This window comes from Pelovirga terrestris, assembly GCF_014773365.1.
GTDB classification, from domain to species: Bacteria; Desulfobacterota; Desulfuromonadia; order Desulfuromonadales; family Geopsychrobacteraceae; genus Pelovirga; species Pelovirga terrestris.
On record NZ_JACWUN010000007.1, the window covers coordinates 1 to 57671 of the forward strand.

Genomic DNA, 57671 nt, shown 5'->3' on the forward strand with positions numbered 1-57671 from the left:
ATACGCTGATTGTCAAAGAACGAATCTATTGGGTTTTTACATGAAACAAGTTCTGATACAATACGGTTCAAAGCGTCATCTCCTTGAAGTAGTTTCGGTTGTTTGGCGATAACCAATTCTACCATAGCTGATGGCGCTTTTGATCAATAATTACAAGCTGTTACATCTTTTTTCTGTCTGCGAAAGTTGAGCGAATAATTAATAGAGAACACGGTGCTTACACCAACCAACACCAAAGGGGCAAATTATGGCCGATGAATCTATTTGCCGCAACAGTTCTGACAAATCATTTGAGGTTCTGATCGAGGATCTGAAAAACGCCATTAGCGCAGCAGGCTTCAGCGTCTTCCACCTCGACAAATCTGGTCTGGTGGCATTTTATCGCAATCAGGGGGTGAGCATGCCGGAAAATTACCGCCACGCCATGATTCAGATGTGCAAAACGGAAAATTCCGGCAAATCCATTCCCGCCAACCCGGAGCGCAGCGTCTTTGTGCAGAAGTTTTTTTCGGTTTACAACAAAGGGGGAAAAACCGAAATCCGCTTTCTGGTCTACTCGCCGGAACTGATTGTCAACCTGCTTGGTGACGACGAGGGGAATGCCGGGTCGTCCAACCAGGATTTTGCCCAGAATATAAGCAATGCCTTTGGTGCCATAAAAAAAATCGCTGACTCGGTGGTCTGAATGATTGTTGTGGAGGTTAATCAGCAGGGGAAGCCCTAGTCAAAACAATCACTGCGGTACATCATCGCCAGACGGCCTCGGCCGGCGAGACAGACAGGACAAACCTTGCCGGCATCACCATATTCCTGCCTGGCCAGATGCATCCCGGCGATTTCAGCCGGCTCAGTCAAGGGTTGATCGGGATCGAACAGGTGGTTGCACAGGATGCATTGCTGCTGTTTCATGCGCGGGCAGACTGAACCAATGCGGCCATGGCATCGAGGAAATCATCATTGTCATTCAGGGAAGGAGCACGGCAGAAGTTGACGACACCGGAACTGACCGCCAGTTCACGGTACTCCATGTCGATCTCTTCGAGGGTTTCGATATGGTCGGAGACAAAAGAAATGGGCACCATCAATAGCGACTGATGACCGGCGGCAGCAATGCGGGTGATTTCCTCCTCGGTGCCCGGCTCCATCCACTTGACCGGACCACTGCGGCTCTGGTAGGCGATGGACCAGGCGTAATTGCCGACCCGCTCCATCACCCCTTTTGCCGTTTCTTCCACCTGCTGCTGGTAGGGATCGCCGCGATCAATAAACTTCTGGGGCAGGGCGTGGGCGGAAAAAAGAATCTGCACATCGTCACGCATCAGCTCATGAAAGGTCTCCAGCCCCTCACGAACGCGATTGGCCAGGGAATCAAGATACAACGGCCAATCGTGCCACTGTTCAATGACCCGATATTCCAGCTCCGGATATATTTGGGCAACGGTACGCTTGAAATCATTGACGCTACTGCCGGTGGTCGCACCGGTATAGTGGGGATACATGGAAAGCACGGTGGCGCTGGTGATGCCATCTGCTTTGAGTTGCGTAAGCACCTCCGCTGCAAAGGGGTGCCAGTAGCGCATCACCACGCAAGGGACAACTTCATCCCCCAGCCTTTCGGCCACTCCTTCAGCCTGTTTCTGTGTCCACTCAAGCAGTGGTGATTTGCCGCCGATGGCACGGTAGTTTTCCACCACTTTTTTTGCCCGAAAGTAGGAAATCAGCCGAGCAAAAGGCTTCTGCAGTACAGCGCCGGCAGGCAACTGGATCAGTTCACGATCACAGAACAGATTGTAGAGAAACGGGCGCACCGCTTCGAGGGAGTCAGGACCACCCATGTTGAGCAGGATCAGGGCATGTTTCGATTCCACAGACATTCGAATCTCCAAGTAGTAATATTCTGTCGATGTAAACATGTTGGATCCTGCGACTTCGCGCAGGATGACACACACCCAACTATCAGGAACGAAATCCTTGTTGTCATTCCGCGCGGAGCGAAGCGCAGTCGCAGAATCCATTTTCTATCGCCTGATTCACTAGAATCCGGCAGATGATTTTATTTCTGACTCAACCGATGCACACACTCCACCAGATGAATCGCGTTCTCCGGTGGTACTGTCGGCAGAATGCCGTGGCCCAGGTTGAAAATAAAACCGGGGCGACCAGCATTTTCATCCAATATTCGCTGGACTTCTTTCTCAATGTAATCTTTCGGTGCATAGAGCACGGTCGGATCAAGATTGCCCTGCACCGCCACGTCGTCACCGAGGATCGCCCGAGCCTTATCAAGGTTAACATGCCAGTCAAGGCCGATGACATCACTGCCGGCAGCCTTGACCAGTTCGAGCATGGTACCGCCATTTTTGACGAAGTAGATAATCGGGATGTCCGTACGATCAAGCCCGTCGATCAGGTTTTTCACATAGGGCAGATTGTAACGCTCAAAATCGTGGGGAGCCAGCAGGCCACCCCAGGTATCAAAAATCTGTATTGCCTGGGCACCGGCGGCAATCTGCATGTTCAGATAGCGCCGATCCATCTCCGTGACCTTCTTCATCAGCTCGTCATAGAGGGGAAAGTCGCTGTACATCATCTGCTTGAGGCTGGCGAAATCTTTACTTCCCTGTCCTTCAACCATGTAGCACGCCAGGGTAAAAGGAGCACCACCAAAACCGATGAGGGGAACGCGCCCGGCAAAAGCAACACGCAAACGCTGGAGGATCTCGGGCACATAGGACACCGCCGTGGCCATATCCTCCGGCACCACCAGGGCATCGACATCTGCTTTGGTGCGTACCGGGTTGGCAAACACCGGCCCCGGCACAAAATCAAGCTCCAGCCCCATTGGCTCCAGCGGAGTCAGAATATCGGAAAAGAGAATGGCGGCATCGGCATCAAGAATATCGATCGGCTGGATCGTCACTTCCGCGGCCCGCGCCGGATCTTTGCACAGATCAAGGAAGGTGCCGCCCCCTTTAGCCCGCACTTCCTTGTACTGGGACAAATAACGCCCGGCCTGGCGCATCAACCAGACCGGGACACGGTCAACCGGCTGCCGCCAACAGGCTTTGATAAAATTGTAGTCGCTGGTCATCGGGTGTTGCCTCCTATAATGGGAAATTCAAAATCAGAAAAAAAAGAGTTACCACAGAGACACAGAGACACAGAGGGTGAATCAAAAACCCGAATTCATGGATTGAACCAAAACAAAGCCTTTGATGGTTCAACTCTGTGTCTCTGTGACTCTGTGGTAAAAAGATTTTATCTTAGTGCGTTCTCCGCTTCCTGCGCCAGCCGTTTGCGGGTTTTTGGCGGGATGTAATTGCAGAAGGGTTCTTCGGCCATATAATCACCGTGAACCGCATCGGCGCGGGCGCGGCAACCGCCGCAGACATTGACATATTCGCATTCACCACACTTGCCGGAGTATTTACTGGAATCACGCAGATCGTTAAAAACCTTGGAGTTGAACCACAGCTCCTTGAACGGAATCTGCTTGACGTTGCCGACAGACGAATGGAAGTAGGAGCAGGGCTTGAGGTTGCCGAAACAATCGATCAGGCAAATAGACTGGGCTGCGATGCACCCCTTGCCACCACCGGTTGAAAAAGTCAGACTACGGCGTTTGAAATCGATCCCTTCCTCTTTGGCCTTCTGGGGAACAATCCGATAATAATGAGGCGCACAGGTCGGCCGCATCAAAATATCTTCCTCATTCTTCTCCTGCTCATAGTGCCAGGTGAGGATTTCCTCGTAGTCCTCCGGTGAAATCAGTTCGCTCATAATCTCTTCGCCGCGCCCGGTCGGCACAATCATGAACATATACCAGGCGGTTGCTCCCAGCTCCTTGGCCACCCGGAAGGTGGCAGCGATATCATGTTGGTTGCGCTTGGTAAAGGAAGAATTGATCAGAAAAGGGATGCCGTTACGCTTTAAGGTTTCTGCTCCACGCACAACGCCTTCGAAGGCGCCGGGAGAGCTCCGGAAGTTATCGTGAATAGCCACCGTCGAACCGTCTAGCGAAAGAGAGACCATCTTGATATCGGCACTCTTCATCTCAGCACACACCGCATCGGTAATCAGGGTGCCATTGGTCGCCATGCACATGCGTAAGCCTTTGGATGTGCCGTAGCGGGCGATCTCGAAGATATCGTCGCGCATCAGCGGCTCACCACCGGACAACACCATCACCGGCGTACTTACCTCACAAATATCATCAATCAGCTTGAACGCTTCCTGGGTAGTAAAGTCACCAGCTGAGGATGTTAATTCGGAGGAACAGCGACAATGAACGCAACTTAAATTGCAGCGTTGGGTACTCTCCCAGGCAATCCATTTGGGAATATATTCTTTGTGTTTTGCCATATCGTCTCCTTGAAGTTGATTCGAACGATCGACTTTACTACGGTATGTTATACAGCTCAAGCCTTCTTATGCAAAACGAACAATCTTTACGTACCTTGAATCTCACCAACACCAATCCGCAACGTACCAAAAAACAACCAAAAAGGTCATCATGAAGAAACCAACATGGAAGATAAAGAATGAATGTAACTATTCAGCACCATCCCTGCGCTGGGTCGAGGGTCCTGTGGCAAGGGTTTTGGTCGCCATGGACGGCGACAAAAAGCGGTCATGGATGACGAACAGCGTCCCTTCACGTAGGATTCAAAAGCCCGGCGCTAAACAGATACAAATGAATTTTCTCTTACGATTTGTCTTGACCCGACCAGCTTGATGTGTAAAATCTAATTTCACTTGGTGCACCCACAGCTCCATACGGGCCAATCAACAACCCGCCGGCACAGAAGCCATACCAGGCGGCACCGAGGCACACAAGCGCTATATAAAAAGGAGTTTAACAATGGGCATTCGCATGAGATCTATTCTGGTGATGGGCATTCTCGGTTTTCTGGCGATCGGCGTTCTCGGTTTCTCCAGTTATCGCCTGAGCATGAAGAGCGCCCTTGAAGAAGCAAAAATCAAGAGTGATATTGTTATGAACTATGCTATGGCGACACGCGAATACACCCGTGTAGCTCAGTCTCCGCTGGTACGGCAACTGGTCGAACCGGATCGGTTTTACCCGGAAATCATGTCCGGCTTTGCGACCTCGCGCGGCATCTATGAAGAATTTGAAAAAACCTTCCCCGGCTACATCTTTAAAGGGGCGACTCTTGATCCCCTGCACCCCAGCAACAAGGCCGATGCCCAGGAAGTACAGATCATTCAGAAATTCATCGACAATCCCGATCTCAAGGCCGATGAAGGGCGCCTTGTCAAAAACGGTCAGGAAGTATTCTACACCGCTACCCCCTTCACTGTTATGAACAAAAACTGCCTCATCTGCCACGGTGATCCGGCCGATGCGCCCAAAGATCAGATTGAGATCTATGGTGACACCAATGGTTATTGGTGGGAAATGGATGAAGTCGTCGCCGCCTTTATTGTTTATGTTCCGGTTGCCGATGCTATTGCCTCCGCCAAGACCATGTCTCTGACCCTGGTACTTTATGGTGCCGGCGGGATTGTCGTTATGCTGGTTATCATTGGCTGGTTCCTCAATCGTGATGTTGTTACTCCCATCGTCCGGCTGGCCGAGCGGGCTGAAGATTTCAGTCTGGGCGAGAATCTGGACGACCCGATCGACAAAAATGCCACCGGCGAAGTGGGTGTACTGGCCCAATCGATTGAACGTTTACGGATCAGTCTCAATAAATTAATGCAACGTAACCGCTAGGAGATATCCATGCGTATACACTCATTATGGATAGCCGGGTTCTGGATAACAATTCTGCTGTTCCATCCAGGTCCGGCACATTCGAATGACTGCGACGCGCTACGCCAAAGCGTCCAAAAGGAGCGCAGCTTGATCAAAAAACAGCAACTTCTGGATGAGGCGATTCAGACCTGCCCGAATCATGCCCAGCTGCAATACGACAAGGCCTTTGCCCAGGAACGCTTGCGCCGCTACGACGAAGCACTGACCTATTATTTAAGGGCAACCGAACTTGATGAGAATTTTGCCAAGGCCTACTTCGGACTGGCCGACATCTTTGTCGTGCTGGGAAATCTTGAACCGGCCATCTGGGCTTATCAGTCCGGACTTGCTCTCGAACCTGACAATCAGCGTGCGGCGGCATCCCTGGAACTGGCCCGGATCAAATATCGCTCGGAGATGGGTGAGCGTATCACCTCGGAGGAATTTGTCCGGGTCATGCGGGAAAGCAGAGACCAAAGCACCACCGAAGGGGCCATGGATGGTCCCATCGTCAGGATGCAGATTTTATTCGAGATCGGTTCCGCCGGTTTGACAGCCAGTGCCATTGAGCAGCTCGAAACGGTCGGAACCGCCCTGTCACACGCATCACTGGCCGATCAGCGGTTCGAAATTGCCGGCCACACCGACAGTACCGGCTCGCCCGAAGTGAACCTGCCCCTGTCAAAACTACGGGCGGAACGGGTCAAACAGCATCTGATCGATCGTTACAGTATCGCGGCGGATCGCCTCACCGTTGCTTATTATGGGGATACACGCCCGGCGGTACCGAACGACTCCACCCGCAATCGGGCGATCAACAGACGGGTTGAGTTCAGAAAAATCAGATAAACGGCTAAGTGGTTCTTGAAAAGATTGGCAAAAACCGTATGATGGGATTGGAATCCTGATTCACTGCGCCGATTAAGTAGAAAGGCAATCAACGATGTCGGATCTGCCAGCAATAGCTCAAACGATTCTCTCCGCCCCCGGAGTCTTGAGGATTATTATGCTTGACCAACGTGGGGTTGTCCGTGCTCAGGCCGGGGAAAAAGATGAAAGAAAACTGGCTGACTACATCTCCTTCATTTCCGTTACTTCGACCCAGCTTCGCACCTATCTGAATATCAGTGCACCCCATAACGCCAGAGTCACCCTCTCCTCCGGCCAGGCGCTGCTGATCTTATTCGGGGAAGAACTCACCGCCGGAATTTTGCTCGAGCAGGACACAGACTACTTTGATATCATTGACAACTTCGCTTCAATCGTCAACGAAATGAAGCTATAGAGATGGGGCATTAATGAAAAATCTGCTTGAAGAAATCAAAACATCCCCGGGCGTGCTGGGAGCCTGCGTCTACTCCACCAAAAAAGGAATAGTCGGCTCAAATCTGCCCGCCACCTTTAATTCCGAGCAACAGCAGCGCATTACCAGCATCCTCCATCGGGTGTTTCGTTTAAATGATGCTGCCAAGCTTGATGTCAACGCTTATGAAATCCAGTACGATGAAGCCTTGCTGATGGCTCGCCGACTGGACCCTGTTGCAACACTAGTGGTTGTTTGCGCTCCGGATGTCAATGTCCCCCTGGTATCAATGGCCTGTGGCATGCAGACGGCCGAATTGCTCGAAGCGATAGCCGCGCATCAGGACGGCACGCCCCCTCCAAGCCCGGCACCAGCTTCAGTCGCGGCAGAACCAGCCCCGCCCCAGGCACCACTACCAAAACTGACACCGGCTGAGGTCCTTAACGGTCCCCTTGCCGACAAATTAACAGGGATAAAGCGAGCCCTGGCTAAATGTATTGGTCCGGTTGCCGGCATGGCTCTTGATGGCGCCTTGAAAAGCTGGCTGGAGAAGGGGGAACCAACCGCAGAACGCTTGACCGATCTTGCTGAACTGCTCTTACCTGAGATTGACGACGATAACGAAAAAGCATCCTTTGTTCATGAGGTCAAAGAGCTTCTCTAACCAGAGCCCCCCGGCTAGATACACTGACCGCTGTTCCTACCGGGAGCGGCGGTTTATTTTTCTCCAAAAAGCTCGGTAAAAACCTCTTTCACCGTTGAAATTCGATCAGCTTTCCAGGCGTTGGTACCGCAGAAGATTAACCCCGTTTCGCGATCCCCCTTTTGTGCCCGATCAAGGGCCTGGACAATACAGAAACGTTCCTGATTATCACGATAGGCACATTTTTTCAAACAACCCACCGGACAGTGAAGATCATCATCCAGATCGCGCTGACGGATTTCCGCGACATTGCCGATCAGGGCACGACCCGGCAGGCCGGCCGGGCTCATCATCAGGCCGATATCAGAAGGGGTGCAGTCGAGATAAGCCTGTTTAAAGGCATCAGCAGCATCACACTCTTGCGTGACGACAAAGCGCGAAGCCATCTGCACGGCATCCGCCCCTTCAGCAAGAGCATGCTCAAGATCTTCCCGATCCCAGACCCCCCCGGCGGCAATAATCGGGATATGCAGATTCCACTCGTTGCGGAAGTAGTCCTTGACGGCACGCACGGTGGCGTACTGATCGTACTCACCGGAACCGATCTTTTCGGGCTTTTCCCCCAGATGACCACCGGCCGTATCGGGATCTTCCACCACAATAGCATCCGGCAATCGGCCGTGACTTTTGTGCCATTTGCGGGCGATCAATTGTGCTGCTTTCAAGGAAGAGACAATAGGCACCAAGGCCACATCTGGATAATCTGCGGTCAAAGCAGGCAAACTCAAGGGCAAGCCGGCACCGCTGATGATCAATTTTGCCCCCCCTGCGCACGACGCCCTGACGACATCGTCATAGTTGCTCACCGCTACCATACAATTAACCCCGATAACGCCATCGGGGGCAATTTCGTAGGCTTTGCGCAATTCGTCAAGCAGCGCCTGACGATCGTCAGCAAAATAATCGTCACCGGTTGCCGCATCACTCCCCAAAGCCAGCCCGGGGGTGGCGATCACACCAATGCCACCATTTAACGCAACGTGTCCGGCCAAACGATAACCGGAAACCCGCACCCCCATGCCGCCCTGGATCAGAGGGTATGGTACACTATGTTTGCCGATAGTCAGTCCCTTATGCATATAATTCGTACTCCCTTTATTTAATACGGATTTTGTAACTATTCAGCTCTATCCTTGCCCAGGGCCGTTGGATCCTGTGGCAAGGGTTGTTGTCACCATGGACGGCGACAAAAAGCGATCATGGATGAGGAAAAGCGTCCCTTGACATAGGAGTCAAAGGCCCGGTGCTGAACAGATACCGGATTTTTATCTCTGACGCTCTTGGAATAATATCGTAATCATCTCGCAACAAATGTAATACTTGTGTAAAAACTGATGGATAGATCGCTGTTGTCGAGGCGGGTAAGGGGCTGGATAATACCATGAAGTTGATTCGCCGTTTGTTTCATCCACTGATCACTTTTATCAGCATTCAGATCCTCTGGATCGTGGTGCTGGTTTTCTGGATTTACTGGTTTCTCGGGCGCCATCGTCAACTGAAAGATCTGGCCATTGAATATCATGCTGAATGGTTACCGCAAAAAACCGACTGGCTGATTCTGGCCGAAGGGATTGTCCTGCTGGTTGCTATTCTGGTTGGGGTTTATGTCATCTTTATCTATTGGCGCAAGCAGACCACTCTCTACAAGGCCCAACAACGCTTTGTCAGTCAGGTCACCCACGAACTCAAATCACCCCTGGCGTCATTGCAATTGCACCTGGACACCATCCAGATGCGCCCCCCCACCCAGGAACAGCTCAATCAGTTTGTCAGCTTGATGCAAAAAGACTGCGGGCGCCTCGATGCCATGATTAATAATCTGCTCAATGCCAGCCGCCTGCAGCACAAGGATTCACTGCTGAGCATGCAACGCGGTAACCTGTCACAAATGATCGAAACCTATCTCCGCACCAAACGTTCGGCACTGACCCCCACCACAGATCTGGACTGGACGATTGAGCCGGGGCTGATGGCCAGCTTTGATCACGACGCCATGGAGACGGTATTGCGTAATCTGATTGAAAATGCCATCCTTTACAGCGAAGGTCCGGCACGCATCCGGGTTGAGATGAAACGTAACGCCGGCATGGCTCATCTCATCGTTCGGGATTCCGGCTGCGGCATTCCGCCGGCCATGCGCAAAAAGATCTTCAAAATGTTTTACCGGATCCGTCATCCCGGCAAAAGTATTCGCGGCAGCGGTTTGGGGTTGTTCATCGTGCACAACATCATCAAACTGCACAATGGTCGGATCTGGCTGGATACCGCGACATCAGACACAGGGAGCACATTTCATCTGCTTATCCCCCTCAGCAGCGCAAGGCAACCGGCATGACAGACCAGATCCCCTTGCTCCTGGTCGAGGATGAGCCCCATCTCGCCCACGGACTGACGTACAATCTCGAAGCTGAAGGATATCTGGTCACCCATGTCACCACTGGTGAAGAGGCGCTTGGGCTCCTGCAACACACGCCCTATGCCCTGGTGATTCTTGATCTTACCCTGCCGGGGATAGATGGGCTCAAGGTGTGTGATCAGCTGCGCGAAAGCGGTGACCCGGTGCCGATTTTAATGCTGACCGCCCGCAACTCGCAACAGGATCGCATTGCCGGGTTGAGCACCGGTGCCGATGATTACCTGACCAAGCCATTTCATCTGAAAGAATTCCTGTTGCGGGTGGCCAGTCTGTTACGCCGGGGAATCTGGCCACCGGCACAAAAGAAGCTGCCGACCTATCAATTTGGTCACAACGTTATCGATCTGGAGAGCCGTCAGGCCACCACAGCACAAGGCACTATCCAGCTGACCGAACTGGAACTGAAGATGCTGCTCCTGTTTATCAAGAACGAGGGGAAGATTTTAACCAGAGGAGAGCTACTCAAGCAGGTATGGGGGGTTTCACCGGCAACCGAAACCCGGACACTCGACAACTTCGTCGTACGTTTACGCAAATATTTTGAAGCGGATCCGGCCAAGCCCCGCTATGTTAAAACCGTGCGCGGGCGCGGCTATCGTTTTGTTAAAAATCCCCGCTAAAAAACACTTCAGCGCAGTACCGGGCGCGCGGCAGTACCACCGATTTGCAGGGTGTAACTGCCATCAGGGCCGGGACGCACACCGGTCAGCATCAACAGATCGCGGATATTGTCCGGTGTCTGCCGCGTTGGATGCACGCGCACATTAAGATTGAGCCGGGTCTGCTCCGGGGTTGCGCCAACCAGCAATGTGCCACCGCCACTAAGCTCGAGGACACCACCGGTCGCTACCAGTTGCTCGACGCTTACGCGCGATTCACTGAAATTCCCATTCATCTGCAGCAGTCCTAAAGAGACATCGTCGGCCAGGCCTATCCGCTCAAGACCAAGCACCAGCAGGTCACTGATATCGACCTTGAAACGACCTGCGCCCTGCCCTCCCTGCTCCAGCAGCCTTTCTCCCTCGAAATTCAGGTTGACCAACCCTGCCAGGCGATAAGCCAGACCAGGGTCCTGCAGTCCGAGCAACTCCAGATTCTGCAGAGTGACGTTGACATTGCCGTTGCGCCATATGCGGGCACTGACATCCCCTTGAGTTACGGTGCCCTTCAGGTGAATCGCCTGATTGAGTGTCAGCAGTGATGTCCACAGCGGTGTGACATGCAAATCATCAATCAGCAGGGGAGCTAACCCGGGCTGATTTGGATAAATTGTCATATCAGATTTAAGTCCCAGGGGCATCAGCATCGTCGCCTGTTCACCACGCATGCGCAGTCCGGTTTCCCGAGAGACCTCCTGCACCAGCCGTTGCAGCAACACTTCGGCCGGAAAGAAGACCCAGAACGACAAAAAACCACTGAGACAGAACAATACCAGACAGAGGGTAAACAGCTTTAGGTTCGTACCCAGGACACGGCCTGACAATATGCGAACAACGTTATTTTTCATGCCCGCTCCAACGACATCAGTACCAGATTGACATCCAGCTGCGATCGATTATCAAAGCGCGGACGCACCCGCAGTGATCGCACCTGAATCCCGCGACTGCGGTGTTCAGCCGCATGAAGAAAGCCAACCAACTGGCTTAAAGTAACCCGCTCAAGACGAATTTCTACCGTCTGTTGACGAAAACCGTCCTGCACCGAATCAGGTTGAGGACGCATGGAGAGCAGCTGATCACGGACCCCCATCTGCTTGGTCAGATTTTCGACCTGGGAAAAAAGAGGTCGGCTGGAACGCTGCTGGGACTCAATACTCGCCAGTTGTTTGCGCAACTGGTCAATCTCCTGCCCAAGGGTTGCCACCTGTTCAAGATTGCGCTGTTGCCCCTCGATCCTCCGGTCAAGGCTCTGCATCCGATTGATATAAGGATTAAGCAGCACCAGCCAGACCAGGATGCCAGCAAGAATCAGGATGCCTGCTAAAACGATGATGCGTTCGCGTTCATCAAGTCTGCTGATCATCACGACCTCCTGCCGGCAATGGCAAGACGCATTTCAAAATCGACCCGTACATTGTCCGTTGCCAGCCGGGCATTGGTAATGGTTACCTCACGGAACAGCGGGCGGGCACCTAATACTTCTGCTATCTGATTGACGGCATCAAAGGATTCGGCAGATCCGCTAATCCGCGTTTCATCAGCACTATAGTTGAATTCCTGCAACTCGACGCGCAGTTCTGTGCTGATGGCATCGGATAGTTCACGCAGCACGGCGACGGCACCACGACCGTCGAGACCGAGCATCTGCACATCGGCCTGTAACTGCTGCCGCAGACCCTCCATCTGCAGAGGAATATCAACGATAGCACCGGTGGGAAGGACCTGCCTGAAAATACGATTAAGTTGCGTCGCTAATTCTGCTTCCTCTGCTGATTTCTGGAGGTAATTCAAGTGCATGGTCAAAGCGCCTCCGAACAGCACCAGAATCAGCAGCAATGCAGCGACAATCAATTTTGGCCGCATCATTTCAAGTTGACCGCGGGCGGCAAATTCACCCTGGCGAAAGTTGAGTTGCCCGCTTTTGTTACTGCGCAGCTCGGCCAGCGCCAGAAACGCTGCCGGTGCCATTTCACGCGACAGATCGGGGCCAAAGACCTCCGGTAGCAGCGGTAGAATCGTGCGTCCGGAGTCTTCAAGATACTGACTCAGCTGATCCGTTACCCCGGCACCCATCACCCACAAGGGGAGATCATCCTGTTCCAGGGCGTACTCGAGCTGACTGACCTGCTGACTGATAAAATCATAAAGTTCATCATCACGCAGCTCGGTGGTGCCAGGCAACAAGCGATAATCTTCGATTTTGCCGGCGGCAATCAGGGCAACAACCACCTCGACCCGGCGACAGTAAATCAGCACCCCATCCTGCTCTGCCAGGGCCGGCAACAGGGCAAAGGGAAATATATCGATCCGGCCGGGATGTTGTTCGGGATCGGGGAAATGTTCGAGAAGGTCAGCAACCTCCAGCTTATTAACAACTACCGCGTCCACTTCGTAGTCATTATCACAGGGGCGCGGCGCTAGATAGGAGACCAGCTTTTCCTCCAGCGAAACCGGCAACTGGGCTGACAGGGCCAGAGGCAGAGCGGCCTCGATCTTGCGTTTTTCGCGAAAGGGAAATCGCAGGCGGCGAAACAGCCCGACGCGAGCCGGAAGGGCGGTTACTAACCGATCGGTGATAGCCGTCTTGCCGGCAAGCATCTCGGTGAGTGCAGCACGGGATTCCTCAGGTAAACTGTAGACGCGGCGTTCAAAATCCACCTTGATTTTTCCCGCGGTCTTCTGCAGCAGAGCAACCCGAACCTCTGCTCCTTCCAGATCGATACCGATAAAGCGTTTAGACATATGTTTATTCCATCTTTAAACTTAACAGGAGGTTTCCCTGTTTGGCGACAATGGCCTGTGCACGACGACTGCCCTGGTTCACCCGCCCCAGACTGTCAACCTGATAAATCTTACCCTGCACCGTTACCGAGCCTTGGGGCCAGGCCGTCGACCAGCGCGGGCCGATACCCTCTACCTGAGCCAGATCTCCCAATTGACGAAAAGGCATGGTTTCCCGGTACTGGGTTAAGACATCCATGTCCAGGCGGTCAAAAATAATTGCCACATTACCCGCTGCTGCGGAGTGTTGCCAGGCCAGCAGAACTTCCGCCGGCGCGGTATTAATGTTGATCGGTTCATCACCAACAACCCGGATAAAGGGGCGCAGAGCGGTGATTGTTTGTTCATCAAACCCGCGCACCAGATACAATTCTTCCAGGGCGGTCAGCTTCGCACCACGACGTTCATAAGGTGGCGTCTGTTGATGATAATAAGCATCATCTGCCGTCATGATCGTCTTATCCGAATGAAACCAGTTCACCAGAGCATCAGCAAGGCTCTGCGCTGCCCCCGAATCGATCGGTAGGACCTCTTCACACAGAGCAATAAAGCGATGATAACCGGGCAACGGATTGCCGCGCTCATCGCCGACAAAATTAATATTCAGCCGGCCACTTAAATCTTCAATCTTCAAACTGACATCACCTTCACCGACCGGGATACCGGCCAGAGGTTCCCCCCAGAATTCCGTCGGATGATCAAACTCGTTGCGATCTTCCTGCAGAATGATACGTGCGGCCTCTACCCCACCACGAGCGATATAATAGGCCTTTGACCGGTCACGAAAAGTTTCCACCGAACGCAAATCAACCAGCGTCGAAAAAGAAAATTCGATCAGCAGCGCACTGAGCAACGCCACAACGGCCAGGACAATCAACAGCGCCATCCCTTTTTCATTGCCTGCCTGACTCATCCACGCCCTCCGGACAGGACAAAACTGCTGCGAAAAGGGATCACCCCCCCATGGTCGGAATCTACCTCAAGTTGAAACTCGATCATCTGTGGGGGCTGATTGCGCGACCAGCTGTCGTGCCACTGACCCGCCGCATAATAGCGGATGACAAATGCCTTCAGCCCCGAGATGAAGACCAGGGGTTCCGACGCTGCCAGATTAGCCAGCAGCATTTCCTCACTGCGATAGAGGGTAAGGGCACCACCATCCTCACGCACTTCATAACGCACCCGCGACAAGCCCCCGCGTTGGCGCTGCAGAGGTGACACCAGCTCAGTATTAAACTCCAGATAAGTCGTTCCCTGAACCGTATTCCCCCCTTCCAGAACCGCCCGGTTGCCCAACACCGCCATGCGCATACTGCTGAGTTCACCACCCACCCGGTCGAAAAAAATCCGCGCCTGATGATAAAAAATTCCTTCGTCTGCCAAACGATCCCGTGCCGCACTGACGGCCCCGAAAACACCGTAGATACTGCTGAGCAACAGGCTACCGATCAGCACTGCGATAATTACTTCAATGAGGGTGAAGCCTGCTGATCGCCGCACCATCAACGTCCTCCGGCAGCGACAAAGGAAATCAGTTCCACCTGCTCATTATGTTGCTCCCGCCCCCAACGCACCTGCACATGGATCTGACGTACCTGGGGAAGCATGGTGTTTTCATAATAAATTCGCCAGCTAAAGTCAGCGAAAGGTTCCTCAAAGACCCCTTCACGTTCTTCACCCCCAGTGCCGACACCGACCACCTGAACTTCCTGCTCAGCCATTAATTGTTGCGCCAGCAGGGTCGCCCGGGTCACTTTCTGAATCCGGTCATGCACCAGCACCGTTCGATTGGAAAGACCAAGCAGGGTGACCAGGGCGATAGCAACAATAGCCAGGGCGATCATCACCTCAAGCAGGGTAAATCCGTCAGCGCACTCTGTTCTCTGCTTCTTCAATCCGTGTCGTTCCCGTTAAAGGAGAAAAGATCAACTGGATATCTGTACCATCGCCATAGCGTAGATGCAGCCGGGTCTGCTCCATCCAGCCCAAGGGAAAAATCCGCACAGTGACCTGACCGGAACGAAAACTCCCCTGCCCCTCTACCTCGATCTGCTGAATGGTTAGAGGTGCTAATTCGATCTCACGCCGGAAAGGTTCCTTTTCCACCCGGTCGACAGCAACGCTGCGTAACCGATAGGCTTTAATAGTGTTTCGATCCAGGTCAAATTCGAGCTGGTGGACATCCCTGGTCAGGGTCGCTTCGTTATACAGCTCCTTCACCGTTCCAACAATGCGGCGCAGGGTTGAACGTTCATCGCTGCCAAGACGGTTGAACAACAACGGCACACTGATCGCCCCGATCAGCCCCAGGATGACGATAACGACGACCAGTTCAACCAGAGTAAAGCCCTGACGGTTATTCGAGGTTCCAGTTGGCAATATCGGCATTGTCGCCCTCTCCGCCCGGTTGCCCGTCTGCGCCATAGGAGAGCAGGTCATAATCGCCATGAACACCGGGAGACAGGTACACATAAGGGTTACCCCAGGGATCATTGGGGATTCGGCGGATATAGCCACCCTCCTTGTAACGGGTGGGGATACGGCCAATGGTCGGCTTGCTTGTCAATGCCTCCAACCCCTGTTCGGTCGTTGGGAAATAGCCGTTATCGAGACGGAACATCCCCAATGCCTCTTCAAAGCTGCGAATCTGGGTTGCGGCTGAAGTACGCCGCGCGCGCTCCGGCTCATCCAGCAGCCGAGGGACAACAATAGCCGCCAGGATACCCAGGATCACGACCACCACCATCACTTCAATCAGGGTAAAACCCCGCTGATTGCTCTTGTAATCTTTCATTTGTCTTCTCCTTGCTAACCCATACCCTGGCTGGCCTGAAATATCGGCAACAACACCGCCAGGACGATAAAACCAACGACGCCCCCCATGAAAATAATCATCAGAGGTTCAAGTAAGGCCATCAGACCATTCAGCTTGGTCTGTACCTGGTGTTCGTAGATGTCGGCAACGCGAAACAGCAGTCCCTCCAGCTCACCACTGCGCTCACCGACCGCTGCCATCTGCGCCAGCATCGGCGGAAAGGCTCCGGTATCACGCAACGGCACGGCCAGGCCGGCGCCCTGGGTCACCTTTTCGCGGACCTCAGCCACTGCCTGTTGCAGAAAGTTGTTCCCCAGCAAACGCTCAACAATCTGCAGCGTCGTCAATAGAGGAACGCCACTATGCAACAAGGTGGCGGTCGTCCGCGCAAACCGGGCAGTAGCTTTATGCAGCGCCAGGGAACCGATCAGCGGTAAATCAAACTTTTTACGATCGAACCACAGACGACCACGGTTGGTCACAGAATAGCGATGGCCAACCCAAAAAACCAGTGCGACGGCAAGAAGCAGCACCCACCAGTAGCCGGTTAAAAATTCAGCAAACCCCATCAGTAGACGAGTCGGCAAGGGGAGGACCTGTTCCAGGTCCTCCAGCATACGGGTAATTTTCGGCACCACAAAGGTCATCAAAAACACCAGCACGCTGGTACCCACCAGAAACATCAGGATGGGATAGGTCATCGCCGCTTTGAGCTGCGAATTAAAGCGTGACTGCTCGTCCATAAAGTCCGCTAACTGCATCAACACCTTGTCGAGGGTGCCACTCGCCTCTCCAACCTGGACCATACTGATATACAACGGCTGAAAAATCTGGGGGTGAGCTCCAAGAGCGTTATGCAACGAACTGCCCTGCAGGACATCATCGCGCACCCGCGACAGAACCGAACCCAACTCTCCCCGCCCCTGCTGCTCCGCCACTGCGGCCATAGCATCGGCCAGTGGCATGCCGGCACTGAGCATAACCGACAACTGACGGGTAGCAACACCAAGTTCGAGGACCGTCACCCGCCGGAACAAACTTGTACCGGTGGTGCCGGCAGTCATCTCGCGGGCACCTTTTAGTTTGGTCGGAAACAGTCCCTGTTCACGCAGTTTACGGCTGGCAGCATTGGAACTTAAGGCCTCAACAACACCCCGCCGGGCTTTGCCATTGGCATCCAGAGCATGGTACTCAAAGAGCGCCACGGCCTAAACCTCTTCCTGGGTAACACGCAACACCTCTTCGATCGTTGTCTGCCCTGCCAGCACCTTGTCCAGGCCGATCAGACGCAACGGGCGCATCCCGTCTTTCTGGGCTTGCCGACGGATGGTCGCGGCGTCGGAGTTCGTGGTCACCAGCCCGCGAATGGCATCCGTTACTTCCAGCATCTCATAGAGCCCGGTGCGCCCCAGGTAACCAACCTGCATACAGTGACTACAACCGCGACCACGGAAAAAAACCGCATCCTTGGGAACCGGTTGCCCCTCAAAAAGTTGCGCCAGAACCTTTTCATCAGGGTGATAACTGACGCGACAGTGTGGGCAGATGGTTCTTACCAGGCGCTGAGCCAGCACCCCTAAAAGTGCTGAGGCCGCCAGAAAGGGCTCAACTCCCATCTCCACCAGGCGCGCCAGGGCGCCGGCCGAATCGTTGGTGTGTAGGGTTGAGAACACCAGGTGTCCGGTCAGTGCCGCCTGAACGGCGATCTTTGCCGTTTCACTGTCACGGATCTCGCCCACCATAATGACATCGGGATCCTGACGCAGAATTGAGCGCAATCCTTGGGCAAAAGTCAGGTTGATCTTGGGATTAACCTGAATCTGGCCGACCCCTGCCAACTGGTATTCGATCGGATCCTCCACCGTGATGATATTCTGTTCACGCGAATTAATAACCGACAGAGCCGAATAAAGGGTCGTGGTTTTACCGGCACCCGTCGGGCCGGTGACCAGAAAAATACCATGATTCTTGTGAATCATCTTCTGAATCTGCGGCAACATCCGGGCATCTATACCGATCTGCTCCAACCCAAGCACCCCGGAGCTTTTGTCGAGCAGACGCAACACCACCCGCTCGCCAAAGGCGGTCGGCAAGGTTGACACCCGGATATCCACATCTTTACCGGCTATACGTACGGACAAACGACCATCCTGAGGCAACCGTTTTTCGGCGATATCGAGATTCGCCATGATCTTGACCCGTGACACAATGTTCGCCAAAGCGCGATGGGGTGGGCGTTGCGATTCATAGAGAATACCATCGATGCGAACACGGATGACCGCCTCCGATTCAAAGGGCTCAATATGAATATCACTGGCGCGCTGGCGATAAGCCTGGGTCAGCAGCCCGTTGACAAAACGGATCACCGGAGCCTCATCGCTGGTATCAAGCAGGTCGTCGACCTGCAGCTTGTCTTCTACCGCGATATCTCCCTGACTGATATCCTCCATCATGCCGCCACCACCGGACAGGGCTTCGTACCCCTGGTTAATCGCGTGCATGATGCGCTCGGCAGAAGCGATGACCGGAATAATCCGACAGCCGGTCATCACCGACAGATCGTTAAGCACGCGGTTATTGCTCGGGTCAGCCACCGCCAGACGGATTGTTTGTCCCTGGATATCAAGGGGAATGGCCAGGTGTTCTTTGGCGTAACCAATGGGGATAGTGGTGAGAAGTTCGAGGGCGGTGGCGGTAATATTCGGCTCGGCAACAAAATCGACGCCGCTCTGGCTGGCCAGGGCCTCCGCCAGCATGGTGTCCGTCATCTCCCCTCTGGCCTTGAGAAGTTCACCAAGACGGGTGTGATTGCCCTCCTGCTCCTGCAGAGCCCCACGAACGATTTCTTCGGGAATCCCCTGATCGTTGATGAGAATTTCCCCGAGTTTTCGCCACTTCATCGGTCGCATGGGTCTAATTCTCCAGGGGTACGGCAAAATCCCCGATGGTTTTCATTCGCTGCTTGTCAAAAAATGCCTCGGTGCCTCCCTCGGAACGGAAGAGTTGTAGATCCCTGTGGGTATCGGTGGTCAGACGACTCAAATCATCGGTATCGTGTATAACACGGGGAGTGATAAAAATCAGCAGGCTGCGCTTTTCCTCGCTATCGGAAGTCGACTTGAACAACCAGCCGAGAATCGGGATATCTCCAAGCAACGGTACCTTACTGACATTTTTGGTTACCTGGTTCCTAAACAATCCACCAAGCACAACCGTCTCGCCGTCACGGGCGACAATAGAATTTCGTAGCAGGGTCTTTGTCAATGTTGGACCAACGTTATCCTCAGTGCCTACCCCTGTTCCTCTCTCTTTTACACCACTGATTTCCTGATGAATTTTCATGCGCACCAAACCACCCGCCGTAATTTGCGGGGTAAAACGTAAAATCAGCGCTGCATCCTGGCGCTCAACGGCACTGATAATATTGTCTCCACTAGAGGTGGAGGAACGCGAAGTTATGATCGGAACATTCTCACCAACAATGATTTCCGCCTCCTCATTATCAGAGGTCAACAGCCGTGGAGCGGATAACACATTAATATCATCATCTGTCTGTGACAGATTGATCAGCGCCGAAAGCGCCGGCACTGTCATGGTGATATCTCCAACCGTGTAGGTAATAGGATTGAACATCCCACCGAGCATAATTCCCTCGACCGCCTGATTAAGCACACTGGATACACCATCCGTCACAAGCCCCGCAGCCGATGCCGGGGTAGAACCGCTGGCACCAAAAAGCAAGCTGTCATTACCTACATCGATAGCACCCTGCAAGGAGGTGCCTAGCTTCAGCACAGCATTCATCGACAAATCCATGATCAGTGCTTCGACAAACACCTGCTTGCGCTTGATGTCGAGCTGGCCGATCAGGGACATGACGTTCCTGAACTCATCCTGCGAAGCGTTGATAATCAGGGAGTTGGTCGGCTTATCGGCCGTGACCTTGACATCCTTGAACAGATCAGCCGCCTGCTGTTGCCCTTCTGCCGCGCGCGGGGCTGATGGCGCTCTGGCCGCACCGGCAATAATCTGGTTGATGGTTTCAGCCAGTGGTTCGGCCTCTGCGTGCTCAAGATAATAAACATGAACGCCGGTAAAACCGGCCTCTACTTCAACATCCAGTTGGGCAATCAGCTCTTTGGCCTGATCGATAAATAACTGTTCCCCCTGCAATGCCAGGGTATTGGTACGCTCGTAAGGAATGATCTGACCGGCGATGCGCTTTTTGCCCGGCGCCGCCGCACGCGCAGCCCGGCCGGTTGTGGGCGCTACGCTACCATCCCCTTCGAGAATCTGCATAGTCATTGCTGCCACATCGGCAGCATCGGCAAAACGCAACGGCACCAGCTCAATACGATCGTTGTCCCAGGTCTTGTCCAGAATATGTAACAAGCGGTTCAAACGCTCGATGTTCTCCGCCGTATCGGTGATAACAATGGTATTGGTAGCCTGATGTGCCACCACGTGGCTGGTACGTGGCATTAAGGGGCGCATGATGGTTTCTACCGCGACGGTCGCATCAAGGTGGCGCACTGTGAGGATCCGAGTGACATGCTGATCCCCCAGCCCACGTTGATTAGTAAAGGGGAGGGTTTCTTCCTTGGCGGTTGCCAGAGCAACAATCTTGTTGACCCCCCCGGCTGGAACGACCGCAAAGCCCCGTACCCGCAGCACCGTCAAAAACAGCCGATAAGCTTCATCGAGGGATACCGGTTCCGGCGATAAAATACTGACCTTGCCGCGAACAGTTTCATCATAGAGGAAATTCTTACCGGTTAATTCACTGATGGTGCCGATCATGTCCACCAGTTCAACATTCTGAAAATCGAGAGTAATCATCATCTCGTCATCAGCCGTGGCAATAGTGCTCCCGGACAAACAAAAAAGAGCGATCACCAGCCAGAAAACCAGTATCCTTCCTGGGAAATATTGTTTTCTCTCCACTTATCAGCTCCTAATCAAGGCTGTATTCAAATGTCTGCGGCTGGCCATTACGAATCAGCCCCAGGCTGATATTGTTCGCTTCCCGTACCTGTTGGAAAATCTGCAGCGCTTTTTCCGGACTATCGAGTTTTACCTGGTTAATTTCGACCAGGACATCTCCAAGGCGCAAGCCCAGTTGTTCGAGCAGGGACCCGCGTTGCATGCCGACCAGGCGAAATCCCGTGGTTTGCCCGTTTTCCATATGCGGAATCATCCGTGCCGATTGCAGCAGGGCACCCATATTGCTGCGCGCACTATCGACCATCCCGCGATCAACGCGAAAACGCCCTTCACCCATATCGACAACACCGGTCTGAGCGGTTGTTGATGTTGTTGCCGCTGCTCCAGCACTCGCTCGCCGGGCTGCCGGTCGAGATAGCTCTGCCTGATCTTCAATCAGGACCAGCTCACGACGCGCACCACGTTCAAGCAGCACAACCCTCCGGCGTTCTATGGCATCAACTGTCAGGCCGGCAGCAATTTCACTGCCCAGACCAAAAACCTCCACCTTACTGCCCGTGTTGATCAGCGCCAGGGAGTCCACACCGGCAACAACAGTCCCCACCAAAGTGAGAGTGACGTTACGGGCAGAAACTTGTGAGCTTTCACTCTCCAAGGCGGGTTCGTCAACATCAGGTCTGACAAAAGCGGCACCAATCGAAGCCACATCAAACAGACTGCGATTGATGATAACCTGCAGATCCTCTTCCTGCAACGAAGCCACTGTTTGCGCTTGCGCTACCGCCATTGGTTGATACGTCTGTTCCCCACTGAAGGACAAATGAATCAGACGGCCCGCCAGCATCCCGGCAACCAGACCAGCGGCCAGTGCCAGAATCACCAAGACATAATTGAGGTATATCTGCAAATTAATCTGCACTGCTATAACTCACTTGAAAGCTCATGTTGTTACCCACTGCTGTTTAGCTGAATCAACTCTAAAGAGTTCATTCTACGATCATTGCACCAAATAAAAAGAGTAGCTATTCAGCTCTGTCCTTGCACCGGATCGGCAATCCTGCGCTAAACAGAGACTAAAAAGAATTATTTTAAAATGATAGCGTCACTCATCTACCCGTCTGTTTTTCTCTGCGCCGAGACCAGCATGCCACCATAATGACCGAGCAGGGTAACGCAAGCCAGCATAAAAAAATTGAGCAGCAAATAAAATGCAGACCCTGCTCCGCCATTGCTCAACAGATCAGGGGCCAGTAGGCGCCACATCATGATTGCCGACGCGATTAGCAACAGCAGCCAGGCCAGGGCTATTTTTTTTTTGAAAATCACACTACGCGATTTGTGGTAATTCTTCTGCCAGATGAAGAAACCCGTCAGCATGGTCACCGGGATACTGACGACAATCACCACCTGCAGGGCAAGTGCGGCAAACTCAAGAGAACGAGAACCGCTGACCATAGCCAGAACAAGAAACAAGACAGCGGTTGGAATCAGGGCCGCGGGGAAGTGTGCAGATACAGCATGCGGAGCAAATGTCTCACGCATCTGACCCAACGCTTCTTTGAGCCTGCCGGCAAAAGACCGACTCTGCCCAACCGATTCGATCAGTTCAAACTTATCTGCCGTGGCATGGCACAACGGGCAGAATGCCGGTGGAGAATCTCCCTCGTGCAAGTAACCACAGATAGTACAGCGCCATGTTCTCATCACAAAAATCCGCCTGAATCCCAATGGCAATTTGAATCCTGCAGACAATCCGACTATACTGCGAGGTCGATATCCCGATGAATTTATCAGCGGCGCATTATGCCTTAAACTGAGGTTAATTGCCAATCATTCTAATCAACAAAGGAGACCCGCATGAAAGCAGTTCTGTTAAAAGAGTTCGGCGCACCGGAGGTCATGTCCGTTGGCGAGGTGGAACAGCCCCAACCCAAAGAGAACGAGGTTCTCATCAAGGTAGCAGCCACCAGCATCAACCGTCCTGATCTGGTACAGCGCGTCGGCAATTATCCACCACCTCCCGGCGATTCGGAAATCCTCGGCCTTGAAGTTGCCGGCACCGTCACAGCGCTTGGCAGCCAGGTCAGCAACTGGAACGTTGGAGATCGGGTGATGAGCCTGGTCGGTGGCGGCGGGTATGCTGAGTATGCTGTGGCCTACGCCAATCACCTGATGGCAATTCCCGACACCATGAGCTTTGAAGAAGCGGCCTGCGTCAATGAAAGTTACATCACAGCCTTTCTCAATGTGTTCATGATCGGCGGCCTCGAAGATGGTCAGACCGCCATCCTGCATGGTGGCGGTGGCGGCGTCAATACCGCGGCGATCCAGCTGGCCAAAGCCCTGACCCCCAACGCCAAATTGATTGTCACCGCCCACCCCAGCAAGATGGACCGGGTAAAGGAACTGGGAGCTGACCTGGTGATCGACTATACCAGCACCCCCGATTTTACCGATATAGTGAAAGAGTTCACCGGCAAAAAAGGAGTTGACGTCATCCTCGATCACGTCGGCGCCCAATACCTCAAACCCAACATGAACTCCCTCGCCTACAAGGGCAAGCTGGTGGTCATTGGTGTGATCAGCGGCATCAAGGCCGAACTCAATCTGGCGTTGATGATGGTCAAACGTCAGCAGATTATCGGTTCGGTATTGCGCAGCCGCCCGGTCTCGGAAAAAGGGGAGATTGTTGCCGAATTCACCCGCCGCGCCCTGCCGAAATTTGCCGACCGCAGCATCGTGCCGATCATCGAAAAAGTTTTCCCCATGGATCAGGTCGTCGCTGCCCACACCATGATGGAAGAGGACAAGCATTTCGGTAAAATTGTTCTGAAAATTGCCGAATAACAATTTGGTAGGGGCGCGGCAACCGCGCCCCTACACCAACATAGAAATCAGAACCTTCATGCCATTTGAAATCAATGACTTTCATGTCACCCCGCTGGATAACGGACAATTCGTCCGTCCGGTGCGTCTGTATTATCAGCAAAACGGCGCATCACGCACCTGGGAAGCGGTGCAATGTCACGACAGTGTCGCCGTCCTACTGTATCATCGTGACCATGACGCCTTTTTACTGGTAAAACAGTTTCGTCCGGCCGTTCACATGAATCATCCAGAGCACTTATGTACCTATGAACTCTGCGCCGGACTGGTCGACAAAGAAGTGCCCCTGGGGCAGATTGCCCGCGAAGAAATCGATGAGGAATGCGGTTTTGATGTTCCCGTCGAGAGCATCAGTAAAATCTGCTCTTTTTTCACCAACGTCGGCGTCAGCGGCAACAAGCAGCATCTCTTTTACGCCGAAATCGACGACAGCATGAAACGCCACGAGGGTGGCGGGGTTCACACCGAAGAGATCCTCCTTGAATTCATTCCCTGCAAGGACGCCCGAACCTTTATCTACAACGAAAGCAAGGCCAAAACCCCGGGATTGATCTTCGCCTTTCACTGGTTCTGGGAAAACATCAGTCCAGCGCCTCGATCTGGAAACTGTCGCACGCGCTGAGGTCGCCCCCCCCGCCCTGTGATTGTTTGGAGATCTCACGCAAGGCAGTACGCAGCCCCTCCTCCAGGACCGGGTGGTAAAACGGCATAGCCAGCAGCTCGTGAGCGGTCAGGCCGCGCTGAATGGCCAGCGCAAGCAGGTGAGCCAGATGCTCGGCAGCCGGCGCGCACATCTCCGCACCAAGCAGGCGGGCGTCACCGCGGGCGGCATAGATGCGCAGCACGCCCTTATTCTTCTGTGCGGTCAGGGCGCGTCCTTGCCTGGCGAAATCGATACGGCCGATCAGACATTGCTCCAGATCAAGACTGCTGAACCGCTGACCAACTGCAGCAATAGCGGGATCGGAGAAGACGATAGCCAGTGGTGTCCGGCGCTCATAGCAGGTCAGCTCAGCACTGACCGCATTAACCCCGGCGATGAAGCCTTCATCTGCAGCTTCATGCAGCAAACCCAGATCCCCATTCACATCGCCGGCAATAAATATCGGCAGATCAGCGACTTGCATGGTTTTGGCATCAAACGGCGGCATGCCGCGCTCATCGAGATCGATATCCAGTTCCGCCAAGCCCAGCTCATCAAGGTTCGGCTTGCGCCCGATCGCCACGAGCACTTGATCCACCTCCAGGTCGACAGCCCCGGCCTGGACTCGAACACCGTCGCGCGTTGCACTGAGATCAACCTCATGGCCGATATAAAGTTTCATCTCTGACCCTAGGCTTTCCTGCAGACAGGCAGCCACTTTTGGATCAGAAATGCCGGCCAGCCGATCGCTATTGCTGAAGGCATGAACATCTACACCCAGGCGTGAAAGTGCCTGGGCCATTTCAACCCCGATAGCCCCCAGACCGATCACGGCCATCCGCGCCGGCAGGTTTTTCAATTCAAAAAATGTGTCGGTAGTCAGGAGGCGATCACCCAGCGAACGCCACGACGCAGGAACAACGGGATGGGAGCCGGTGGCGATAATGATGCGCCCGGCCTCAAATTGTTGATCACCAACCGCAACCGTATTGGGTCCGACAAACCTGGCCCGCCCGGCGATACTGCGCGCGCCGAGGGCTTCGGTGGATTTGAGCACCCCCGACACGAACCGGTCCCGCAAGCTGCGTACCCGTTGCAGCACGGCCGGCACATCAATGGACAAACCAGCGCTGCCTCGAATACCGAATGCTTCGGCTTTGTGCCGCGCATGGTAGGCGTTAGCCGCCTCAATCAGGGCCTTGGAGGGCATACAGCCAACCCGGGCACAGGTGGTACCATAGGGGCCGTCGTTCATCAGGACAAAACTGTCGGTTTTCTTTTTAACCTGACGTACCGCCGCCAGCCCGGCGGAACCGGCGCCAATAATAACAACATCAACGTGAGTTTTCATTGTATCTCCCTGGAATAAATAATCTCGGCCATTGAATTAGATCCGGCACTCGTCCGGGTTACGCCGCCTGGCGCCCAACCCGATGGACGAAGTCGAGTTTTTCGATGACGCGCGGTGAAATGACAAAGGGGTACGCATGCTCGTGTCCCATGCTGCGATTGAGGCTGTTAAGGGCAAAGGTGAGGGGCAACCAGTGCTCAATTAATATATCGATAGTTGCTGCCCGATAGGGATCGAAATCTTGACGCATCGCTTCCGTGGCGTCATCACCGGCTTTGGGACGAATACCGATACCGAACTGCCAGGCGGTTTCCAGGGTATCGACCATGTGCAGGTAGTGGGCCCAGGTTTCAGCCCAGTCTTCCCACGGGTGCATGGTGGCGTAACTGCTGATGTAATTCTCCTGCCAGCCAGACGGCGCCCCCTGCTGGTAGTGCTGCTCAAGGGCGGCACTATAGTCCATGTTATCGTCCCCAAAGAGATTGCGACATTCCCCAAGATGGGGGGTATTGCGAATCAGACGATCCCAGTAATAATGCCCCGATTCGTGACGAAAATGACCAAGCAGGGTCCGGTAGGGCTCAGCCATTTCCTCACGCATCCGCTCGCGTTCGGCGGGGTCGGCTTCTTTGATATTGATGGTGATCAGCCCGGCATCATGACCGGTAAGCACCTTTCCCCGCTCACTGAAGGCAGGGCCACGGTCAGCGAGAAAATCAAACGCCAACCCACCTGGTTCAGCTTCACCAGACATAACCGGTAGCCCCAGCCGTAGCAGCGAATAGACCAATCGGCGTTTTTCTGTCTCAAGGGTGCGCCATAAATCGATATTGCCCGCCACACTTAAATCAGGAATGGTCTTATTGAGCCGACAGGCTCCGCAAAAATCATGCTGGTCTGTTGTCGGCACCATCCAGTTACAGACCGCAAGCTGTTCATAATTAAGACACTTACGATATTCCATGTTCTCTGCTTGGGGGCGCCATCTTCCATTGTCACCGGCATCCAGAGAAACCAGACGCAGCTGGTCGGGCAGAAAACCGAGGGGTGCTTCGCAGCGTTCACATACAACATTTTCAAAATATAACCGGTGGCCACAATGACCGCAGGTGAATAACCGCATAACATGAACTCCTCAGCAAAAATTGGCGATCATTCGGAAACGAGGAACTTTTCGTTGTGACAAGGAAATCAAGGGCTCTTGCGTTCCTTAGCTTCAGGTTAACATTTTAGCGCCTCCCATGCAGAGTGAACGGGCGAAAAAATATCAACAGATATCCTACCCCCAGAAGTATATGCTCTTATTATTGCTGTTGCAGAAATTTTTACATCATGCCGAGCACAAGCTGGAGGATGAACATCTGAGCTTTTTGTTATGTGCTACCGATAATCATTATTACAACGCCCTGGCCGGTAAGACCCGGGGGCATGAATTTGGCCACCATCGCACCTTTCAACTGGCCCCTCATCATGAAGCCGTACAGGAACAAAAACGGCTGACGTTACAACAGTGTGGTTATTTCGGTCTTGAAGCAGCAACAGATTTTTACAGGTTGCAGCAGCGTCTGGTTGACGGCGGGGCCATACAGACAACCCACCTGAGCAAGGATTTTGATCTCGAGCGACTTAGAAGCCGACCGGGTGAGCTTGGCACGGATTGGATGTGAATCGGCGGCGTATCACCTCAGGGGAAACTGTTGCTTTACTCTAGAGAACAGCCGTTTAACGCCACAACAGACTGGATCTTGCTGTATTTTACCCCGGCATAAGGGCGCAGGAGCAGCAGCTGCCTTCAGGCAGGATCATTGGCCACTGAAACGGTATCCAGCACATCCGGATAATCCACCTGTTCCCCATCTGAGGTGGTAATCAGTGTTTTTCCGTCCCGATAGCTTAATCCATCGGGCAACAAGGGTGCTTTCCCCTTGCCACCGGGCAGGTCGACAACAAAATGGGGGCAGGCCAGGCCCGACACCGGGCCTCGCACACTGCGGATGAGATCAAGACCAGTCTGCAGCGGGGTTCGAAAATGGGCGGTGCCCTGGACCAGATCCATCTGATGCAGATAGTAAGGACGTACGCGGATCTTGAGCAATCCACGCAACAGCTCAGTCATGGTTGTAACATCGTCATTAACCTCGCGCAGCAATACGGTCTGATTGCCGAGAACAATACCCTGGTCAACGAGCAGGGCACAGGCGCCGGCAGACGCCGGTGTCAGTTCGCGCGGGTGATTGAAATGGGTGTTGAGATAAAGCGGGGCGTATTTTTTGAGCATGGCGCACAGCGCCGGGGTAATCCGCTCCGGCAGGGTCACCGGTACCCGGCTGCCGATGCGGATGATTTCAACATGGGGAATGGCGTGAATCCGGGCGAGCAGATCCTCAAGGACAGCATCGGGCAGAATCAGCGGATCGCCGCCGGAGAGGATGACATCGCGGATGCGTGAATCACCGGCAATATAGTTGATTCCCTCACGCTGTTCACGAAAACTGACGGCGTGCTCGCTGCTACCGACCTTGCGCTTGCGGGTACAAAAACGACAGTATCCGGCGCAATTGTTGGACGCCAGCAGAATCACCCGGTCAGGGTAACGGTGGATGATGGCCGGTACGGGAGCATAGTGCGCTTCCGCCAGCGGGTCGGCGTAACCACCGTCTTCCAGCTCCAGCACATCCGGGACACATTGGCGCCAGATGGGGTCCCCGACCTCACCAATCAGATCAACATACGCCGGGGTAATTTTCAGCGGATAGCGTGCTGTCACTTCACGCAGCGGTTCCGGATCAATGCCGAAGCGCTGCGCCAGTTCCTCCACCGTCGTGACACTTTCTTTCAGGCGTTGCTGCCACAACTCCACCGCCATCAATCCGCTCCGCCGTCATTCATCGGGCGACTCCTCCAGCGACCCGCCGAGATTTTTCACCATATCCTGCAGTTGGCGATTCTGACGGGTCAACTGATCGATGCGCAGATTGCAGTCGGTGACAACCGCATTGAGTTCTTCCAGCAGCCGATCCTGATAGCTGGCACGGATCTCCAGTTCATCCAGACGTTCATTGACATTGTGCGGCATCTTTTGCTCCTTGACTACGAAAGCTATTGTTATAGCCTTCCGAACAAAATATGCCAACAGCCTGCTTCACTTTTATCCGCATAACAAGAGCCGGTACCATTTCAATTGTTGGAAAAAATGGTACCGGCGGTGTTTACTGCTGTTTGCTGCTGGAATCTTTTTCAGCGTTTTTGCTACTTCACTTCATACTGAAATTCAAACTGTCGCGCTTTATTATCCTGCAGCTGGGTTCCCACCTGCAGGGTATAGGTGCCTTTTTCACGCAACTCAACATCACCACCAAAAGCTCCATCCATCCCTGACAGCGAGATGGCCGGCAAGGTTTGTCCACCTGGCGCAACAATGCGCACAGCGACCCGACCGGAGTCGAGCGCCTTCATCGTAGCAGCGTCTTCAAAAGCAACCATCAGGTGATGGGTCTGCTTCATTCCGGCGGCAGCCATGGCCTCACGGGTATCACTGATGTGCGCCATGGCCTTGACCCCATCCCGAGCCTGGGTGCCGAGCATGATCATGTCATCAGTCATCTCCATCCCCATATGGCCACCACTGTGTCCAGCTTCAGATGTTTTTTTCATCTGATGGGCGTCATGCCCCGATGCCGCCGGGGCGCTGCTGCCGTGGCCACTGTGGCCGCTGTGGCGCATGGCTAGAGAGATTCCAGCGGTGAGGAACAGCAGCAGCAAAGCCAGGGCAATCGTCATTTTTGTCATTTTTTTCATGTTGTTTCTCCTTGGTTGAGAGGTTCTGGTGAATTTACCTTCACAGGTGTTGTTAATTCCTCATCCGGAACCGTCGGCACCGGACTGGGGTCCAGGGAACGGGAGCGCCAGAGGTAAAAGAATACCGGGTAGAGCAATAGTTCGAGGAGCAGGGATGTCACCGTGCCACCAATCATCGGCGCGGCGATACGCTTCATCACATCGGAACCGATACCGCTACTCCACATAATCGGCATCAGGCCGGCGATAATAGTCACCACCGTCATCACCTTGGGACGGATTCGCCGCACCGCCCCGTAGTGAATCGCCTGGATCAAATCACCGCGGGTACGCATCCGCCCCTCCTCGCTCCAGCGTTTATGCGCCAGATCAAGATAGAGCAGCATCACCACGCCGGTTTCCGCATCCAGCCCCGCCAGGGCGATGAGGCCGACCCAGACGCCGATGGACAGGTTGTAATCAAGCAGGTAGAGCAGCCAGAAGGCACCGATCAGGGAAAAGGGCACGGCGGAAAAGACGATGGCGGTGCGCACCAGGGATTTGGTGCTGATATAAATCAGGACGAAAATCACCAGAATCGTCATGGGGATGATCACCAGCAGTCGCTCGCGCGTCGATTCGATATACTCATACTGACCGCTCCAGACCACGTTGTAGCCCGGCGGCAAGGAAACATGTTCGATGACGGCATTGCGGGCAGCCGCGACATAGTTGCCGATATCACTGGTAGCAAGATCAACATAAACCCAGACCGTCCGGCGGGCGTTCTCGCTCTTGATGCTGTCGGGAGCCTGACGCACTACCAGATTGGCGACCTGCGTCAGAGGGATATGGCGCCCCCCCGGAGCGGGCACCAGGACTCGCTTCAGACTATCGGCATCATCCCGGAAATCACGATCGTAACGCACATTAATGGAATAGCGCTCCAGCCCTTCCACCGTTTCGGCAATCTTCATACCGCCGATGGCGGTCTGCACCACCTCGGTAATATCGCCGATATTGATGCCGTAACGGGCAGCGGCCGCGCGGTCAATATCAACGTCGAGGAAGAACCCACCGACGGCCCGTTCAGCAATGGCTGATCTGGTTCCGGGCAGATCACGCACCACCGCTTCGATTTCTTCTGCCAGGCGGCTTAAAATATTCAGGTCATCCCCCATGACCTTGATACCAACCGGGGTCTTGATGCCGGTGGACAGCATATCGATGCGGGTTTTGATCGGCATGGTCCAGGAGTTGGTCAAGCCGGGAAAGCGCACTGCCCGATTAAGCTCGTCGGTCAGCTGCTCGATAGTCATCTGTTTCGCTTCGGGGAACACCCGGCGCAATGGTTTTTTGATGAAAGCTAAAGCATCAGGCCAGTGGCTGTAAAACCTGTCGGTCGGCAGATAGCGCCACTCATCCCGGGGTTTGAGCATGATGGTGGTTTCAACCATCATCATCGGTGCCGGATCGGTGGCAGTCTCAGCCCGGCCGATCTTGCCGAAAACCCGCTCCACCTCAGGGAAAGAGGCGATAATTTTATCCGTCTGCTGCAACAGTTCCTTGGCCTTGGTCACCGAGATGCCGGGCAGGGTGGTAGGCATGTAGAGCAGATCCCCCTCATACAACGGCGGCATGAATTCAGTACCAAGGCGGCTTAGAGGATAGGCCGTCGACAACAGCAGCAGCAACGTGACAAAGAGGACGGTCTTGCGGCGCTTAAGGACGACATCCACCAGGGGATGATAGATGCGGATCAGTCCACGATTGACGGGGTTGGCTGTCTCCCCACGAATCCGGCCACGAATGAAAAAACTCATCAGTACCGGCACCAGGGTAATCGACAGCAGGGCGGCGGCGGCCATGGCGTAGGTCTTGGTATAGGCCAGAGGCTTGAACATGCGTCCGGCCTGTTCTTGAAGAGTGAACACCGGCGCAAAAGAAACAGTAATTACCAGCAGGGCAAAAAAGATGGTCGGGCCGACCTCTTTGGCCGCTTCCACAATGATCGATTTTCGATTGGCATTGGCCGGGGCAAATTCCAGTTTTTTATGGGCATTTTCCACCATGATGATGGCCGAATCAACCATGGTTCCAAGGGCAATGGCGATACCGCCGAGACTCATGATGTTGAAACTGATCCCCTGCAGATACATGATGATGAACGACATCAGGATCGCTATCGGCAGCGCCAGGATAACGACAAAGGCGCTGGGCAGATGGAACAGGAAAAGAATAATCACCAGAGCCACAACAATGCTCTCTTCGATCAGCTTGTGCTGCAGGTTCTTGACCGCTCCGGTGATCAGTTCACTGCGATCGTAGGTCGGAACAATCTCCACCCCTTCGGGCAAGCCTTTTTTCAGTTCCTCCAGTTTCTGTTTGACCCGCTCGATGGTTTTCAGGGCATTCTCCCCCGAGCGCATGACAATAATACCGCCGGCAACCTCCCCTTCACCGTCAAGCTCAGCGATGCCGCGGCGCATCTCGGAACCGATGCGCACCTGAGCCACATCCCCCACCCTGATCGGCGCACCTCCCGGAGTCGCCATCACCACCACGTTGGCTAGATCTTCCACCGAGCGGATATAGCCACCGGTAGTGCGCACCATGAATTCCGTTTCCCCCATCTCAATGGCGCCGCCGCCGACATCCAGATTGGCGTTGCGGATGGCCATCATCAGTTCGGTCACGGGAATATTGTAGGCAAGCAGCCGGTTGGGATCGACGGCCACCTGATATTGCTTGACGAAACCACCGAGGCCGGCAACCTCTGAGACCCCTTCCACCGAAGACAGTTCATAGCGCAAAAACCAGTCCTGCAGACTGCGCAGCTCTTGGAGATCGTGACGATCGGAGGTCAGGGCATACTGATAAACCCAACCAACGCCGCTGGCATCGGGACCAAGGGTCGGATTAATCCCCTGGGGCAGGCGCCCCGAAACCGAGTTGAGATATTCCAGCACGCGCGAACGCGCCCAGTAGAGATCGGTACCGTCCTCAAAGATGACGTAGACAAAGGAATAGCCAAAGAAGGAATAACCGCGCACCGTCTTGGCTCCCGGGACCGCCAGCATCTGGGTGGTCAGGGGGTAGGTGACCTGGTCCTCCACCACCTGGGGGGCCTGCCCGGGGTACTCGGTAAAGACAATCACCTGGACATCGGACAGATCAGGGATGGCATCAATGGGGGTGTTGCGCAAGGCAAACAGCCCACCCGCCACCAGAAAAGCGGTGGTCAGGATCACCAGGAAACGATTGCGGAACGACCACTCAATGATATGGGATAACATCGTAATAACCTTTCAGTACCTTAAGGGTCAATGACCACTGTGATCGTTGAACAAATCGTCAACGGAAACATCCTGGCCGGTGACCGCGCGCATCTTGTCAATGGCCTCACGCAAACGGCTTTCCGAATCAAACATGAACTGGGCGCTGACCACCACCTGCTCTCCCTCATTGAGGCCGTGGACCTCAACCAACCCGTTACTACCGCGCAAACCCACGTGGACTGGACGGGGATCAAACTTGCCCTCGCCGAGGGCGACAAACACCCGCTGCTGCTGACCGGAATCAAGCACCGCTTCACTGGGCACCAGCAGGGCATCAGTGACGCTGCGTCCCTCAAGGCGCACCGTAACAAACATGTCGGGGCGCAGCTGGCGATCCGTGTTGGGCAGTTCAATACGTGCCTTGACCGTACGGGTCATGCCATCGGCGTAGGGATAAATCAGATCGACCTTGCCGGGGATGGTCTTGCCCAATTGGGGAATCTCCACCTCGGCCGCCATCCCTCCAGCAATCCAGGGCAATTCGTACTCGTAAATATCGGCATAGACCCAGATACGCGAGAGATCGACAAGCTGGTACAGTTCCATCCCGGCAGCGATAAACATCCCCTGATTGACCATTTTTTCCGTCACGACTCCACTAAACGGTGCATACAGAGGCAGGGTGCGCTGCACCTTTTTGGACTGGCGCAACCCCTCGATATCTTTCGCAGAGATATCCCAATAGCGCAGCCGGGTTTCTGCCGCAGCCAGTAATTTTTCAGCGCTGTCCGCGACGCCGGCAATGGAGCTCTGTTGCAGGCGCTCATAATTTCGCAGCGCCATGAGGTACTCTTCCTGGGCGCTGACCAGATCTGGACTATAGATGGTCAGCAGCAACTGCCCTTTTTTGACCTCCTGGCCGGCCTGATTGACATGCAACCCCTCGACCCAGCCGGAAATCTTGCTGTTGACGGATGTCCGAGCAGTCTCTTCATAACCGACGATACCAACGGTGCGGATGTTGCGACTCAGATTGCCGCGCGTGACTTGAGCCAGACGCACCCCCATGTTCTGCACCACCACTGGGTCGATTTCGATGGTGCTGCCGGTACCGCCGCTCTCGAACTGATCATAGGGCACCAGATCCATGCCGCAGATGGGGCACTGCCCCGGCTCATCGGAGGTGATAAAGGGGTGCATCGGGCTGATGTATTTGGGCGTTTCGGCAGCCACATAAGCAGCGCCCAGCAATAAAATCGTCAGTAGTAACAAAAGTATTTTTTTCATCGGCCAATCCATCAATGTTAAGTTTCAGGTATCTGTTCAGCACCGGATCGGGAATCCTATGCCAAGGGACGCTTTTCGTCATCCATGACCGCTTGTTGTCGCCGTCCATGGCGACAAACACCCTTGCCACAGGACACCCGACCCTGCGCAAGGATATTGCTGAATAATTACAGTTTCAGCTAGTTAAAGAACTCATTATCAGGGAGTCGGGATGCTTGAACACAGCGGGGAACTGTTTGAGGCGTCAGCCGAGTTTTGCCCGCAAGAGAAAGCATTCCGACTCCCTGATTTTCCCGAGACCACACCATCACAGCTCCCCACCAACCAGTGTCCGCAATTGCGCCAGAGACATGTGATAATCCGCCAGCATCTTGTGATAGTCGATTTGATAGCCGAACAACCCCATCTGTTGATCCAGCACCATGGAAAACTCAAGTTTTCCCACCTGATAAGCAGAGACTGAGGCTTCCAGTGACTGTTCGGCCTGAGGGATGATCGCTTCACGGTAAAGGATCACCTGCCCGGAGCGCAGCTCCAGCTCAGCCAGGCGCTGGGTAATCCCCCCCTCGATGGCATTGTGCACAGCGCGCAGTTCGTTGGTCACCATAGCGCTCTCGCTTGCGGCCTCATGAACCATGGCACGACGCTTAGCGCGCTGAACCGGCAGATTGAAGGAAAGGGTCAGGGCGTACATATCTTCCCCCTCCACATCCCCCATGCCGGACCGCAGCCGATCACGCTGCATGTACTCAAAACTGATAGTGACATCGGGGTAAAAATCGAGCTTTGCCAGTCGTTGATTAGCCAGACTCTTTTCGTGCTGGGCCGCAAGGCTGTGCAGCAGCGGCCGCTGGGAGAGGGCCTGCTGACGCAGGGCTTCCGGTTCGAGACTGGGCTCAACCAGGGTCAGCTCCGGCATGGTGCCGACGCTTGTCACCTGGGGCCTGGCCAGCAACTCGTTGAGCAGTGCCTGCTGGATCTGGCGCTGCTGCTTTTGCACCAGGAGCATTTCCTGCATTTTTGAGCGCTGCACCTGGGCCGCCAGAATCTCCTGCATCGATCCTCGCCCCACGGCATAACGGGTTTCAGCAAGAGCGATCAGATCATCCAGTAACTGCAAATTCTCTTCGGTCAGGCCGATGCTCTTATCCACGGCATAAATACGATAGCCGGTTTCCCGAACCATTTGTGCCAGTTCCAGCTTGCGCTCATCGATGAGCCAGCGTGCAGCTTGCGCCTCACTATATGCCGCAGCAGTTTTAGCCCCACGCTTACCCCGGTAAGGAATCATCTGGGAAATGCCGATGACCTTCTGGGTCATGGGATCCTCACGAAAATTGAAGGGGTCGCTTACCAGGGCATTTTGAATCCCGAGCATCAGCATCGGGTCTTCCAGGGAGCCGGCAGCTTCCGCTCGCTGCCGCAGCATCTGCCAGCGAGCATCAGAAACCGCAACTTCCGGATTCCTGGTCAACGCCTGGGCAACCAATGCTTCAAGGTTTTCCTCAGCCGCAACAGCTTGGCTTCCCAATAGCCACACCAAGGTACAAAGTCCAAATAAAGTAATTTTCACACAAACCTCCGACACCAGCAGGATGAATCAACAGCAATCCCTACCGACAAGGTATTACAACTTATGTGCCAAATCATTTTTCTATTGTTTTTCAGATGGTTGGGATTTAAGGAAAAAACCTAGAGGGACGATTTGCAGACTATCCTACAGACAGCCGTAGAATAATCTGCAGCCACATTGATACTTTCGTAAAAAGTATCAATGTGGCTGGATCAACCCAAAGGGTCAACTGTGAGGTTCGCGACTATTGAGCAGTGATGAGTACGTACGTACGTCGATGCGATGACATAAGCGCAGCAACGCCTTGCGACTGTGGCGGTTGATGATAGAATGAAGGTTGGAACATCTTTGCCAACAAGCGACGAAAGGGGATTTCTTCCATGACCTATCATTTCAGCCGAACACTGAACACAACCTTCGCTGATGCCGAAACACGGATCATTAAACACCTGGCGGAAGAAGGGTTCGGGGTGTTGTCAGAGATCGACGTGCAGGCAACGTTGAAGAAGAAGCTGGATGTTGATTTCACCCCTTACAAGATCCTCGGAGCCTGTAATCCGAATTTTGCCTACCAAGCATTACAGGTTGAGCCACACATAGGAACCATGCTCCCTTGCAATGTCATCTTAAGGGAGCTTCCAGAAGGGGGCATCGAAGTTTCAGCAGTCGATCCTCTTGCCTCGATGCAAGCCATCGACAACCCGGAACTCGATTCGATCGCCGGTCAGGTACGGGATAAACTCAAAAAGGCAATCTCCTCTCTTTGAGTGGCAAGACGGCCTGATGCCGTTGACAAATAATACATAGAGCTATATAAATATTTATATATGTGCAGATTGTTCCATTTTTTTCATCTCTTTCTTGTCGAGATATGTTCATGCCATATATGAAGGCATTACAGGTGTTTTTGGCTTTATTGCTGGTGTTGTCTCCATGGACAGCGGCTTTTGGCGCCGGGGCCGAAGTTCTTACCCTGGAACAATCCCTGAGTCTGGCGCGTTCTGCAAATCCGGTCCTGGAGCAGGCCCAAGCGCGCATCGCCCAGGCACGAGCAGCAGTAAAAGAGAGTCGGGCGGCGTTTTGGCCGCAACTGGAGATCTCGCTGGAATACCTGCGCGGCGACGCCCCTTCTGCCTATCTGTTCAAAACCATCGATGCACACCAGTTACCTTCGCAGGTGGACTTCAACAATCCCGGCCGCTTCGACAATTGGGAAACCGGGATTCAGGCACAGATGAACCTCTATGCCGGCGGGCGCGACAGACTACGTTACCAGCAGTCCCGGTTAGGACTGGAGCAGGCACACAATGAACACACCGCCCTCGTCAATCAGCTTGAAGCTGCCGTCATCGATACCTATCTCGCTCTGCAGACGGCACAGACCCTGATGGAGATCGCCCAGCAGAGTCTTGCCGTGGTCGAGCGCGAGATCGAACTGGCGCAGGTGCGCCTTGCCGGGGGCAGCCTGTTGCGAGCGGATCTGCTGTCTTTGCAGGTACGACGGGCCGAGGCGAAGTCAGAAATTATTCGTGCCGGTGCGCATCAGCAACGGCTGCAGGCAGCCCTGGCGGTGTTGCTCGACCGCGATGCCCATACCCCGTTGCACATCGCCTCTAACAGCTTTACCTACGAGCCTCCGCAAGATTATGCTCAGGCCCTTGAGCGGGCCTTAACGCACCGGGCAGAATTGACCGGGAGCCGGCTGAACCTGCAAAGCGCACGCCTGGGACACGGTGTTGCCCGCTCCGAATATCTGCCGCGCCTTGATCTGGAGGCACGCCTTTACCATGATGATTCCAACCTGGCCTATAACGCTGATCAACTTAATTGGACCCTGGGTGCTCGTCTGAGCTGGGAGCTCTTTGCCGGCTTTGCCACCTCAGCACGGACCGAAAAAGCCCGCAGCCTGGTTCAGCAAAGCCTGGCTGCTGATCGGCACCTGCGCCGAGACATTGAACTACAGGTACGTAAAGCCTGGTTGGGAGTCGAGGAAGCTGTAGCGCACCAGAGGGTAACGGTTGCGGCAGTGACGCAAGCCCAAGAGGCCTTTGCACTGGTACAAACGCGTTTTGCCGGGGGCGCAGCCGCAGTGACACGCTATCTGGAGGCTGAACTGTCTCTAAGCCGCAGTCGCATGGCCGTAGCCGCAGCCGAGCGCGACCACTTGCGTGCTCTGGTGGAGCTGGCGCGCACCCTGGGTGAGGGGCATTTTTATGCTGAATCAACGGGAGGCGCTCAATGACGCAGGATGTCACTAAGAAAAACGATGTGAAACGCTGGCTACCATCGGTCATCGGTGGCCTACTGCTGGTCGGGCTGATTCTCTATGTTGGCGGCTTTTTCAGGACCGGGCAAATCGGGCCCGAGGACGCTTTAGCACCTGATGCTGCCCGTCCTTTGGGTGAAGAACTAGTGGCCGCGCGAATTGTGGCCTTACCTCAATACTACGAGGCGGTTGGCACCTTGCAAACCCGCACTACCGGGCGCATAGAGTCTCAGGTGATGGGGCGGGTGGAACAGGTCGCAGTGCGTTCCGGTGATCTCGTAGGCAAGGGCGCCCTGCTGGTGAAAATCGATGATCGTACCTTGCGGGCACGTTATCAGCAAGCGCAGCAGGCTCTCAATACGGCTGTTGCGCAGAAGGTTCAGGCAGAGCAAGCGATTGAAGCGGCCCGTGCCGAAGAAACCCGGGTGTTGGCCGAATTCGAGCGAATCCGCAACTTTCTGGCGGCGCAGGCGGCCACGCAGCAAGAGATGGAAGCCGTCGAAGCGCAGCGAGGTCAGGCGCAGGCGCTCCTGGCGCAGGCGCTAGCCGCACTGGCCGCGACCGAGGCCGGCATTGAGGGGGCGCGCCAACAGATTGATGAAGCGGCTGTGGCCCTCGACTATACGCGGATTGTCGCGCCGATGGCGGCCCAGGTCGTTGAGCGGCTCGTGGATCCGGGCGATCTGGCCATGCCGGGGAAAGTGTTGCTGACATTGCAGGGGGAAGAGATGCTGCGCCTGGAAGCCCTGGTGCCGGAATCGCTGATTCAGCGTCTGACCCTGGGTCAGGACGTCGACCTGTTGATCGGTGAGCGCTCCGTTAAGGGGCAAGTGGAAGAGATAATGCCTAGCGCCGACCCACGCACCCGCAGTCTTGTCGTTAAAGTGACCCTGGCTGATCGTCGGGGGCTTTTCCCCGGCATGTTCGGGCGCCTCAGGGTGGGGCTGGAGGCGCGCTCGGCGGTTTTGGTCCCTGCTACCGCTGTGGTGCGCATCGGTCAGTTGGAACTGGTTCAGATTGCCGAAGAAGGAGGGATCAAAACCCTGCTCGTAACTACCGGCGCCCGCATCGCGGATGAGGTAGAAATTCTTTCCGGTCTCACCGGTAATGAGCAGCTTGTGCTGCGTGGCATCCAGCCATGAGTGAACAAACGGCGACTCCGCAAGGTTTCATTGCGCGCCTGGTCGCGCCCTTTCTGCAGCCGCAGCCCCCCATTTTAATGATCATTTTTGCCCTGGTGCTGGGGCTGGCAGCGTTGCTTCTAACTCCTCGCGAGGAAGAGCCGCAGATTGTTGTACCTCTGGCCGATGTGTTCGTGCAGGTGCCCGGGGCATCAGCCCGTGAGGTTGAACAACTGGTCTCGACCCCTTTGGAAAAGCTTCTCTGGCAGATCGATGGAGTCGAATACGTCTATTCCATGTCGCGCGATGGTCTGGCCATCGTCACTGTCCGTTTCCATGTTGGTGAGGATCGCGAGCGCTCCCTGGTCAAATTACACAACAAGATCAGTATGAACATCGAGCAGGCGCCGCCCATCGTTCAGGGATGGGTCATCCGGCCGGTGGAAATCGATGATGTTCCCATCGTCAACCTGACCCTGTATTCCGAATATTACAACGATTTCGCCCTGCGTCGCATCGGTCAGGAGGTGCTGGCACGACTGACCGAGGTCAATGATATGTCCCGCTCGGAACTGGTTGGTGGACGCAGCCGTGAAGTCCGGGTCGAACTCGATCCGTCTCGCCTGGCGTCGCGCGGAATTTCCCCGCTGCAGGTTACTGCAACACTGCGGGGAGCCGATGCGGCGGTACAGGCCGGCAGCTTTTCCGCGATTAATCGCGACATCAGTGTCGTCAGTAGCGCCTTTCTGCAATCAGCTCAGGATGTTGAACAACTGGTGGTCGGGGTGCATGACGGACGCCCTGTCTACCTGCGCGATGTCGCCAGCGTATTCGATGGCCCGCAGGAGCCCGGCAATTATTCGCGCATCGGGTTTTCCGCCCTGTTTCTCGAGCGTAATACCCAACATCCAGCCACCGGCCTTGATTCCTTCAACATCTCCCCGGCCGCCGCTGTCGGTTCCTATCCGGCAGTAACCCTCGCCCTGGCGAAAAAAAAAGGCACCAACGCCGTTGCCGTCGCTGACACGATTCTGCAGCGTCTGGACGAGCTCAAAGGGTCCGTCATCCCCGATGACGTTTTTGTTGAGGTGACGCGCAACTATGGTGAAACTGCCCGGGAAAAAGTCGGTGATCTACTTGCCTCGCTGTTTTTTGCCATTGTTACCGTGGTGGTGCTGTTGGCTTTTACCCTGGGACGCCGTGAGGCGCTCATCGTTGCCCTTGCGGTACCCATCAGTTTTTCCCTGGCGCTGTTCGTCAATTTTCTGCTGGGTTATACCATCAACCGGGTGACCCTGTTCGCTCTGATTCTGTCCTTAGGTCTGGTGGTCGATGATCCCATCACCAACGTCGACAACATTCAGCGTCACATTCTCAAACGGCAGCGCAAGCCGCGCGAAGCAACCCTGTTTGCCGTTAGCGAGGTCTTGCCGCCGGTCATTCTTTCGACCCTGGCGATCATCGTCTGCTTCACTCCGATGTTTTTCATCACCGGCATGATGGGCCCCTATATGGCGCCGATGGCGGCCAATGTTCCCCTGACGGTTATTTTTTCGACCCTGGCAGCGCTGACCGTGGTTCCCTGGCTAGCCCATGCCCTGATTCGCCGACGGGTGGAAAAAGACGGCGCTGAAGACTTAAAGGGGGAGGATGTTATTCCCTCCTGGCTCAAGCGTGGTTATCGCGCGACCGTGGAACCATTTCTCGGTGCGCGCCGTTGGCGCTGGGCCCTGCTCGGCGGCATTCTGATTCTGTTGGTCCTGTCCCTGGCGCTGCCCATGTTACGCCTGGTGCCCTTGAAGATGCTGCCGTTCGACAACAAGAACGAACTGCAACTGGTGCTGGATCTGCCGGAAGGCAGCACGCTGGAGACGACCGATCGCATGGTCCGTGCTTTCGAAGACTATCTGCGCAACATCCCCGAAGTGACCAGCTTTGTCTCCTATGTCGGTCATCCTTCACCGATGGATTTCAATGGAATGGTTCGCCATTACTATCTGCGTGAGCAACCCCATCTGGCCGATATTCGCATTAATCTGGTCGGCAAGAACGAACGGCACATGCAAAGCCATGCTCTAGGCCTGCGCCTGCGGAGCGATCTGGAAGATCTGGCCCAACGCTATGGCGCGACGTTACAGATTGTCGAGACACCGCCCGGTCCACCGGTGCTGGCGACGGTGGTTGCCGAAGTCTATGGTGCTCCAAGTCTTGATTACCAGGATATGATCAACGCAACCCACCAGGTAACCAGAGTGATGGCTGATGAACCCTTTGTCGTTGATCTGAACACCACCATTGAGTCACCACGCATGCGACTTGATTTCATCCCTGACAAAGAAAAAGCCGCCCTGCATGGCATCAGTACCGACGACATCACCCGAACCATCGCTCTGGCGGTCGCCGGCAGTCATCCTGTTACCTTGCACCCTGATGGCGAACGGCAGCCCCTCTTTGTTAAAGTCATCCTGCCCCGGGAACAGCGCACCGGAGCACAAAGTCTTGGCAACTTGCACCTGATCAGCGCCGCTGGTCAACCGGTGCCCCTGTCCGAATTGGGTCGCTTCGTTGAGCGGCCCGAAGCGCAGACCATCTACCACAAAAACCTGCGACCAGTGGTCTATGTAACGGCAGAAATGGCCGGCCAGGCTCCGGGGGAAGCAATTCTCGACATGCAAAAAAAACTGCGTCAGGAACCGCCACCTGACGGCATTGAGGTCCAGTGGGCCGGCGAAGGGGAATGGGAAATCACCATCCGCGTGTTTCGCGATCTGGGGTTGGCCTTTGGCGCCGCCATGATCGGGGTCTATATCCTGCTCGCTTTGCAGACCGGCTCTTTCTTGCTGCCACTGTTGATTCTGATGTCCATCCCCTTTACCGTGATCGGTATCATGCCCGGTTTCTGGCTGCTCAATCTGCTCATGGACCGGCCGGTTGGCGGCTTTGCCGACCCGGTGTTTTTCACCGCCACGGGGATGATCGGGATGATCGCGCTGGGTGGCATCGTCATCCGCAACGCGGTGGTGCTCATTGATTTTATCCGCAGCGCTCTGGCGCAAGGAGTGCCTCTGCACGAAGCCATCGTCGATTGTGGCGCCGTACGCCTGCGGCCCATCGTCCTGACCGCGCTGACCACCGCCCTTGGCGCCTGGCCGATCACCCTGGATCCGATTTTTTCCGGCCTGGCCTGGGCCTTGATTTTCGGCTTGTTTTCTTCGACGCTGTTTACCCTGATTGTGGTGCCCGTTGCTTTTTATGCAGTATATCAGCGGCACTATCGTGTTCAGTGAAAAGATGAGGCGCACAGGTTCCCGACCCGTCGCAAAAGCAACAACCTTCAGATGATGACGGCACGTCCGCCGGCGTAGTATGTCAGTTTCATTAAAACAGCAACAAAATTTCAGGGGGATTTCAGACCAAATTTTTCCAGTCGATACAGCAGGACATGACGTGGGATGTGCAACAACTCAGCAGCACGGGTCTGGTTGCCGCTGCTTAATTGCAAGGCCTGTCGAATTGCCGATTTTTCCAGCTCTTCAAGAGGATATCCGGTGGTGGGCAACACAAAGGGGGAAGTTGTCTTAACAGAATCGCCAGATAGGCCAGATAGGCCAGATCGATTTATCGATGCGCTATCAGCAAGCAGATTGGCAGACAAATCGATCATGTCGACAGAATCCCCATCACACAAAATCGCCAGACGCTGCATCAGGTTTTTCAGTTCTCTGACGTTACCCGGCCACGAATACTGTTGCAAGGCAATGATAACATCGTCTTTTATGCCGAGCTGGCGCTCTGCTGAATATTGCCGCAGAAAATGACGGGCCAACAAAGGGACTTCCTCGCGGCGTTGCCGTAAGGGAGGAACTTCGAGAGGGATGACCGCCAGCCGGTAGTAGAGGTCCTCACGAAAGTTACCCTGACGAATTTCATCTTCAAGATTCAGATTGGTGGCAGCTACCACCCGCACATCGACAGAACAGGTCTGGCCGCCGATCGGCTCGATTTCTCCCAACTGCAGAGTCCTCAGCAGCTTCGGCTGTTGATCAATCGGCAATTCACCGATTTCGTCGAGGAAGAGAGTACCGCCATTAGCCTGTTCAAACTTCCCCTTACGATCTTTCAGCGCTCCAGTAAACGATCCTTTCAGATGACCAAACAGTTCACTTTCGATCAACCCCTGTGGAATTGCCGCACAGTTTAGTGCAATAAAGGGCTGTCCAGCCCGTGCACTTTTTTCATGGACACGCCGCGCCAGCAGTTCTTTACCCGAGCCACTTTCTCCCGTCAGCAAGACCGGCACGTCAGACGTTGCCACCCGATCCAGGGTAGCAATCAGGTTTTGCATGACAGGTGCGGCGGTGATGAGTTCAAAACTTTCACCCTGGGCAATTTTCTTACGCAGCTCTTTGTTCTCCCGCTGCAAGCCGCCGTAGGAAAGGGCCCGTTGCACCGCCAGACACAGCGCTTCACGGGAGAAGGGCTTGACCAGGTAATCATGGGCTCCAAGCTGCATCGCCTCGACGGCACTCTCGACACTGCCGAAGGCCGTCACCATGACCACCAGAATCTCAGGATAATCCTGCCGGACATGGGTCAACAGCTCAAACCCGCCCATCCGCTCCATTTTCAGGTCAGTGACGATCAAGCGTGGTGGTTCTTTACGCACCGCCGCCAGTGCCTCGTCACCATCGCCGGCAACACGTACTTTATACCCCGCCTGTTGCAGGGTATATTCCATCATCCGCCGCAGAGAATCATCGTCATCGACGACCAGAATGTTATCAGACATATTTTGTACCCACAGAGGCAACCACCTCGTCCACGCAGAAAAAAATAGAGAAAATAGAGAAAATAGAGAATATCCTCCAGAAACTGGTAGACTATTATACAAATTCGCCGAACAAAAGAACCTTTTTCCCCGGCAACGTATCCGCTATCACTGCCTGCCATATCAACATCTATATATTGGCATCATTTGTGCTGTTACAATCGGTTCAATAAAAGTGAACCCATATGAAACAGAAAATACGTCGCGTTGGTGAAAGAAAGAATCCAGCACATTAAAAACAATAAAAGGAGAACAGATCAAATGAAACTCGTTAAAAGATGGTTAATAGTCGGTCTTTTATTGGCTACAGTTGTCTTTGTATCGGCCTGCACCAGAACCCATGATGAGGGTCATCAGACACAGGAAGCGGGGCATGGCATGGATCATGGCATGGATATGGGTCCTGCTGACGAAACCTATGATCTGCGCTTCATAGACGGCATGATCGTTCATCATCAGGGTGCCGTCGAGATGGCCGAAGAAGCACTGCTCAAATCGATACGACCTGAAATTCGGCAGTTGGCAGAAGCGATTATCGCCGCTCAGGCTGAAGAAATCGACCTGATGAATCGATGGAAAAATGATTGGTATCCTCAAGCCGGTCCGGAACCCATGGCCTATGATTCGACAAGCGGCACATCGGTGCCCATGTCGCCGGCTCAGATTGCCGCAATGAAAATGAGTGGTGATCTCGGTGCAAAAGACGCGGAGTTTGATTTACGCTTTATTCTGGCCATGATTCCTCACCATCAGGGAGCGGTTGACATGGCTGCGGATGCTCTGGACAAATCGCAACGAGATGAAATCAGGGATCTGGCACACGAAATTATCGCAACCCAACAGGCGGAAATTGATCTGATGATGTCCTGGAAGATGGATTGGTACGGCCATTCCGGTCATTAAAGAGGGAGCAACTATTCAGCACTACCCTTGCGCAGGGCCTTTGGATCCTGTGGCAAGGGTTGTTGTCGCCATGGACGGCGACAAAAAGCGGTCATGGATGACGAAAAGCATCCCTTGACAGAGGATTCAAAGGCCCGGTGCTGAACAGATATGTGTTTCCAGGCCATGACAGTAACAAAACGACCTGACGTTGAATCGTCACAAAACAACGTCAGGTCGCTTCAATGTCGCAGATCTGGCTGTTTGTTGTTTCATGGGCAGGCGAAGGTAAAAGGTTGTGCCTGCCCCCGGCTCACTATCGACCTGCAAATCACCTCCGAGGCGCTGGACCAGCCGCTGGGTTATCGCCAGGCCCAGTCCGGTACCATGCTCGCGGGTGGTATAAAACGGGGTGAACATTTTTTCCAGCACATCCCGCTGCATCCCTTCTCCGTTATCACTAACCCGCAGCACCAGCTGGTCTGCTTCCCTGTGCGCTGACAAGGCCAACGTGCCACCGCCTCTCGCCATTGATTGAATCCCATTCTGGGCCAGATTCAACAAAGCCTGGCGCAAGGGTAAGGACTCAACAAAGAGATACTCGTCGGCAACCTCAATATTGATGACAACACCGGATGTCGCTGCAAGAGGCGACAACTGCACTTTAAGTTCGGAGAAAATCTCCTGAAGCATAACCTTTTCCGCCTTGTCTGCCGGCGCGCGCGCCAGTCCCAGATAGTCTTCGAGGACATTATTCAGCCGCTGTGTCTCTTTCTGCAATATCTGCGCGAATTCGTAACGTTGATCCCCCTCGGTCAGTCCTTCTGTCACTACCTCCGCCGCCATGCGAATGGATCCCAAAGGATTGCGGATTTCATGAGCCAAACCGGCGCTCATTTCCCCCAGTATCGACAGACGATCTTTGCTGCGTAGGTCCATTTCGGCAGCAATCAATTCATCGGCTTGTCGGCGCAGCTGAGCATAACTGCGTTCAAGGCGTTCCGCTGTCTGCTGATAAAGCTTCTGCTGATGGCGCTCGCGCTGGGAGAGCAGCCCGGTCACGCCGCCGACCACGTGATAGAGCAGCATTTCAAGCATCTGCTCGAGCAGGTTGCCATGGAAGGGAACCAGCTGCAACAACACATGGGGCAGATATAATAATGACACTGACACTGCGGCCAGCAAGCCGCCACGCAACCCAAACCAAACCCCACCCAGAACAATGGGTAAATAATAGAGGCGTCGATAAATATCATGAAATGGCGTGTGCAGGTTCGAGGTAAGATAGTGAAGTACCGTGACCAGTAGCACCAAAAGGACCACCAGCAGCAAACGATAATGGCTGACCAGCAAATCACGCCAGGGCCTCTTAAACAGCGTATCCACGTCGATTCCCTTCATGGATGCAACCAGCCATCGGCCACCCACAGATGATGGAATAAAAAATCTTTTTTCCTCACGATGTTTACAATTCTTTACTGGTTGAGTAAACTTGGTCCGTTGTCAGCGACCGTTTCAACTTCAGTATCTGCCGAATTAAAACTATTGTCACCTGCAGGGAGCTGCTCTTGCGTTCTTTTCTCATTTTTCTGTTGATATGTCTATGGCTCCAGGGCACCGCACTGGCGCAGGAAAAACGCGTGGCACTGGACATGCAACTGGGGGAGAAGATTCCCTTGGGGCTGACTTTTACTGACTCAAATGGTCAACAAGTGCAACTTGCCGACCTGATTGACCGCCCGACCTTGATTGTGCCGGTTTTTTACAATTGCCGCACGGTCTGTAACGTATTGCTCGGCGGCCTGTCGTCAACCTTGCCGAAAATGCGCCTGACCCCCGGCAAGGATTACCAGGTGATCACCTTGAGCTTTGACCCGACAGAAACCGTCGCCATGGCGGCCCACAGCCAACGCACATTTCTCACCGCCACCCGTACCGACTTCCCCCCGGAAGCCTGGCATTTTTTAACCGGGGAGCAAGAAAATATTCTTAAACTGACGGACTCCGCCGGCTATTATTTTTACCAGGAGGGGAATGACTTTGTTCACCCCACCGCCGCCTTTATTGTTGCCGCTGACGGTACCATTGTTCGTTATCTGATTGGTCAGTCGATTCCGCCGATCACCCTGACCATGGCGATTCTAGAAGCTGCAGAAGGGCGCATCAGCACGCCGATCAGCAAAGCCCTTGAATTTTGTTTTACCTATGATGCCGAAAACCGCCGTTATGTCTTTAACCTGTTGCGCGTCAGTGGAACTGTCATCCTGTTAACCCTCGGCAGTTTTTTTCTGTTTCTGTTCTTCAGCGGTAGAAAGAAAAAATCATGACAAAAACCCCCTTGACCAATAGCGGATTCTACAGCGAGAGCCCCCGTTCCGGCGTGCTGGGCTGGTTGCTCTCAACCGACCACAAACGCATCGGCATGATGTACCTCGGCTGCATCACCACCATGTTTATTGTTGCTGCCGTGCTCGGCCTGGCCATGCGTCTGCAACTATTTACTCCCGGCCAACACATCATGACGGCCCAGACCTATAATGCCACCTTCACGGTTCACGGCATTATTATGATCTTTTTGTTCATTATCCCCAGTATCCCGGCAGCTTTCGGTAACCTGCTGCTGCCAATCCAGATTGGCGCGCGGGATGTTTTCTTTCCAAAGCTCAACCTGCTGTCCTGGTATTTGTATATCAGCGGCGCGATTCTGGCGATTTTGGCCATTTTTACCGGCACCGGGGCCCCTGATACCGGCTGGACATTTTACGTCCCCTTCAGCACCCAGACATCCACCAACGTCAGTCTCGCCGCCATGGCCGCTTTTATGCTCGGTTTTTCGTCGATTCTTACCGGGATCAATTTTGTCACCACCATTCACCGTTTACGTGCTGAAGGAATGGGGTGGGGACGATTGCCCCTGTTTGTCTGGACCCTCTACGCCACCGCCTGGATTCAGGTGCTGGCGACACCAATGCTCGGCATCACTCTGGTATTGGTGATGCTGGAGCGCTTCTTCGGAGCCGGACTGTTTGACGTCGCCAGCGGTGGTGACCCGATTCTCTTTCAGCATCTGTTCTGGATCTACTCTCACCCTGCGGTGTACATCATGATCCTGCCGGCCATGGGCGTGATATCCGAAATCATCCCGACTTTTTCACGCAAGCCGTTGTTCGGTTATTGGGCCATGGCAATTTCAAGCCTGGCGATTGCCTTTGCCGGTTCACTGGTTTGGGCCCACCACATGTATGCCAGTGGCATGAGTGATTTTGCCATCCTGGTGTTTTCACTATTGACCTTCATCGTTGCCATCCCCAGTGCGATCAAAATATTCAACTGGATTTCAACCCTGTATAAGGGGTCCATCCAGCTCGGACCACCGATGCTCTATGCCCTGGCCTTTATCCTTCAATTCGCCATTGGGGGTCTCGGCGGGTTGGCCTTAGGCGCGGCAGCGGCCGATATTCATCTGCACGACACGACCTTTGTCGTCGGTCACTTTCACTACACCATGTTCGGTGGTACCGGCTTTGCTTTCTTTGCCGCCCTGCACTACTGGCTGCCGAAATTCACCGGGCGCATGTACAATCATAAGATCGCATTTATTGCCTGGGGGCTGTTGTTCGTCGGTTTCAATGTCACCTACATGGCGATGCAGGCCGTGGGTATTCAGGGGATGCCGCGTCGCTACTACGATTATCTCCCCGAATTTCAAACTCTCAACATGGTTGCCACCTTGGGCTCCTGGGTACTGGCTGCCGGCTTGATCATGATGTTCGCCAATCTGCTCAAGGGCATGCTTAACGGCAAGCTGATCGGTATGAACCCCTGGGGCGGAGCGACCCTCGAATGGCAGGTGCCGTCACCACCGCCGATGCTCAACTTCGGCAAGGAGGATCCGGTCGTTACCCGCGGCCCCTACGACTACAAAGGAGTCAAAGCCGATGAGTTTTGAACATCGTGATGACACCGGCGATCGTTTCGGTATGTGGCTGTTCCTTTATACCGAGGTGATCCTGTTCAGTGGCTTGTTCATTCTCTATGCCATAGCCCTGATCACCTATCCGCAAGAGTATATAACCGCCAGTAACAAGCTGAACATCTGGTTCGGTGGCGCAAATACCGTCGTGCTGCTAACCAGCAGTCTGACCATCGCCCTAGCCATTACTGCCATTCAGCGCAACCAGATCCGCCTTTGCATCAACCTGTGCGTGGCGACCATCGGCCTGGCTATTGTGTTTTTGATCAATAAATATTTTGAATGGTCCCACGAGATTTCCCTGGGCATCTACCCCGCGTCGGAAACCTTGCGTGACATGGGGCCGGGGGTCACCTCGTTTTTCAACCTGTATTACTTTACCGCCGGTCTGCATGGCCTGCATGTGCTGATCGGCGCCACCCTGATTACCGTTGTAGCAGTGATGGTAGCCAAGGGCAAGGTGACCAGCGATCGCTATGTGCTCTTGGAAAACTCGGCCCTCTACTGGCACCTGGTTGACCTGGTGTGGATTTTTCTGTTTCCCCTGTACTACCTGATTATCTGAAACATCGGGAGGTTTGCATGTCGGAAGAAAAGCACGAACCTGTTCCCTACCAGACATTTATCCTTATCTGGGTTGCCCTGATCATCTTAACCGGCATAACCGTCGGGGTTGCCCAATTTGATTTTGGCGCGGTGAATATCTGGGTTGCCTTGTCTGTGGCCTCGTTGAAATCGGCCCTGGTGCTGTTTGTTTTTATGCATCTGCGTCAGGAATCGCTATTGTTTAAAATCGGCCTGCTCGCCATGCTGATCATTCTGGTTATCTTCATTGGTCTAACCTTTACCGATGTTCTCTACCGCGAGGTGCTGCCGTGACCCTGCTTCCCACTGACAACCCGACAGCTCAACTTGTTGACGGTGTCATGATCTACATCTTCGGCCTGTCTCTGCTACTGCTGCTCGGGATCACCATTGTTACTATTTATTTTGTCGTCAAGTACCGCCGTTCGAGGTGTCCGGAGCCAACATCCGATGTTGATCACAGCATTGTCCTGGAAGCTATATGGACGGTCCTGCCGACCCTGATCGTCCTGACCATGTTCTGGTATGGCTGGGTCAATTACGTCGGTCTGACCGAAGTTCCTGAGGGCGCGATGGAGGTCAGTGCTACCGCGCGCATGTGGTCGTGGCAATTCGAATACGCGGATGGCCGCCGTGAAAACCGGTTGTTTGTACCGGCCAACACCCCGGTGAAGGTGCGCCTGCAGTCAACTGATGTGATTCACAGTTTTTTCGTGCCGGCCTTCCGCATCAAAAAAGATATGGTGCCGGGTCTGGAAACCTACGTCTGGTTTGAGGCCCCCAAACCTGGCAGCTATGATATTTTCTGTACCGAGTACTGTGGTGTCGGACACGCCGACATGATTACCACGATCGAAGCTTTGAGCGCAGAGGATTACGCCGCCTGGCTGGTCGCCGATGCGCCGCCGGAGCATCGCGGGCTGGTGGTGCTGCGCGAGCAGGGATGTATCGGCTGTCACAGCATTGACGGCACTCCCGGTATCGGTCCATCCCTGTTTGAACTGGCAGGCTCACCCCGACAGGTAGAGATTGATGGGCAGACGACAGAGATTACTATCGACGATGACTACCTGATTCGCGCTATTCGTGAGGCCAATTACGAGGTTGTTCAGGGCTATCCGGCCATGATGCCGTCGTACGATGAGGCCAGCCTGAACAATGACGATCTGCAGTCATTGGTCGACTACATGATGGGGCGACCGGATACAACATCAGCCCCTCTTGACGGCGCGCGCCTGATCGAAATCAACGGCTGTACCGGCTGCCATTCGACGGACGGCAGCCCCAGCATTGGACCCACTTTTCAGGGAATCAGCAGTCGCGACATCACCATTATCCGCGATGGCAAAGAGGTTACCCAACAGGCCGATGCTGATTATCTGCTGCGCGCTCTGGTCGATCCGAGCGTCGAAACAGTCAAGGGCTACCCGGATATCATGCCGCCTAGCGATTATCTGAGCCCGGAAGAACTGGATGCCATTGTTGAGCATCTGCTCCAGCAATAAGGATAACAGACCTTGTCGTTATCTCTTCCCCATGACAGCCGGACAACATCGACCCGGCGCCTGCTGACCAACCTCCAAGCTCTGCGCCGAATGGTGCGGCTGGAGCTGTCAGCCATGGTCGCGCTGTCAGCCCTGACCGGATATCTCTTCGCCGGAGGGGTCTGGTCATGGCAGATTCTGCTGGTATTGGGAGGAACCCTATTGCTCGCCTGGGGCAGTTCAGCACTCAATCAATGGCAGGAGGCCGACCTCGACCAGCGCATGCTGCGCACCTGCATGCGCCCCTTGCCGGCGGCCCAATTCAGTGAAACGTTTGTTCTGCTGGCAGCCCTGGTCCAGATTATTATCGGCCTGACGCTGCTGGCACAAATACCGGACTACCTGCCGCTGCTGATCGGTGCCCTGGCTGTCATCTGGTATAACGCCATCTACACCCCGCTCAAACGCAGGACCGCTTTTGCCGCCCTGCCCGGCGCTGTTTGTGGTGCCCTGCCGCCACTCATCGGCTGGACCGCTGCGGGGGGGGCTCTGCTAACCCAACCCGCTATTATTCTTGCCGGCACCTTATTTGTCTGGCAGATCCCACACACCTGGCTGCTCTTGTGTCGCTATCGTGATGATCTGCGGCGCAGCGGCCTGCCGGATCTATTTCACACCATCCCAACCCAAAGGCTGCTGCAGATCAACAACTGCTGGATAGCCGCCCTGTTTCTCTGCTACCTGCTCTTTCCCCTGTTCGGATTTATCGCTCATCTCTTTGCCACAGCCATTCTCTTAGCCGGATTACTCATGTTGCTTGCCGGTCTTATCAACACAAGATCCGGCTCTACCGAAGAGATCGCCCTGCGGCGCTTTCATCTGGTGAATCTGTCGATGGCCTTATTGTTTACGGTGTTGATTGTAGATCGGATTTTAAACTAATTAGGGGAGACAGGGAATGACGTCAGGTTCTAAAGACAGTGAACTTCTGCAACAGCTTGTCCGCGAAGTTGACGCTTTAAAGCAGGAAAATCAGGCCCTGAAAAACCAGTTAGCTGATTTCGAAGATAAATCTTCGATTTGTCAGGATCTCATCAAACATGCCGCAGATGCCATCTTTCTTGGTGACCCCCAGGGCAATATCACCTCAGCTAATCTTAGCGCTTTTGAGTTAAGCGGTTATCCACAACCGGAACTGATCGGCATGAACATCAGCCGACTGTTCCCCGTCAACGAACTGCAACGTGAACCCTTGCGTTATGACCTGCTTCAGGCCGGCAAAACCGTCCACCGACAGAGACAGCTTCTGCGGAAAAACGGTGATCTGATCAGCATTGAAATGAGTGCCAGAGTTCTACCGGACGGAACCTATCATTGTTTTATGCGCGACATCAGCAATCGCAAGAAAATGGAAGAGGCGCTGCGCTATTCCGAAGAAAAATTCTCCCGGGCGTTCAAGCTCAGTCCGGATGCGGTCAATATCAACCGTCTTCGTGATGGCGTCTATATTGAGATCAATGAAGGGTTCACCAAGGCCATGGGCTGGACCGAGGAGGAAGTCATCGGCCGCAGTTCTCTGCCGGGGGATCTGGACATCTGGTGCCGGGCCGAGGATCGTCAAAAACTGGTTGACGGGCTTAGTGCGGATGGCGAGGTACACGGACTACAGGCACCATTTCGCAGCAAGGACGGACGGATCCTGATCGGCCTGATGTCGGCACGATTAATCGAAATCAACGGCGAGCCCTGTCTTCTCTCCATCACCCGCGATATCACCGAACGGGTCAAAGCGGAAGAGGAGCGACGCAAGCTGGAAGAGCAGATGCTCCAGGTCCAGAAGCTGGAAAGCCTCGGGGTTCTTGCCGGCGGCATTGCTCATGACTTCAACAATATCCTGTTGGCGGTACTCGGACATTGTGAACTGGCTCAACGTCGATTCAACGACGAGACAGCCCTTGCCAACCATCTTCTGCAGATCAAACATGCCGCTGGTAAAGCGGCAAATCTGGCTAATCAGATGCTGGCCTATTCCGGCAAAGGAAAGTTCGTTGTTGCACCAGTCAATCTGTCGCGACTGGTTCTTGAGATGGAACCGATTCTCGCAGTTTCGATCAGTAAAAAAGCGCTGCTGCGTTACGACTTGAACGAAGATCTGCCGACGGTTGAAGCGGATCCCACTCAGCTACACCAGGTGATCATGAATCTGGTGATCAACGCCTCGGAGGCGATTGGTGACCACAGTGGCGTGATCGCCGTGGTTACCGGCGCCATGGACTGTGACAGTCATTACCTGAGTGAAACCTGGTTAGATGAACACCTGCCGGAAGGGCGATATGTCTACGTCGAGGTTGCTGATACCGGCTGCGGGATGAATTCTGATCAGTTAGATCGCATTTTTGAACCCTTCTACAGCACCAAATTCACCGGGCGGGGACTCGGTATGGCGGCCGTCCTGGGGATTGTTCGTGGCCACCAGGGAGCAATCAAGCTGTACAGCGAAGTTGGTAAGGGCAGTACCTTTAAAGTGCTGCTGCCGGCCTCAACGCTGCCGGAGACTCCTGCTGATGATATCGACACCAACATAACCTTCAGTCCCGGCGGCCTGGTACTGCTGATCGACGACGAAGAAGCAATCCTTGACATCGGGACAGAGATGCTCGAAGAGCTGGGCTTTGAAGTGCTGACCGCTCATGATGGACTCGGTGCCGTGGAGTTGTTCCGCCGGCACCACAAGGACATCCGCTTTGTGCTGATGGATCTGACCATGCCGCAGATGGACGGGGAACAGGCATACCGCGAATTTCGTCGCATCACCAAAGAGGTCAAAGTGATTATCTGCAGCGGCTACAACCAGCAGGAAGTTGCCCAGAAATTCGTCGGCAAAGGCCTCGCCGGTTTCCTGAAAAAACCCTACCAATTCAGTGAATTGATTAAAGCGATCCAGCAGTTGGAAGTTTGTTGAACCACAACATCAACCTGATCGATTTGAATTCTTAAAGAACCGCTCCGGCCAATCTTGCCTACCCACGGCAAATCAGGCATTATTATTTTCTGTCATTTTTTTTATCCACAAGGAGGAGCCATGCAATACTTTGCCCTGACCATTATTGGCCGTGACCGGCCTGGTATTGTTGCCCAGGTAACCGAAATTCTCTACCGCCTCGGCTTCAATATTGCTGATTCCAGCTGCTCGATTTTGGGTGGCCAATTCTCCATGATCCTGATCATCTCCAACCCCAACATCACCTCCAAGGATCAGTTCGAAGAAGATTTTCGCCATCTCGAAGAAACCAACCTGTCGGTGTTCATTCGCACCATGAAACCGGGAGGTGAAATCAGCCCTGAACTGGAAGGGGAACAATGTATGATTTCCGTTTACGGAGCGGATAAGCCCGGGATTGTCTATCAGGTGGCCAAGGTTCTGGGAGAGCACCAGATCAACATTACCGACTTGAACACCAAACTTATCGGCACACCGGAAAAGCCGGTCTACGTCATGATGATTGAAGCGATCCTGCCGGCAGCCATTGAAGTCGCTGCCATGGAAAACTGGATGACAGCATTAAAGAAGCAATTGCAGGTTGATATTTCCGTACGTTCGTTGATTGCTGTGGAGTTGTAACTGATGGCTGTAAAAACCGTACTGGTGTATCCGGAACCACTGCTCAAAGAAGTTTCCGAACCGATTAAAAATTTTGACGACTCCGTCCGTAACCTGCTCCAGGATCTGGTCGATACGATGGTGGCTGCCGGCCATTCGGTCGGTATTGCCGCCCCCCAGATTGGTGATCTGCGCCGTGCTGTCGTGGTGGATGTATCTGGCAGCAAACTGGGGAAAAAACAGGGAAATCATGGTCTGATGCAGATGGTCAATCCGGAAATTATCGAGCAAGAAGGGTCATGCGAAGCCCGTGAAGGCTGCATGTCGGTTCCGGACTATACCGGCAACGTCACCCGGGCTGAAGCTGTTGTTGTCCAGTATCAGGATGAAAACAACATCCGCTGCGTTATTCGTGCCGAAGGGTTTGAGGCAATTGCCATCCAACACGAAATCGATCATCTCGACGGGTTGCTCTTTCTTGACCGGGTATCGAGTTTAAAAACCGGGCTGTTCCGCCGTAAGAACTAACCTGACAACACCCCTATCCATGACCGCAACTGGCAGAGTCGGTGCTTATCAGATTCCGGACAGAAACTATGAGTCGGTGCGGCTGGTAATCTCAATCAAATGATAACCGAATTGGGTTTTGACCGGACCCAGCACCTTGCCGATATCACCGGAAAAGACCACCTCGTCAAACTCCTTGACCATCTGTCCGGGATAAAATTCTCCCAGTGCGCCGCCTTGCTTGCCGGACGGGCATTTTGAATGCTGTTTCGCCACGACAGCGAAATCCTCGCCGCCTTCGATCATTTTTTTTAAGGTATTACAGTCTGCTTCTGATGGCACCAGAATGTGCCGCGCGCTTGCTTTTGCCATAATCTCTGTCTCCTTTAGATGTTTAAGTATGGGGATGCCCCCATAACCTGGATTTACTGTTCCTGCGGATCGGGTTCCGGTGATTCGAGATGAATCGTCTGGGTCGGGTAAGCAATCTCTGCCCCGTTATCTTCAATAATCCCCATAATCTTGAGCATCACATCCTCTTTGATGCCGTGAAATTCTACCCAGTTGGTGGTTTTGGTAAAGGTATAGACCATAAAATCGATGGATGAGGCGGCGAAGCGATTAACATTGACGATCATCGTCAGTTCCGTTGCGATATCCGGATGCGAGCACAGCATCTCTTTGACCTGCTTGACAATTGCCACAACCTTGTTGCCATCAGCGTAACGCACCCCGATGGTTTCAAAAATCCGCCGGTTGGTCATGCGCGATGGGTTTTCCACCGAGATCGTGGCGAAGGTCGCATTGGGAACATAGAGCGGCCGCTTGTCAAAGGTACGGATACAGGTCAGGCGCCAGCCGATGTTTTCAACCGTGCCTTCAATCTCCTTATCAGGGGAACGGACCCAGTCGCCGACCCTGAACGGCTGATCCAGATAGATCATCAGACCGCCAAAAAAATTGGCCAGCAGATCTTTGGCAGCGAAACCGACGGCAATACCGCCAATGCCGCCAAAGGCCAAGACCCCGGAGATGCTGAAACCCAGGGTCTGCAAGACCACCAGTGCGGTCGTAATCAGCACCGATAACCGCAGCAGTTTGCCCAGCGCCGAAGCGGTTGTCGCATCCAGCGGCTTGTGCACCCTTTTCGGGCTTTGAATTGTCACTTCACCCTTATTGATAAAACCGGTCATAAACCAGGCAAAGATCACAATAAAGGAAACTTCACGGATCGGCTCGATAAAATTAAAAATCGGCTCATTCGATACCTGACGAACGACTTCAGTCGCCCATAACAGACCATTAAGCCAAACAAAAATCCGCACCGGCTTGCGGGCTGAACTGATGAGCAAATCATCCCAGAAGGTTTTGGTGGTCAGCGCCGTTTTTTCGAGACGGTCAAAAACCCTTTTGACCCCATAACTGACAAAGGATGTCAGCAGAACGATGATAAAAGCCTGGATGATCCAGGCGTAGCCACCTTCAATGTTGAGCAGATTCAGAAGTTGAACAATAATCTTATTAACTGATTCTTCCATCGACTTCTCCAGATCGTTTTCAAACAACCTGCTAATGACAAACAACATCCATGGTCAAATGTCGAAACAGATTGTAACAACCCATCAGGGCCACCAGCAACCCGGCCCCTTTCAGCATCCAGTTGCGTTTGCGGCTGAACCACTGAGCGGCACTACCGACCAGAAACAAAGACGGGATTGTTCCGACACCGAAAGCGATCATGGTAATGGCACCGCGCAATGGATCGGCGCTGCCGGCAGCAGTGATCGCCATGGCGTACAGCAGTCCACAGGGCAAAAAACCAAATAACATCCCCAAGGGTAACGCCGATAACGCCGGCGGCAATCGGCGTAATCCTTTGACCGCACGGGTCAGATACTGAATCGGCCCGGCAAATTCAAGGGCCATGATATTGATTCGCGAGAACAGTCCGGCGCTACCCAAACCAATGAGAATGACAAGAATATCACTGAAAAGCAACAGGCCAAGGGTCACCTGTTGATAAGAACCACTCATCGCCAGGGCTGAACCGAGCCAACCGACCACTAATCCGATAAAACCATAGGTGATGGTCCTGCCAATATTGTAGAGCAGATGAAAAAAGGGCCCGCTATTGCGCCCATCAGCTGTCAATGACAGGGCGGTGACAATACCGCCACACATACCGATACAGTGGGCAGAACCAAACAATCCGGTCATTAGAGCCAGGGAATAAAGAGGATCCATATACGG

At 54.0% G+C, this 57671-nt stretch carries 55 protein-coding genes; 24 read left to right on the top strand and 31 right to left on the bottom strand.

What is annotated here, in order from left to right; translation table 11 throughout:
* The first annotated feature begins 247 nt into the window (after window positions 1-247).
* Window positions 248-685 (top strand): hypothetical protein, encoded by a 438-nt coding sequence (locus tag ICT70_RS07260; RefSeq protein WP_191155024.1) that lies wholly within the window; start codon window positions 248-250, stop codon window positions 683-685.
* A gap of 35 nt (window positions 686-720) precedes the next feature.
* On the opposite strand, the gene ICT70_RS07265 is transcribed toward ICT70_RS07260, so the two are convergent.
* The 4 genes from ICT70_RS07265 to ICT70_RS07280 all read right to left on the bottom strand — a co-directional run bounded on the left by ICT70_RS07265 (window position 721) and on the right by ICT70_RS07280 (window position 4362).
* Window positions 721-909, bottom strand: coding sequence for a hypothetical protein (locus ICT70_RS07265; RefSeq protein WP_191155026.1), 189 nt, complete (start codon window positions 907-909; stop codon window positions 721-723).
* Window positions 906-1868 carry a ferrochelatase gene (hemH, locus tag ICT70_RS07270; RefSeq protein WP_191155338.1) on the bottom strand — a complete coding sequence of 321 codons (963 nt, stop codon included), beginning with the start codon at window positions 1866-1868 and terminating at the stop codon, window positions 906-908. Before hemH ends, ICT70_RS07265 begins: the two co-directional genes overlap by 4 nt.
* A 185-nt stretch (window positions 1869-2053) precedes the next feature.
* Window positions 2054-3091, bottom strand: a complete 1038-nt coding sequence (gene hemE / locus ICT70_RS07275) for a uroporphyrinogen decarboxylase (protein WP_191155028.1) — start codon at window positions 3089-3091, stop codon at window positions 2054-2056.
* 167 nt (window positions 3092-3258) lie between these two features.
* Window positions 3259-4362, bottom strand: a complete 1104-nt coding sequence (locus ICT70_RS07280; protein WP_191155029.1) for a radical SAM/SPASM domain-containing protein — start codon at window positions 4360-4362, stop codon at window positions 3259-3261.
* A 499-nt stretch (window positions 4363-4861) separates the two neighbouring features.
* Here ICT70_RS07280 and ICT70_RS07285 point away from each other — a divergent pair, with 499 nt between their 5' ends.
* From ICT70_RS07285 to ICT70_RS07300, 4 genes are all read left to right on the top strand, one after another.
* On the top strand, window positions 4862-5737 hold the full coding sequence (locus ICT70_RS07285) for a c-type heme family protein (RefSeq protein WP_191155031.1): 876 nt from the start codon (window positions 4862-4864) through the stop codon (window positions 5735-5737).
* Between the two features lie 9 nt (window positions 5738-5746).
* A complete protein-coding gene (locus ICT70_RS07290; RefSeq protein ID WP_224746897.1) occupies window positions 5747-6607 on the top strand; it encodes an OmpA family protein in 861 nt (286 codons plus the stop codon).
* Between the two features lie 94 nt (window positions 6608-6701).
* Window positions 6702-7043 carry a hypothetical protein gene (locus ICT70_RS07295; protein WP_191155035.1) on the top strand — a complete coding sequence of 114 codons (342 nt, stop codon included), beginning with the start codon at window positions 6702-6704 and terminating at the stop codon, window positions 7041-7043.
* A gap of 13 nt (window positions 7044-7056) precedes the next feature.
* Window positions 7057-7725, top strand: coding sequence for a DUF8082 domain-containing protein (locus tag ICT70_RS07300; RefSeq protein ID WP_191155037.1), 669 nt, complete (start codon window positions 7057-7059; stop codon window positions 7723-7725).
* A 53-nt stretch (window positions 7726-7778) separates the two neighbouring features.
* Here ICT70_RS07300 and ICT70_RS07305 read toward each other — a convergent pair whose 3' ends face one another.
* Window positions 7779-8843, bottom strand: a complete 1065-nt coding sequence (locus ICT70_RS07305) for an NAD(P)H-dependent flavin oxidoreductase (protein WP_191155039.1) — start codon at window positions 8841-8843, stop codon at window positions 7779-7781.
* A 302-nt stretch (window positions 8844-9145) separates the two neighbouring features.
* On the opposite strand from ICT70_RS07305, the gene ICT70_RS07310 reads away from it, so the two are divergent.
* Together ICT70_RS07310 and ICT70_RS07315 are read left to right on the top strand one after the other, a co-directional pair.
* Complete coding sequence (locus ICT70_RS07310) at window positions 9146-10099, top strand: sensor histidine kinase (RefSeq protein WP_191155041.1); 954 nt, start codon at window positions 9146-9148, stop codon at window positions 10097-10099.
* Window positions 10096-10800 carry a response regulator transcription factor gene (locus tag ICT70_RS07315; RefSeq protein WP_191155043.1) on the top strand — a complete coding sequence of 235 codons (705 nt, stop codon included), beginning with the start codon at window positions 10096-10098 and terminating at the stop codon, window positions 10798-10800. The genes ICT70_RS07310 and ICT70_RS07315 overlap by 4 nt, the downstream gene beginning before the upstream one ends.
* 8 nt (window positions 10801-10808) lie before the next feature.
* Here the strand turns inward: ICT70_RS07315 and gspN are convergent, their stop codons facing one another.
* From gspN to ICT70_RS07380, 13 genes are all read right to left on the bottom strand, one after another.
* Entirely contained in the window at window positions 10809-11687 is an 879-nt protein-coding gene (gspN, locus tag ICT70_RS07320; protein WP_191155045.1) for a type II secretion system protein GspN, read from the bottom strand.
* Entirely contained in the window at window positions 11684-12202 is a 519-nt protein-coding gene (gspM, locus tag ICT70_RS07325; protein ID WP_191155047.1) for a type II secretion system protein GspM, read from the bottom strand. Before gspM ends, gspN begins: the two co-directional genes overlap by 4 nt.
* Window positions 12202-13581 (bottom strand): type II secretion system protein GspL, encoded by a 1380-nt coding sequence (gene gspL / locus ICT70_RS07330; protein ID WP_191155049.1) that lies wholly within the window; start codon window positions 13579-13581, stop codon window positions 12202-12204. Before gspL ends, gspM begins: the two co-directional genes overlap by 1 nt.
* Window positions 13582-13585: 4 nt before the next feature.
* Entirely contained in the window at window positions 13586-14533 is a 948-nt protein-coding gene (gspK, locus tag ICT70_RS07335) for a type II secretion system minor pseudopilin GspK (protein WP_191155052.1), read from the bottom strand.
* A complete protein-coding gene (locus ICT70_RS07340; RefSeq protein WP_191155339.1) occupies window positions 14530-15123 on the bottom strand; it encodes a type II secretion system protein GspJ in 594 nt (197 codons plus the stop codon). The genes gspK and ICT70_RS07340 overlap by 4 nt, the downstream gene beginning before the upstream one ends.
* A complete protein-coding gene (locus ICT70_RS07345) occupies window positions 15123-15515 on the bottom strand; it encodes a type IV pilus modification PilV family protein (RefSeq protein WP_191155054.1) in 393 nt (130 codons plus the stop codon). Before ICT70_RS07345 ends, ICT70_RS07340 begins: the two co-directional genes overlap by 1 nt.
* Window positions 15487-16008 carry a prepilin-type N-terminal cleavage/methylation domain-containing protein gene (locus ICT70_RS07350; RefSeq protein ID WP_191155055.1) on the bottom strand — a complete coding sequence of 174 codons (522 nt, stop codon included), beginning with the start codon at window positions 16006-16008 and terminating at the stop codon, window positions 15487-15489. Before ICT70_RS07350 ends, ICT70_RS07345 begins: the two co-directional genes overlap by 29 nt.
* The gene (gene gspG / locus ICT70_RS07355) at window positions 15977-16414 is read right to left on the bottom strand and encodes a type II secretion system major pseudopilin GspG (RefSeq protein ID WP_191155057.1); all 438 of its coding nucleotides are present in this window, start codon (window positions 16412-16414) and stop codon (window positions 15977-15979) included. The genes ICT70_RS07350 and gspG overlap by 32 nt, the downstream gene beginning before the upstream one ends.
* Window positions 16415-16428: 14 nt before the next feature.
* A complete protein-coding gene (gene gspF, locus ICT70_RS07360; RefSeq protein ID WP_191155059.1) occupies window positions 16429-17640 on the bottom strand; it encodes a type II secretion system inner membrane protein GspF in 1212 nt (403 codons plus the stop codon).
* 3 nt (window positions 17641-17643) lie between these two features.
* Window positions 17644-19344 carry a type II secretion system ATPase GspE gene (gspE, locus tag ICT70_RS07365; RefSeq protein WP_337906785.1) on the bottom strand — a complete coding sequence of 567 codons (1701 nt, stop codon included), beginning with the start codon at window positions 19342-19344 and terminating at the stop codon, window positions 17644-17646.
* A 4-nt stretch (window positions 19345-19348) separates the two neighbouring features.
* The gene (gspD, locus tag ICT70_RS07370) at window positions 19349-21379 is read right to left on the bottom strand and encodes a type II secretion system secretin GspD (protein ID WP_191155061.1); all 2031 of its coding nucleotides are present in this window, start codon (window positions 21377-21379) and stop codon (window positions 19349-19351) included.
* A 10-nt stretch (window positions 21380-21389) separates the two neighbouring features.
* Entirely contained in the window at window positions 21390-22298 is a 909-nt protein-coding gene (gene gspC, locus ICT70_RS07375) for a type II secretion system protein GspC (RefSeq protein ID WP_191155063.1), read from the bottom strand.
* A gap of 191 nt (window positions 22299-22489) precedes the next feature.
* Window positions 22490-23083, bottom strand: a complete 594-nt coding sequence (locus ICT70_RS07380; RefSeq protein ID WP_224746912.1) for a rubredoxin-like domain-containing protein — start codon at window positions 23081-23083, stop codon at window positions 22490-22492.
* A gap of 153 nt (window positions 23084-23236) precedes the next feature.
* On the opposite strand from ICT70_RS07380, the gene ICT70_RS07385 reads away from it, so the two are divergent.
* Together ICT70_RS07385 and ICT70_RS07390 are read left to right on the top strand one after the other, a co-directional pair.
* Window positions 23237-24226 (top strand): NAD(P)H-quinone oxidoreductase, encoded by a 990-nt coding sequence (locus ICT70_RS07385; protein ID WP_191155067.1) that lies wholly within the window; start codon window positions 23237-23239, stop codon window positions 24224-24226.
* Window positions 24227-24284: 58 nt separating this feature from the next.
* Window positions 24285-24887 (top strand): NUDIX hydrolase, encoded by a 603-nt coding sequence (locus ICT70_RS07390; RefSeq protein WP_191155069.1) that lies wholly within the window; start codon window positions 24285-24287, stop codon window positions 24885-24887.
* Here the strand turns inward: ICT70_RS07390 and ICT70_RS07395 are convergent.
* Both ICT70_RS07395 and ICT70_RS07400 read right to left on the bottom strand, forming a co-directional pair.
* The gene (locus ICT70_RS07395; protein WP_191155071.1) at window positions 24847-26259 is read right to left on the bottom strand and encodes a dihydrolipoyl dehydrogenase; all 1413 of its coding nucleotides are present in this window, start codon (window positions 26257-26259) and stop codon (window positions 24847-24849) included. The two genes, ICT70_RS07390 and ICT70_RS07395, sit on opposite strands and share 41 nt — an antisense overlap.
* Window positions 26260-26317: 58 nt before the next feature.
* The gene (locus ICT70_RS07400) at window positions 26318-27382 is read right to left on the bottom strand and encodes a zinc-binding metallopeptidase family protein (protein ID WP_191155073.1); all 1065 of its coding nucleotides are present in this window, start codon (window positions 27380-27382) and stop codon (window positions 26318-26320) included.
* 118 nt (window positions 27383-27500) lie between these two features.
* Between ICT70_RS07400 and ICT70_RS07405 the strand changes: the two genes are divergently transcribed.
* On the top strand, window positions 27501-27926 hold the full coding sequence (locus ICT70_RS07405) for a hypothetical protein (RefSeq protein WP_224746898.1): 426 nt from the start codon (window positions 27501-27503) through the stop codon (window positions 27924-27926).
* 125 nt (window positions 27927-28051) lie between these two features.
* Here ICT70_RS07405 and ICT70_RS07410 read toward each other — a convergent pair whose 3' ends face one another.
* The 6 genes from ICT70_RS07410 to ICT70_RS07435 form a co-directional block, all read right to left on the bottom strand.
* Window positions 28052-29125 (bottom strand): KamA family radical SAM protein, encoded by a 1074-nt coding sequence (locus tag ICT70_RS07410; RefSeq protein WP_224746899.1) that lies wholly within the window; start codon window positions 29123-29125, stop codon window positions 28052-28054.
* Window positions 29126-29140: 15 nt separating this feature from the next.
* Complete coding sequence (locus tag ICT70_RS07415) at window positions 29141-29335, bottom strand: SlyX family protein (protein WP_191155076.1); 195 nt, start codon at window positions 29333-29335, stop codon at window positions 29141-29143.
* Between the two features lie 173 nt (window positions 29336-29508).
* Window positions 29509-30057 carry a hypothetical protein gene (locus ICT70_RS07420; RefSeq protein WP_191155078.1) on the bottom strand — a complete coding sequence of 183 codons (549 nt, stop codon included), beginning with the start codon at window positions 30055-30057 and terminating at the stop codon, window positions 29509-29511.
* Window positions 30054-33332 carry an efflux RND transporter permease subunit gene (locus tag ICT70_RS07425; protein ID WP_191155081.1) on the bottom strand — a complete coding sequence of 1093 codons (3279 nt, stop codon included), beginning with the start codon at window positions 33330-33332 and terminating at the stop codon, window positions 30054-30056. The genes ICT70_RS07420 and ICT70_RS07425 overlap by 4 nt, the downstream gene beginning before the upstream one ends.
* A gap of 27 nt (window positions 33333-33359) precedes the next feature.
* Window positions 33360-34601 carry an efflux RND transporter periplasmic adaptor subunit gene (locus tag ICT70_RS07430; protein ID WP_191155083.1) on the bottom strand — a complete coding sequence of 414 codons (1242 nt, stop codon included), beginning with the start codon at window positions 34599-34601 and terminating at the stop codon, window positions 33360-33362.
* 307 nt (window positions 34602-34908) lie between these two features.
* A complete protein-coding gene (locus ICT70_RS07435; protein ID WP_191155085.1) occupies window positions 34909-36132 on the bottom strand; it encodes a TolC family protein in 1224 nt (407 codons plus the stop codon).
* Between the two features lie 422 nt (window positions 36133-36554).
* Between ICT70_RS07435 and ICT70_RS07440 the strand changes: the two genes are divergently transcribed.
* From ICT70_RS07440 to ICT70_RS07455, 4 genes are all read left to right on the top strand, one after another.
* Window positions 36555-36941 carry a DUF302 domain-containing protein gene (locus ICT70_RS07440; protein ID WP_191155086.1) on the top strand — a complete coding sequence of 129 codons (387 nt, stop codon included), beginning with the start codon at window positions 36555-36557 and terminating at the stop codon, window positions 36939-36941.
* A 110-nt stretch (window positions 36942-37051) separates the two neighbouring features.
* Window positions 37052-38416: a TolC family protein gene (locus ICT70_RS07445; protein ID WP_191155088.1), complete on the top strand. Its 1365-nt coding sequence runs from the start codon at window positions 37052-37054 to the stop codon at window positions 38414-38416.
* On the top strand, window positions 38413-39582 hold the full coding sequence (locus ICT70_RS07450) for an efflux RND transporter periplasmic adaptor subunit (RefSeq protein WP_191155090.1): 1170 nt from the start codon (window positions 38413-38415) through the stop codon (window positions 39580-39582). The genes ICT70_RS07445 and ICT70_RS07450 overlap by 4 nt, the downstream gene beginning before the upstream one ends.
* Window positions 39579-42848 carry an efflux RND transporter permease subunit gene (locus ICT70_RS07455; protein ID WP_191155092.1) on the top strand — a complete coding sequence of 1090 codons (3270 nt, stop codon included), beginning with the start codon at window positions 39579-39581 and terminating at the stop codon, window positions 42846-42848. Before ICT70_RS07450 ends, ICT70_RS07455 begins: the two co-directional genes overlap by 4 nt.
* Window positions 42849-42958: 110 nt before the next feature.
* Here ICT70_RS07455 and ICT70_RS07460 read toward each other — a convergent pair whose 3' ends face one another.
* A complete protein-coding gene (locus ICT70_RS07460; RefSeq protein WP_191155094.1) occupies window positions 42959-44350 on the bottom strand; it encodes a sigma-54-dependent transcriptional regulator in 1392 nt (463 codons plus the stop codon).
* A 300-nt stretch (window positions 44351-44650) separates the two neighbouring features.
* Between ICT70_RS07460 and ICT70_RS07465 the strand changes: the two genes are divergently transcribed.
* A complete protein-coding gene (locus tag ICT70_RS07465; RefSeq protein ID WP_191155096.1) occupies window positions 44651-45292 on the top strand; it encodes a DUF305 domain-containing protein in 642 nt (213 codons plus the stop codon).
* 198 nt (window positions 45293-45490) lie between these two features.
* Here the strand turns inward: ICT70_RS07465 and ICT70_RS07470 are convergent, their stop codons facing one another.
* The gene (locus ICT70_RS07470) at window positions 45491-46672 is read right to left on the bottom strand and encodes a two-component system sensor histidine kinase NtrB (protein ID WP_191155098.1); all 1182 of its coding nucleotides are present in this window, start codon (window positions 46670-46672) and stop codon (window positions 45491-45493) included.
* Between the two features lie 239 nt (window positions 46673-46911).
* Here ICT70_RS07470 and ICT70_RS07475 point away from each other — a divergent pair, with 239 nt between their 5' ends.
* The 9 genes from ICT70_RS07475 (at window position 46912) to def (ending at window position 55442) form a co-directional block, all read left to right on the top strand.
* Complete coding sequence (locus ICT70_RS07475; RefSeq protein ID WP_337906787.1) at window positions 46912-47598, top strand: SCO family protein; 687 nt, start codon at window positions 46912-46914, stop codon at window positions 47596-47598.
* Complete coding sequence (locus ICT70_RS07480) at window positions 47595-49220, top strand: cytochrome c oxidase subunit I (protein WP_191155100.1); 1626 nt, start codon at window positions 47595-47597, stop codon at window positions 49218-49220. Before ICT70_RS07475 ends, ICT70_RS07480 begins: the two co-directional genes overlap by 4 nt.
* Entirely contained in the window at window positions 49210-49809 is a 600-nt protein-coding gene (locus ICT70_RS07485) for a cytochrome c oxidase subunit 3 family protein (RefSeq protein WP_191155102.1), read from the top strand. The genes ICT70_RS07480 and ICT70_RS07485 overlap by 11 nt, the downstream gene beginning before the upstream one ends.
* 17 nt (window positions 49810-49826) lie before the next feature.
* Window positions 49827-50123 (top strand): cytochrome C oxidase subunit IV family protein, encoded by a 297-nt coding sequence (locus tag ICT70_RS07490; RefSeq protein WP_191155104.1) that lies wholly within the window; start codon window positions 49827-49829, stop codon window positions 50121-50123.
* On the top strand, window positions 50120-51334 hold the full coding sequence (gene coxB, locus ICT70_RS07495; RefSeq protein WP_337906788.1) for a cytochrome c oxidase subunit II: 1215 nt from the start codon (window positions 50120-50122) through the stop codon (window positions 51332-51334). The genes ICT70_RS07490 and coxB overlap by 4 nt, the downstream gene beginning before the upstream one ends.
* 12 nt (window positions 51335-51346) lie before the next feature.
* Complete coding sequence (locus ICT70_RS07500) at window positions 51347-52255, top strand: protoheme IX farnesyltransferase (protein ID WP_191155106.1); 909 nt, start codon at window positions 51347-51349, stop codon at window positions 52253-52255.
* A gap of 16 nt (window positions 52256-52271) precedes the next feature.
* Complete coding sequence (locus ICT70_RS07505) at window positions 52272-54275, top strand: hybrid sensor histidine kinase/response regulator (protein ID WP_191155108.1); 2004 nt, start codon at window positions 52272-52274, stop codon at window positions 54273-54275.
* Window positions 54276-54395: 120 nt separating this feature from the next.
* Window positions 54396-54935 (top strand): glycine cleavage system transcriptional repressor, encoded by a 540-nt coding sequence (locus ICT70_RS07510; protein WP_191155110.1) that lies wholly within the window; start codon window positions 54396-54398, stop codon window positions 54933-54935.
* Between the two features lie 3 nt (window positions 54936-54938).
* On the top strand, window positions 54939-55442 hold the full coding sequence (def, locus tag ICT70_RS07515; RefSeq protein WP_191155113.1) for a peptide deformylase: 504 nt from the start codon (window positions 54939-54941) through the stop codon (window positions 55440-55442).
* Between the two features lie 66 nt (window positions 55443-55508).
* Here the strand turns inward: def and ICT70_RS07520 are convergent, their stop codons facing one another.
* Genes ICT70_RS07520 through ICT70_RS07530 form a run of 3 tightly spaced genes read right to left on the bottom strand, consistent with a single transcriptional unit; the run spans window position 55509 to window position 57665 of the window.
* A complete protein-coding gene (locus ICT70_RS07520; protein WP_337906801.1) occupies window positions 55509-55823 on the bottom strand; it encodes a peptidylprolyl isomerase in 315 nt (104 codons plus the stop codon).
* Window positions 55824-55846: 23 nt separating this feature from the next.
* Window positions 55847-56959 (bottom strand): mechanosensitive ion channel family protein, encoded by a 1113-nt coding sequence (locus ICT70_RS07525; protein ID WP_191155117.1) that lies wholly within the window; start codon window positions 56957-56959, stop codon window positions 55847-55849.
* Window positions 56960-56990: 31 nt separating this feature from the next.
* On the bottom strand, window positions 56991-57665 hold the full coding sequence (locus ICT70_RS07530; protein ID WP_191155119.1) for a sulfite exporter TauE/SafE family protein: 675 nt from the start codon (window positions 57663-57665) through the stop codon (window positions 56991-56993).
* Window positions 57666-57671: the final 6 nt, after the last annotated feature.

What these genes read in the sequence shown, in the direction of transcription:
- ICT70_RS07260 (WP_191155024.1), top strand. Translation starts at nt 248, where the DNA reads ATGGCCGATGAATCTATTTGCCGCAACAGTTCTGACAAATCATTTGAG.
- def (WP_191155113.1), top strand. Translation starts at nt 54,939, where the DNA reads ATGGCTGTAAAAACCGTACTGGTGTATCCGGAACCACTGCTCAAAGAA.
- ICT70_RS07310 (WP_191155041.1), top strand. Translation starts at nt 9,146, where the DNA reads ATGAAGTTGATTCGCCGTTTGTTTCATCCACTGATCACTTTTATCAGC.
- ICT70_RS07380 (WP_224746912.1), bottom strand. Translation starts at nt 23,083, where the DNA reads ATGAGAACATGGCGCTGTACTATCTGTGGTTACTTGCACGAGGGAGAT.
- gspK (WP_191155052.1), bottom strand. Translation starts at nt 14,533, where the DNA reads ATGAGTCAGGCAGGCAATGAAAAAGGGATGGCGCTGTTGATTGTCCTG.
- ICT70_RS07265 (WP_191155026.1), bottom strand. Translation starts at nt 909, where the DNA reads ATGAAACAGCAGCAATGCATCCTGTGCAACCACCTGTTCGATCCCGAT.
- ICT70_RS07465 (WP_191155096.1), top strand. Translation starts at nt 44,651, where the DNA reads ATGAAACTCGTTAAAAGATGGTTAATAGTCGGTCTTTTATTGGCTACA.
- ICT70_RS07415 (WP_191155076.1), bottom strand. Translation starts at nt 29,335, where the DNA reads ATGCCGCACAATGTCAATGAACGTCTGGATGAACTGGAGATCCGTGCC.
- gspM (WP_191155047.1), bottom strand. Translation starts at nt 12,202, where the DNA reads ATGATCAGCAGACTTGATGAACGCGAACGCATCATCGTTTTAGCAGGC.
- ICT70_RS07430 (WP_191155083.1), bottom strand. Translation starts at nt 34,601, where the DNA reads ATGAAAAAAATACTTTTGTTACTACTGACGATTTTATTGCTGGGCGCT.
- ICT70_RS07525 (WP_191155117.1), bottom strand. Translation starts at nt 56,959, where the DNA reads ATGGAAGAATCAGTTAATAAGATTATTGTTCAACTTCTGAATCTGCTC.
- ICT70_RS07450 (WP_191155090.1), top strand. Translation starts at nt 38,413, where the DNA reads ATGACGCAGGATGTCACTAAGAAAAACGATGTGAAACGCTGGCTACCA.
- ICT70_RS07350 (WP_191155055.1), bottom strand. Translation starts at nt 16,008, where the DNA reads ATGCCGATATTGCCAACTGGAACCTCGAATAACCGTCAGGGCTTTACT.
- ICT70_RS07460 (WP_191155094.1), bottom strand. Translation starts at nt 44,350, where the DNA reads ATGTCTGATAACATTCTGGTCGTCGATGACGATGATTCTCTGCGGCGG.
- ICT70_RS07305 (WP_191155039.1), bottom strand. Translation starts at nt 8,843, where the DNA reads ATGCATAAGGGACTGACTATCGGCAAACATAGTGTACCATACCCTCTG.
- ICT70_RS07395 (WP_191155071.1), bottom strand. Translation starts at nt 26,259, where the DNA reads ATGAAAACTCACGTTGATGTTGTTATTATTGGCGCCGGTTCCGCCGGG.
- ICT70_RS07490 (WP_191155104.1), top strand. Translation starts at nt 49,827, where the DNA reads ATGTCGGAAGAAAAGCACGAACCTGTTCCCTACCAGACATTTATCCTT.
- ICT70_RS07440 (WP_191155086.1), top strand. Translation starts at nt 36,555, where the DNA reads ATGACCTATCATTTCAGCCGAACACTGAACACAACCTTCGCTGATGCC.
- ICT70_RS07445 (WP_191155088.1), top strand. Translation starts at nt 37,052, where the DNA reads ATGCCATATATGAAGGCATTACAGGTGTTTTTGGCTTTATTGCTGGTG.
- ICT70_RS07470 (WP_191155098.1), bottom strand. Translation starts at nt 46,672, where the DNA reads ATGAAGGGAATCGACGTGGATACGCTGTTTAAGAGGCCCTGGCGTGAT.
- gspG (WP_191155057.1), bottom strand. Translation starts at nt 16,414, where the DNA reads ATGAAAGATTACAAGAGCAATCAGCGGGGTTTTACCCTGATTGAAGTG.
- ICT70_RS07340 (WP_191155339.1), bottom strand. Translation starts at nt 15,123, where the DNA reads ATGGTGCGGCGATCAGCAGGCTTCACCCTCATTGAAGTAATTATCGCA.
- ICT70_RS07295 (WP_191155035.1), top strand. Translation starts at nt 6,702, where the DNA reads ATGTCGGATCTGCCAGCAATAGCTCAAACGATTCTCTCCGCCCCCGGA.
- ICT70_RS07480 (WP_191155100.1), top strand. Translation starts at nt 47,595, where the DNA reads ATGACAAAAACCCCCTTGACCAATAGCGGATTCTACAGCGAGAGCCCC.
- ICT70_RS07315 (WP_191155043.1), top strand. Translation starts at nt 10,096, where the DNA reads ATGACAGACCAGATCCCCTTGCTCCTGGTCGAGGATGAGCCCCATCTC.
- ICT70_RS07385 (WP_191155067.1), top strand. Translation starts at nt 23,237, where the DNA reads ATGAAAGCAGTTCTGTTAAAAGAGTTCGGCGCACCGGAGGTCATGTCC.
- ICT70_RS07425 (WP_191155081.1), bottom strand. Translation starts at nt 33,332, where the DNA reads ATGTTATCCCATATCATTGAGTGGTCGTTCCGCAATCGTTTCCTGGTG.
- gspN (WP_191155045.1), bottom strand. Translation starts at nt 11,687, where the DNA reads ATGAAAAATAACGTTGTTCGCATATTGTCAGGCCGTGTCCTGGGTACG.
- ICT70_RS07300 (WP_191155037.1), top strand. Translation starts at nt 7,057, where the DNA reads ATGAAAAATCTGCTTGAAGAAATCAAAACATCCCCGGGCGTGCTGGGA.
- ICT70_RS07290 (WP_224746897.1), top strand. Translation starts at nt 5,747, where the DNA reads ATGCGTATACACTCATTATGGATAGCCGGGTTCTGGATAACAATTCTG.
- ICT70_RS07485 (WP_191155102.1), top strand. Translation starts at nt 49,210, where the DNA reads ATGAGTTTTGAACATCGTGATGACACCGGCGATCGTTTCGGTATGTGG.
- ICT70_RS07455 (WP_191155092.1), top strand. Translation starts at nt 39,579, where the DNA reads ATGAGTGAACAAACGGCGACTCCGCAAGGTTTCATTGCGCGCCTGGTC.
- ICT70_RS07280 (WP_191155029.1), bottom strand. Translation starts at nt 4,362, where the DNA reads ATGGCAAAACACAAAGAATATATTCCCAAATGGATTGCCTGGGAGAGT.
- ICT70_RS07420 (WP_191155078.1), bottom strand. Translation starts at nt 30,057, where the DNA reads ATGAAAAAAATGACAAAAATGACGATTGCCCTGGCTTTGCTGCTGCTG.
- ICT70_RS07285 (WP_191155031.1), top strand. Translation starts at nt 4,862, where the DNA reads ATGGGCATTCGCATGAGATCTATTCTGGTGATGGGCATTCTCGGTTTT.
- ICT70_RS07530 (WP_191155119.1), bottom strand. Translation starts at nt 57,665, where the DNA reads ATGGATCCTCTTTATTCCCTGGCTCTAATGACCGGATTGTTTGGTTCT.
- ICT70_RS07400 (WP_191155073.1), bottom strand. Translation starts at nt 27,382, where the DNA reads ATGCGGTTATTCACCTGCGGTCATTGTGGCCACCGGTTATATTTTGAA.
- ICT70_RS07505 (WP_191155108.1), top strand. Translation starts at nt 52,272, where the DNA reads ATGACGTCAGGTTCTAAAGACAGTGAACTTCTGCAACAGCTTGTCCGC.
- ICT70_RS07510 (WP_191155110.1), top strand. Translation starts at nt 54,396, where the DNA reads ATGCAATACTTTGCCCTGACCATTATTGGCCGTGACCGGCCTGGTATT.
- ICT70_RS07405 (WP_224746898.1), top strand. Translation starts at nt 27,501, where the DNA reads ATGCAGAGTGAACGGGCGAAAAAATATCAACAGATATCCTACCCCCAG.
- gspL (WP_191155049.1), bottom strand. Translation starts at nt 13,581, where the DNA reads ATGTCTAAACGCTTTATCGGTATCGATCTGGAAGGAGCAGAGGTTCGG.
- hemE (WP_191155028.1), bottom strand. Translation starts at nt 3,091, where the DNA reads ATGACCAGCGACTACAATTTTATCAAAGCCTGTTGGCGGCAGCCGGTT.
- ICT70_RS07390 (WP_191155069.1), top strand. Translation starts at nt 24,285, where the DNA reads ATGCCATTTGAAATCAATGACTTTCATGTCACCCCGCTGGATAACGGA.
- ICT70_RS07410 (WP_224746899.1), bottom strand. Translation starts at nt 29,125, where the DNA reads ATGGCGGTGGAGTTGTGGCAGCAACGCCTGAAAGAAAGTGTCACGACG.
- gspE (WP_337906785.1), bottom strand. Translation starts at nt 19,344, where the DNA reads ATGCGACCGATGAAGTGGCGAAAACTCGGGGAAATTCTCATCAACGAT.